Genomic DNA, 55329 nt, shown 5'->3' with positions numbered 1-55329 from the left:
GGGCGGGTGGGCCGGGGGTCCGCTCTCCTCGTCGGCCACCCGGGAGAACGCGCTGCGCACCATGTGGAAGCTGGAGGCGCTGCGGCGCAGCCTCGGCGACAAGCCGCTCTACGTGACCAGCGGGTTCCGCAGCATCGCCTGCAACCGGCAGGTCGGCGGCGCCGCGGACAGCCAGCACCTCTACGGCAACGCGGCCGATCTGATCGCCAAGCACCGCAGCCTCTGCGACATCGCCCGATCCGCTCGTGACCAGGGCTTCAGCGGCATCTACGGGCCCGGCTACCCGGACCACGACGACCACACGCACGTGGACTCGCGGCGGGAGAACAACCGGGACAAGGCGCCGAACACCAGGGACTGGTCCGCCCCGGACTGCGGCGTCAAGTGACACGGTGACGGCGGCCCGGCACGGGGGTGGGGGCTCCCCGGCCGGGCCGCCGCCGGCATGCTCCGGCACGACCGACGCCGCTCCGCGACGGGGCGTCGACGCGACCGGAACCGGGCGCCGGGCGTCAGCTCACCCGGGCCGGCGGGCCCGGGGGCGGTCGGCCCGGAACCGGGCGGCGGGAGTCAGCTCGCCCGGGGCCAGCGGGGCCGGGCGGCGGGAGCCGGCCGCCCGGCGACAGGGCGCAGACCGGGCCGCACCGGCGGCGTCGCGACCCGCGGGACCGGACCGCGCGCCGCCTGGGCCGCGGCGGCGGGACGGGCGGCCTGACCCGGCACCGCCCGGGCCGGCTGTCCCGGCACCGGGCGTCCGGCCGGACCGGGTACGCCGGGACGGGCGACCTGACCGGGTACGCCCGGCCGACCCGCCGGACCGGCCGGACGGGCGACCTGACCGGCGGCCGGACGGGCGCCGGACGGGCCGGTCAGCACGAACGGGAAGGGCACGTGCACGAACGGGTTGCCGTGCCGGATCAGCGCGTCGATCTGACGGTCGTTGAGACCGTGTGTCTCCAGCACCCGCCGGCCCCAGCGATGCAACCGGCAGGGGAACGACGACCCGTCGTTGCGGCACTTCGGCCCCGCGGGCCACTCCTCGGCGGCGTGCACCACCACCGCCCGGACCGCGAGGCGGACGTCCTCGGGGGTCAACGGCGCCGGTACCGGCACCTCGCCCAGGATCTGGTCGATGGGGTCCGTCGACTGCTCACCAACTCGCACGGCAGGCCTCCCGCAGCTCGGCAGCGGTACGGCGGAACGGCCGCACCACATCCTCGACCACTGGTACGGCCGGAGAACGGCAGCAGTTCAATCCCGTGCGGCGAGTCAGACCAGGCCGGCGTCCTGGACCAGCAGGGCCACCTGCACGCGGTTGTTCAGATCGAGCTTCGTCAGCAGCCGCGACACGTACGCCTTCACGGTCGCCACGCTCATGAACAGCTCGGCGGAGATCTCCGCGTTGGTCCGGCCCCGGCCGAGCAGCACCGCGACCTCCCGTTCCCGTTCGGAGAGCCCGTCGAGCAGCCGTACCGCCCGTTCCCGCTTCGGGTCCGCGCCGGGCACCGGCGCGGTGCCGGTGACGTGCGCGATGAGCTTGCGGGTCACCGCCGGGGACAGCGTCGCCTCCCCCGCCGCGACCCGGCGTACCGCGGCCACGATCTCGGCCGGCGGGGTGTCCTTGAGCAGGAATCCGCTCGCCCCGGCGCGCAGCGCCCGCAGCACCTGCTCGTCGGCGTCGAAGGTGGTGAGCACCAGCACCTCGGGCGGTTCGGCTGTGGCACGCAGCGCCTCGGTGGCGGCCAGCCCGTCGACGCGGGGCATGCGGATGTCCATCAGCACCACGTCCGGGGCGTGTGCGGCGACCGCCGCCGGCACCTCGGCACCGTCGGCGGCCTCGCCGACCACAGCCAGGTCGGGTACGCCGCCGAGGATCATCGACAGCGCGCCGCGGACCAGCGGGTCGTCGTCGACGATGAGCACCCGCACCGGCGCGCTCACTGAGCCGCCGCCCAGGGCAGCCAGGCGGTCAGCCGGAACGCGCCGTCGGCGTCCCGCCCGTGTTCGAGGCGGCCACCGGCGAGCGTGACCCGCTCCGCGATCCCGACCAGCCCGGTGCCGGTGCCCGGGATAGCGGTCGCGGGCGCACCGACGGGCCACGGGTTGACGATCTCCACCGCCAGCCCTTCCCCCGGGCCGCCGGCGAGCCGGACCGTCACCACCGCGCCCGGTGCGTGCTTGCGGGCGTTGGTCAGCCCCTCCTGCACGATCCGGTACGCGCTGCGCCCGATCGCCGCGGGCACCGCCTCCGGCTCGGCCACCTCGTCGACCACGCCGACCCGTACCCCGGCGTCGCGGCTCTCGGCGACGAGCGCGGGCACGTCGGCGAGGGTGGGCTGCGGCCGTTCCGGCGTGGCCTCGGAGCCGACCTCGGCCCGCAGCACGCCGATCACCTCGCGCAGGTCCTGGAGCGCGGCGTGCGCGCTGGCCCGGATCACCCCGGCCGCCCGCGCCACCTCCTCCGGCGGCGCGTCCGGCCGGAACTCCAGCGCGCCCGCGTGCAGGCTGAGCAGGGAGATCCGGTGCGCGAGCACGTCGTGCATCTCGCGGGCGATCCGGCCGCGTTCGAGCTGCCGGGCCTGGTCGAGCCGGAGTTGCTGCTCGGCCTCGGCCCGCTCGGCGCGGTCGCGCAGCGACAGCACCAGCTGGCGGCGGGCCCTGACGAACAGCGCCCAGGCCACCACCGCGCCGATGAACAACGCGGTCCAGATCACCGAACCCCAGAACGGCATCGTCGGGTCGGGCCGGACGGCGAGGTAGACCGGCAGGCTCAGCACGTTCCACGCCGCCAGGGCCAGACCCACCGGCAGCGGCCGGTGCACGAGCACGGTGAACGTGATGACGAGCAACGCGACGCCGGAGGTGACCGAGAAGAACACGAGCGGCGCGGTGGCCACCGCCAGCCCGACCGGCCAGCGCCGGCGCAGCCAGAGCGCGCCGCTGACGAGCAGGCCGATGAGCAGGTCGGCCTCCTCCAGCCAGGCCGGACCGGCGTTGAGCCCGAACTCCGGGGTGGCGCTGGTGACGTCGGCGTGCGTGATCAGCACCCAGAGCAGTGAGGCCACGAACAGCACGCCGTCCACGAACCAGTCCCGGGGCGTCCGCCGGGCGGCCCGGGCGGGCACCAGGGAACCCGGCAGGAGCCAGGGATGGTCGGGTACGGCGGCGCTGGTCACCCGTCCATGCTAGGAAGCCGTCCGGACCGGCTACCAGCTACCAAAGTCGACGCCTGCGGTGAACGGAGGTCGACGGTGACGCCGACCGCCGGCCGCAGCGCGTGACCGGGTGACCCCGGCAGGCTCGACGGCATGATCGAAGTCGACCAGCTCACCAAGCGGTACGGCCCGCACACCGCCGTCGAGGACGTCACGTTCCGGTGCGAACCGGGTTCGGTGACCGGTTTCCTCGGGCCGAACGGCGCCGGGAAGTCCACCACGATGCGGATGATCTGCGGGATGACACCGCCCACCTCGGGTGGCGCGACGGTCGGCGGCCGCCCGTACCGGCAGCTGCCCAACCCGGGGCGGGAGATCGGCGTGCTGCTCGACGCCTCGGCGCAGCACACCGGGCGGACCGGACGGGAGACGCTCACGCTCGCCGCCCGCACCATGGGCGTCGACCGGGGGCGGGTGGCGGCGGCACTCGACCAGGTCGGACTGAACGACACCGCGGCCCGGCGCCGCGTCGGCGCGTACTCCCTGGGCATGCGGCAGCGGCTCGGCCTGGCGCTGGCGCTGCTGGGCGACCCCCGGGTCCTGATCCTGGACGAGCCGGCCAACGGCCTCGACCCGGAGGGGATCTTCTGGATGCGCGGCCTGCTGCGCGACTTCGCCGACCGGGGCGGCACGGTGCTGCTCTCCTCGCACCTGCTGCGCGAGGTGGAGGCGGTGGCCGACCGGCTGGTGGTGATCGGCGGCGGCCGGGTGGTCGCCCAGGGCGGCAAGGACGAGCTGCTCGCGGGTGCCGGCACGCTCGTCCGCGCCCGCGACGCGCACGCCCTGCGCCTGACGCTGGAACGGGCCGCGCTGCCGGCCACCGCCGGCACCGACGGCGGCTTCGTCGTCCGGGCCGAGCCGGGCGAGGTCGGCCAGGCCGCGGCGGACGCCGGACTGGTCCTCACCGAGCTGCGCCCGGCCGGCAGCGGCGGCCTGGAGCAGCTCTTCCTCACCCTCACCGCCGGCGCGTCGACCAAGGAGGCCGTCCGATGACCACCGCCACCCGCAACCCTGCACCACCGCGACCCGAGGTCGCCGTCGCCGGACCGACGCTGGCCCGGCTGACCGCCGTGGAGCTGCGCAAGCTCGCCGACACCCGGGCCGGACGCTGGTTGCTGATCGCGATCGGCCTGATCGCGGCCGTGATCGTGGTGGTGCAGCTGTTCGTCCTCGACGCGCCGGACCAGACGTTCACCGCGTTCTTCACGCCGTCGCTGCTGCCGGTCGGGCTGCTCCTGCCGGTGCTCGGCATCCTCTCCATCACCGGCGAGTGGTCGCAGCGCAGCGCGCTCACCACGTTCGCGCTGGTGCCCCGCCGGGAGCGGGTGATCGTCGCCAAACTCGCCGCGGTGGTGCTCGCCGCGCTCGCCTCGGTGCTCGTCAGCCTGGCGGTCGCCGCCGTCGGCACGCTCGCCGCCGGCGCCACCGGCGGGGCGGGAGCCTGGACGTTCGACTGGCAACTGCTGCCGCACGCGGCCGTGTTCCAGGTGGTGAACGTGCTGATGGGTGCCGGTTTCGGTCTGCTGCTGCTGAACACGCCGCTGGCGATCGTCACCTACCTGCTGCTGCCCACCGTGTGGAGCCTCCTGTCCGCGATGATCTCCGCGCTGCGGGAGCCGGCCCGCTGGCTGGACACCTCGCTCACCATGGAGCCGCTGCTCGGCGCCGAGATGACCGGCGGGCAGTGGGGTCGGCTCGGCGTATCGCTGGCCGTCTGGGTGCTCCTGCCGCTGGCCGCCGGCCTGGTCCGCACCATGCGCCGGGAGGTGTCCTGACCGTGGCCGCCTGGCAACCCGGGGAGGACGTCGTCGTCGACGGCGGACGCGGCGAGCTGGTGCTGTTCTGGGCGGGATTCCCGCTGTTCGGGGCGGGACTGGCAGCCGGGCTGACCGCGCTGTCCGGCTGGATCGCCGGGCTGGCCTGGTTCCCGTTCCAGGGCCTGTTCGAGCTGCTCGCCCGGTGGCCGGACGAGCGTTCGTACCCGATCGGGATCGGGGTGGGCGTGCTCGGCGGCCTGATCCTGGCGGTGGTGGCGGTCCGCGAGCGGCTGACCGTCACGGTCGGCCACCGGTCGGTACGGCTGCACCGCGACGGGCACGGCCGTGACCTCGCCCGCGCCGACGTGGCCGGGGTGTTCGTCGACGGCAGGGCACTGGTGCTGCTGGACACCGCCGGCGGCGAGCTGGCCCGGGAGAAGTCCGACCTGGACGCCGAGCGATTGCGCGCGGCGTTCACCCGGCAGGGCTGGCCGTGGACCGGCCAGGACCCGCACCGGGACGCGTACCGGCGCTGGGTGGAAGGGCTGCCCGGCCTGCCGCCCGGCGCGGACGCCCTGCTGCGCGCCCGGCAGCGGGCGCTCGACGGCGGCCACGACGCCGAGACCCGGGAGCTGCACGGGGAGCTGGCCCGGCTCGGCGTCGTGGTCCGCGACGAGGGCAAACGGCAGTACTGGCGGCTGGTCGCCGGTCCGCCGCCGGGGTGATCGCTGCCGTCGCGCTGCGATCTTCGCGCCGAGGATTTACGTTCGTCCATGGCGGGGTCGCGGCTCGTCGGACGCGGTGGCCCCGGGGCGGTACGACGCGGGCGACGGGGAGGGGCCGGCATGGCGGTGGGACAGGGCATCTTCCGGCGCAAGCCGGTCGAGCAGATCGCCGACGAGACCGACGAGGGCCTCTCCCGTGAACTGGGGTTGTGGCAGCTCACCGCGATCGGGGTCGGCGGCATCATCGGCGCGGGCATCTTCGCGCTGGCCGGGGCGGTGGCGAACGAGACCGCCGGCCCGGCCGTGCTGGTGTCGTTCCTGATCGCCGGTCTGGCCAGCGCCGCCGCCGCACTGTCGTACGCGGAGTTCGCCGGCATGATCCCCAAGGCCGGGTCGGCCTACACCTACGGGTACGCGGTGCTGGGCGAGGCGGTCGGCTGGTTCATCGGCTGGGACCTGCTGCTGGAGTACACGGCGATCGTCGCCGTCGTGGCCATCGGCATCTCCGGCTACTTCGGCTTCCTCGTCAACGAGCTGGGCGCGGACCTGCCGGCGTGGATGCTCGGCGCGCCCGGCACCGGCGACGGGCACCGGGTGGACCTGTTCGCGGTGGTGCTCTGCCTGCTCATCGCGTTCCTGCTGACCCGGGGCATCAGGGCCGCCGCGCGGTTCGAGACGTTCGTGGTGGGCCTCAAGGTCGCCGTCGTGCTGCTGGTGATCGTGGTCGGCTTCTTCCACGTGAAGACCGCCAACTACTCGCCGTTCTTCCCGTTCGGCGTCGGCGGCGCGATCACCGGCGCGGCCACCGTCTTCTTCGCGGTCTTCGGGTACGACGCGATGAGCACCGCCGCGGAGGAGTCACGGGACGCCCGCCGGCACATGCCCAAGGCGATCATCTGGTCGCTGGTCGTCTCGATGGTGCTGTACGTGCTGGCCACGCTGGTGCTCACCGGCATGCAGAACTACCGGGACATCGACCCGGAGAGCGGCTTCTCCTCCGCGTTCGCCTCGGTCGGGCTCTCCGGGCTGGCCAGTGTGATCGCGGTCGGGGCGATCATCGGCATCCTCACCGTGATGTTCACGTTCATGCTCGGCGTGACCCGGGTGTGGTTCTCGATGAGCCGGGACGGGCTGCTGCCCGGCTGGTTCGCCAAGGTCCACCCGGTCCGCCGGGTACCGACCCGGGTCACCTGGATCGTCGGCGTCGGCTCGGCGCTGATCGCCGGTTTCCTGCCGATCCGGCAGGCCGCCGAGCTGACGAACATCGGCATCCTGCTGGCGTTCGTGGTGGTGTGCGTGGCGGTGATCGTGCTGCGCTACCGCCGCCCGGACGCCCCGCGGACGTTCCGGCTCCCCGGCATGCCCGTGGTCCCGGCGCTCGGCGTGATCTTCTCGATCTGGCTGATCACGTTCCTCGACCCGGTGACGTGGCTGCGGTTCGGCGCCTGGTTCCTGCTCGGCGCGGTCGTCTACGCGCTGTACGGCTACCGCCGTTCGGCGCTGGCCCGGCGCGAGCAGGACACCGCCGACCGGACGCGGTGACCGCCGCGCCGCCTCAGACGAGCAGTCGCAGGCCGATCGGGTCCACGTCGCGTGTGGTGTTGCCGAGCACCACCACACCTCGGTCGGCGGCCCGGTCGAAGCCCAGGAAGGCCCGGAAGCCACTGGTGCCCCCGTTGTGCCAGACGATCTCCCGGTCGCCGTACCGGCTGGTGAACCAGCCGTACCCGACGCGGCGGTCCTTCCCGGCGTCGAAGCGGGGCGTGGCGGCGTCGGCGCCGGGGGCGGTGCCGGCGAGCATCGCGGCGGTGAGCCGGGCCAGATCCTCGGCCGTGGACCAGATTCCGATGCCGGCCGGGGCGTAGCCCGCGCCCAGCCAGGGGTCGGCGGCCCGGCCGGCGGCGGTGGCGCCCTCGGCCCGCCCGCCCGGCAGGTGCCCGGCCTCGGTGGCGGCCAGCGTGGCGTTCATCTCCAGTGGACGCAGCACGTCCCGGCGCAGCAGTTCCGGATAGCCGACGCCGGCCCGGGCCGCCAGCGCCTGGCCGAGCAGCGCCGCGCCGAAGTTCGAGTAGGAGACGGTGCCGCGGTCTCCGCCCGGCTCGGTGTTCGCGGCGACGGCGACGATCCGGTCCACGTCGTAGCCGGCGTACGGATTTCCGGCCGTGGACGCCGCCCACCAGGTGCGGACCATCGCGCCCGCGGAGTCGAGCGCCAGCCGGGGCAACCCGGCCCGGTGACTGGCCAGTTCGGCGAGCGTGACCTCACCGGCCGGACCGGTCACGCCGGGCAGGACGGCGGCCAGCCGGTCGCCGGGGTCGACGACGTCGGCAGCCACCTGCCGGGCCAGGAGCATTCCGGTGAGCGGCTTGACGAGCGAGCCGATCTCGAACGGTGTGCCCGGTTCGACGGCCGGCCCGCCGCGGGCCCGGTCGCCCTCGATCACCGCCACCGCGAGGCCGCGCAGTCCTTCGGGGTCGTCCACGGCGGCGCGGACGGTCGCGGCCAGGTCCGCGTCGCCGGTCCGCTGCTGGCCCAGGCGGGGCGGCCGGGGCTTCCGGACCGCCGCCACGGCCGAGGCGGCGAGGCCGGCGGCGACGGCGAGAACGATCGGGGTACGCATGGCGCTGCCTTCCGTCGAAGTGGCCGGCCGGGTCAGCGGCGGGCGGCGGTGAGGATGGCCAGCAGCGGCACCGCCCGCTCGGGCGGTATGTCGTAGCGCCCGCGGGCGCCGCTGCGCAGCCAGCCGGCGGCGGCGAGTTGGCGCAGGTGGTGATGGAGCTGGCCGGTGGTGCCGATCCCGTCGAGGCCGGCCAGTTCGGCGGTGCCGTGCCGCCCGCCGAGGATCTCGCGCAGCAGCCGGAGTCGCACCGGATGCGCCAGCGCGGTGAGCGTGCCGGCCAGTGCCGGCCAGTCGTCGTCGAGCAGGTCGTCGACTGTGGCGCCGTACTGCCAGTCGTAGTTCCGGTCCCCGGTGCGGACGGTGCCGGTGTAGAGCACCGCACCGGCGCCGCCGGCGGGAATTCGCTGCTTCAGGCCGCCGAGTGCCCAGAGGGCGTCGGTCGGCGCGGCCTCGCCGGCCGGCGTGCCGGCTCCGGCGTCCCGCTCGCCGGCCAGCCGGGCCACCTGCGCCTCCAGGGCCGCGAGCCGTTCCTCCACGCTTGCCACGGCAGCGATAGTACGGAAGTACGTACTTACGTGCAAGCGAACAAGCGCGCGGAGCCGCTGATGCCGCTGCTTCTGCTGGCGCGTTTCCGGTATCAGAACGAACTGTTCGGGCATGTTCTCCGTACACAGGTGTGGTTCGTGACGTCTACCTCGGAGGCATGGTGTCCGCACTTCGAACTGATCCATTCGCGGGGGCGATTCTCCAGGTCGGCGTACTCGCGGCCCTGGCCGGCACGGTCGGCCTGAGCGCGTACGGCTGGCTGGCCGGTCTGCTCTTCGGGGTGGTGACGGTCGCGGCGCTCGGATACGGGCTGCGCCGTTCGGGCGCGGACCGGCTCGGGCCGGCGGACTGGGTGACGCTCACCCGGGCGACGCTCACCGGCGGTGTGGCCGCGTTGACTGTCGACTCGTTCCGCGAGCCGATCGTGGTGCCGGTCCTGGTCGCGCTGAGCGCCGTGGCGCTGTCGCTCGACTGGGTCGACGGGCAGGTGGCCCGCCGTACCGGCACGGTGAGCGCGCTGGGCGCCCGGTTCGACATGGAGGTCGACTCCTTCCTCGTCCTGGTCCTCTGCGGGTACGTCGCCGACCAGGTGGGCGCCTGGGTACTGGTGATCGGCGCGATGCGGTACGCCTTCGTCGCCGCCGGCTGGGCGCTGCCGTGGATGCGCGGGTCGCTGCCGCCGCGCTACTGGCGCAAGGTGGTCGCCGCCACGCAGGGCATCGCGCTGGCGGTGGTGGCGGCGGGCGTCCTGCCCCGGCCGCTCGCCGTCGCGGTGCTTCTCGGCGCGCTCGCGCTGCTGGTCGAGTCGTTCGGCCGTGACGTCGGCTGGCTGTGGCGGCACCGCGTACGCCCGGCGCCGCGCGCGCTCCCGGCCGCGCCGGTCTCCCCCGCCCCGGCGGGTCACCGGCCCGAGTGGACGCCGGGCGTGCGGATCGCGCGCCAGCCCGCCGAGGTCGGCGGTCGGCACCGGTGACCGACCTGCCCCGCCCGGCGGACGGCGACGACGCCCCGGACGCCACCACGACCGACGACAACGAGACCCGCACCACGACCGGCGACGCGCCGGTGCCGGCGAGGCGGCGCACCCGGCGGGTGCTCGCCGCTACGGTCACCGCGCTGGCCGCCGCGCTCGTGCTGGTGGCGCTCGTCGCGCCGAGCGACGTCAACGAGTTCAGCCCGGGCGCGTTCCTGCGCATCCCGGTGGAAGGGCTGATCGCCGTCGCCCTGCTGCTGGTCCTGCCGGCACGTCCGCGCCGGGTCGTGGCCACGGTTCTCGGCGCGTTGCTCGGCCTGGTCCTCGTCCTCAAGGTCACCGACCTCGGGTTCTCGCTGGTCCTGGACCGCCCCTTCGACCTGATCGCCGACTGGACGTTCCTCGGCGCGGGCGCGGAGTTCCTGTCCGAGTCGTACGGTCGCGCCGCCGAGGTGGGCGCGGTGGCGCTGGCAGTGGTCGCGGTCCTCGCCGTACCGCTGCTGGTGACGCTGTCGGTGCGGCGGCTGACCCGGGTCGTGGCCGGCCACCGGGTGGTGACCGCGCGCGCGACCACCGCGTTCGCCGCCGCCTGGGTGGTCTGCGCCGTGCTCGGCGCGCAGATCGTGCCGGGCGTCCCGGTCGCCGCCGACACGGTGGCGGCCGGTCTCCACGACCGGGCCCGGCAGGTACGGGCGGGCCTCAACGACCAGGAGACGCTGAACACGCAGCTCGCCGGCGACCCGTTCCAGAACGTGCCGGGCGAGCAGTTGCTGACCGCGTTGCGCGGCAAGGACGTCCTGTTCACGTTCGTGGAGAGCTACGGCCGGGTCGCGCTGGAGGACCCGGACCTCGCGCCGGAGGTGGACGCCGTCCTGGACGAGGGCACCCGGCAGTTGCGCGCGGCCGGGTACGGCAGCCGCAGCGCGTTCCTCACCTCGTCCACCACCGGCGGCGGGAGCTGGCTCGCGCACGCCACGCTGATGAGCGGCATCCGGGCGGACAACCAGCTGCGCTACACCAACCTGGTCCGCAGCGACCACCTGACCCTCAACGGCGCGTTCAAGCGCGCCGGATGGCGGACCACGCTGGTCATGCCGGCGCTCACCCGCGCCTGGCCGGAGGCCGACTTCTTCTCCCCGGACCAGGTGTACGGCATGAAGGAACTCGGCTACCGGGGGCCGCTGTTCAGCTTCTCCTCACCGCCGGACCAGTACACGCTGTCGACGTTCCAGCGCCGCGAGCGCGGACCCGGGCACGCCCCGGTGATGGCCGAGATCCCGTTGCTGTCCAGCCACGTGCCGTGGACGCCGGTACCGCCGCTCGTCGACTGGGACGACGTCGGCGACGGCTCGGTGTACAAGGGGACCGCACGCGCCGACCGCTCGGCGGAGGGCACCCGGGAGGCGTACCGGCGCGCGGTTGTCTACTCGCTGCGCACGCTCATCTCCTACGTCCAGCGGTACGGCGACGAGAACCTGGTGCTCGTGTTCCTCGGCGACCACCAGCCGGCCCGGGCGGTCACCGGCGAGGGCGCCGGCAAGGACGTGCCGATCACCGTCGTCGCGAAGGACCCGGCCGTGCTCGACCGGATCGCCGGGTGGGGGTGGCAGGACGGCCTCAACCCCGGCCCGCAGGCCCCGGTCTGGCCGATGGAGTCGTTCCGCGACCGGTTCCTGAACGCGTTCGGACCGAAGTCCACCACTCACAGTTAGGGATGTCGTGACGATGCTCGCTCGGGCCTGGGGGATCACCCGTTCCCTGGCCGTCTACCACGGTCAGCCGGCCAAGCACCGGCGTGCCCGGCAGCTCTACGGGCAGTTCCTCTCCCCCGGCGACCTCGGCTTCGACATCGGCGCCCACGTGGGCGGCCGGGTGCGTACCTGGCGGCGACTGGGCGCGCGGGTGGTCGCTGTCGAGCCGCAGCCGGACTGCCTGCGCGTGCTGCGCCTGGGCTTCGGGCGGGACGCCGACGTGACGATCGAGCCGACGGCGGTCGGTGCGCGGTCCGGGAGCGCGCGGCTGGAGCTGTCCAGCGCGACGCCGACGGTGTCCACCATGTCGTCGTCGTGGATCGAGTCGGTCACCGCCGACCCGAGCTTCGCCGGGGTCCGCTGGGACCGGTCGGTCGAGGTGCCGGTGGTGACGCTGGACGACCTGATCGCGCGGCACGGCGTACCGGCGTTCTGCAAGGTCGACGTCGAGGGCTTCGAGGTCGACGTGCTGTCCGGCCTGAGTCACCCGGTGCGCGGGCTGTCCTTCGAGTACCTGCCGCCCGCGCACGACGCCGCGCTGGCCGCGTTGGAGCTGGTGGAACGGCTGGGCGCGACGGCGGGCGGCTACCGCTACAACTACTCGCCGGTGGAGACCATGCGGTTCGCGAGCGACCGGTGGCTGGACGCGGCCGAGCTGGTACGCCTGCTGGAGACGTACCGCCCGGCCGGTCGCTCCGGCGACGTCTACGCCCGGCTGGCGGCCTCCTGAGCGACGCCGTCAGAACCGGTACGCGGTGTGGTACTCGGGCACCAGCACGCGGCTGCGCGGCGAGACCCGGCGCACCTCGGCGACGAGGGCGTCGAGGCGTTCCCGGTCGTTCGCGGCGACAGTCGGCGGGTTGGTGAGCGGCGTCTCGAAGTTGTCCCAGTGCACCGGCACCACGACCTTCGGGTGATCCAGCGCGGCCATCAGCCGGGGCACGTAGTCGGCGGTCGACGTACTGGCGGCGGAGGCGACCATCGCGACGTCCGGGGCGAGCCCGCTCAGCTTGCGCTCGTCGAAGTCGCTGGCACCCATGAAGAACACCGACGGCCCGCCGTCGATCCGGATCTGGTACGCCAGCGTGTCGCCCTCGGGCAGGTCGGCGATCGTCTCCGGACGGGGCGGCCGGCTGACCCGTACCCCCGGGAAGGCCATCGACCAGGTGGGATTCCGGCTGTGCAGCGAGCCGACCACCTCCACCGTGTACCCGTCGAAGTCGAGCACCTCGCCGCCCTTGACCGGGGCCAGTTGCCCGGTCGGCAGCCCGTACGCCAGGCCGAGGTGGTAGGCGGTGAGCGTGCCGAAGACCCGGGCGCCGGTCCGGGCGGCGATGTGCGGCACGTCGTTGAAGTGGTCCCAGTGGGTGTGGGTGACGAGGATGTTCTCGGCCCGGTCGGCGAGCCGGTCGACCACGTCGGCGGCCACGGTCAGCGGGGTGCCGGGGTCGAACGCCTTGCGGAACAGCCCGGTGTCGTACCGGCTCAGGTACGGGTCGACGAGCACCGTCCGGTCCCCGACGTCGATGCGCCAGCCGGAGGTCCCCCACCAGCGGAAGGTCACCGCGCCGCCGCGTCGCGTACCGCCGGCGGCGCGGCTCGGCACGGCGACAGGGCTCGGCCCGGCCGCTTCCGCCGGGGCGGCGGCGACGAGTCCGGCGGTGGTGACGGCGGCGGCGCCGACGGCGGTGTCGCGCAGGAATCGACGGCGGGCGTAGCCGGACGGCCGGTTCTCGGGCATGTGTCGTCCTCCCCGTTCGGGATCGGTGATCGGTAGGCCCAGCCCACCACCCGACTGATGCCGATGTCCAAGATCGACGAGCGCAACGACCGATATCCGGACCGATATCACCGCAGGTCAGCGCCGATGCGCCGAGCCGGATCAGCGCAACGACTCGACAGCGGTGCGGGCCGCCTCCCCCATCGCCAGGTCCACGTCGATCCGGCGGGCGGCCAGCCGTTGCGTACGTACCGCCACCGCGATCGCATACCTGCGACCGTCGGGGTACTCCGCGACGCCGGCTTCGAGGTGCAGCCCCGGCAGGGTGCCGGTCTTCCCGGCGACCCGGACCCCGGGTGGGAAGCCGGCGGCCAGCCGGGTCCAGAAGAGTTGCCGTGCCATCAGCTCCCGGACCATGGCGCACGCGGGCGCCGGCCCGGCCTCGTCCCGCCACACCAGACGGAGCAACCGGGTCAGCTCGCGGGCGGTGCTGGAGCTGGTGTGCTCGGGGTCGAAGACCCGCATCGCGCGGATCCGTTCGGGCGACAGGGTGGGGAAGATCCGCGCGAAGTCCGCCTCGGTGCGTGCGCCCACGTCGGAGAGCATCGTCTCGACGAGTTGCCGAGGGCCGCCGACGATCCGGGTGCGCGGCAGGTCCAGCTCCGCGGCCAGCATCGGCAGCACGTCCGCGCCGACCCGGCGCAGCAGAAGGTCGGCCGCCGTGTTGTCACTCACCGACATGGCCAGGTACGCGAGGTCACGCAGGGAGATCTCGACGTCGTCGGCGCAGCCGGCCACACCCCAGCCGCCGAGCCGGTCGGCGGGACCGACCACCACCCGTTCGGTCGGGTCGAGCTGCCCGGCGGCGGCCTGCCGGGCGAACTCCAGCACCAGCATGATCTTGAAGATGGACGCGATGACGATCTGCTCGTCGGCGCGCAGCGCCACGTCACCGCCGGCCGGGTCGTCCACGTCCACGACGTGCAGGCAACCCCGCACCCCGGCCCGCCCGAAGATCTCCCCGATCCGTTCCGCCACATCCACGCCGACACGGTAACCAGCGGCGACGCTAGGGTGCCCGGATGGACCTGCTGCGGCACCTGCGGCATTTCGTGGTGGTCGCCCGGGAACTGCACTTCGGCCGGGCCGCCGAGACGCTGGGCATGGCGCAGCCACCGCTGAGCCAGTCGATCCAGCGGTTGGAGCGGGAGTTGGGCGTCACCCTGTTCGACAGGTCGCAGCGCCAGGTCGGCCTCACCACCGCCGGCCAGTTGCTGCTCGGCGAGGCCGACGAACTGCTGGCCGGCGAACGCCGGCTGCGTCACCTCGCCGAGCGGGTCCGGCGGGGCGCGCTCGGGGTACTGCGTGCCGGCGTACCCCCGGAGACCCCGGCCGTGACGTTGCGCGCGCTGCTCGACGCGCTCGCGGCCCGCGCACCCGGGCTCGCCCTCGACCTGCACGAACTGACGAGCGCCGAGCAGCACCGGATGCTCGCGGACGGGCGGCTGGACGTCGGCCTGCTGCACCATCCGGTCGACGGGGCCGGGCTGCGCTTCGGTGAGCCGGTGGACGTGCCGGTGGGTGTGCTGCTGCCCCGGGCCTCTCCGCTGGCCCGGCCGCGGGAGATCGCGCTCGCCGACCTGGCCGGCATGGATCTGGTCACCGCGCCGCCGGTCACCGCGCCCGGCTGGCACGAGCATCTGCTGACCGTGTGCCGGCAGCACGGTTTCGCCCCGGCCCGGGTCCGCCCCGCGCGCAACCCGGAGTTCCTGTTCGGTCTGCTCCTGGCCGGCGGCGCGGTCGCCGTCGAGCCCGCCGTGCTGGCCCGCCGGGAACCGCGTATCGCCTGGCGACCGATCGCCGGCGCGCCGCTGGTCCGGCGGATCTCCGCGGCCTGGCCGAGCCGGGCGGCGCACCCGGCCGCGCCGATGTTCGGCCACCTCGCCACCGAGACGCTCGCCGCGCCCGGCGAACCGGGCGGACCGGCACTCCTCGCCCCGGCGGCCCGGCCGTGGCCGGTGCTGTTCGAGGCCGGCCGGGACGAAAAGTCGGCCCGCTGACCTCCCGCAGTTCACCTCGATCCGACTAACATCGCTGATCATGAATATGAAGCGTGTCACCCGCTCGCGACCCGGGCGGTTGATCGCGGCGGTCGTGCTCGCCGTCGCGGTCGGTATCCCGCTCGGCGTGACCGGCGCCGCGTCGGCCGCGACACCCCTGACCGTGGCGCAGGCGCTCGCCGCCCAGGACGGCCGGACGGCCACCGTCACCGGCTACGTCATCGGCCAGCCCACCGCCACCAACACGGTGCTCACGTCCGGCTTCACCGCGGACACCACGATCGCCCTCGCCGACCAGGCCGGCGAGACCGGCACCGGCCGGATGCTGTACGTGCAGGTGACGGCCGCCTGGCGGAGCACCTTCGGGCTGCTCACCAACCCGTCGCTGCGCGGGCGGCAGGTCACAGCGACCGGCGCGCTCACCGCGTACTTCAGCCACGGCGGGCTGAAGAACCCGACCGCGATGAGCCTCGGCGGCGGCGCCACGCCGAGCCCCACGCCGACCCCGAGCCCGACCGGCACCGCCGTGCCGGACGCGTACTACGCGGCCGCGGCCGGCCGGACCGGGCCGGCGCTGCGCACCGCGCTGCACGGCATCATCAAGGTGCAGACGAAGCTCAGCTACGACCAGGTGTGGGACGCGCTCAAGGACACCGACCAGGATCCGGCCAACCCGGCCAACGTGATCCTGCTCTACAGCGGACGCTCGCAGAGCAAGACGAGCAACGGCGGCGGCGCGAACGACTGGAACCGCGAGCACGTCTGGGCCAAGTCGCACGGCGACTTCGGCACCGCCACCGGCCCCGGCACCGACGTGCACCACCTGCGGCCGGAGGACGTGTCGGTCAACTCGTCGCGCGGCAACAAGGACTTCGACGCCGGCGGCGGCGCGGTGGCCGAGGCGCCCGGCTGCTACACCGACGCCGACTCGTTCGAGCCGCGCGACGCGGTGAAGGGCGACGTGGCCCGCATGATCCTCTACATGGCGATCCGGTACGAGGGCGGCGACGGCTGGCCGGACCTGGAACCGAACGACTCGGTCTCCAACGGCTCCGCGCCCCGGCTCGGGCGGCTGTCGAAGCTGCTGGCCTGGAACGACCAGGATCCGCCGGACGCCTTCGAGAAGCGCCGCAACCAGCGCATCTACGAGCGCTGGCAGGGCAACCGGAACCCGTTCGTCGACCACCCCGAGTGGGCGCGCTCGATCTGGGGTTGACGCTCGTCCCCGATGTGAGGAAGCGTGGCGAGCGGGTAGAGACATCCGGTTGGCACGGCCGGGGGCAGCCGGCACGGACGCGCCCCCCGGGCATCGCACGATCGGAGATGAGGCTCTCATGGCCCAGAACGGCATTCCGGACATCGCGCTCAATGACGGCAACACCATCCCGCAGCTCGGCTTCGGCGTCTTCCAGATCGAGCCGAAGGACACCGTGCGGGCGGTCGGCACCGCGCTGGAGGTCGGCTACCGGCACATCGACACCGCCCAGATGTACGGCAACGAGGCCGAGGTGGGCCAGGCGCTGCGCGCCTCCGGGCTGGACCGCGGCGAGGTCTTCGTCACCAGCAAGCTGAACAACGGCTTCCACCGCCCGGACGACGCCCGCAAGGCGTTCGAGCAGTCGCTGCGGGAACTGAAGTTCGACTACCTCGACCTGTTCCTGATCCACTGGCCGCTGCCCACCCGCTACGACGGCGACTTCGTCTCCACCTGGAAGGTGCTCGAAGACCTGCGGCGCGAGGGCACCGTCCGGTCGATCGGCGTGTCCAACTTCCAGGTCGCGCACCTGGAGCGGCTGGCCGCCGAGGCGGACGTGGTGCCGGCGGTCAACCAGATCGAGGCGCACCCCTACCTCGGCAACGAGGAGGTGCGGGCGTACGACAAGGCGCACGGCATCCTCACCGAGGCGTGGTCGCCGATCGCGCAGGGCAAGGTGCTCGACGATCCGACAGTCGTCGACGTGGCCGAGCAGGTCGGCCGGACCCCGGCCCAGGTGGTGCTGCGCTGGCACGTGCAGCGCGGCGACATCGTCTTCCCGAAGTCGACCACCCCGAAGCGGATCGAGGAGAACTTCGCGATCTTCGACTTCACGCTCGACGACGCCGCGATGGAGCGGCTCACCTCGCTGGACCGGGGCGAGGCCGGCCGGACGGGCCCGAACCCGGACGAGTTCGACTACATCCCGAACTGAGCAGTCACACGTCGGAGGGGCCCCGGGAGACCGGGGCCCCTCCGCTTGTTGACTTCGCGCGCACTCGAAGGGGCAGGGTGACCGGCAAAGCTCCGACGGGGAGGAAGACATGCGCTACCGCACCATCGGCACGGACCCGGCCACCCGCCGCGAGGTCAGTGTGCTCAGTCTCGGCGCGATGCTGTTCGGCACCGCCACCGACGAGGCCACCTCGTTCGCCATCCTCGACCGGTACGTCGAGGCGGGCGGCACCTTCATCGACACCTCGGACAACTACGCCTTCTGGCACAACGGGGGCCAGGGTGGCGAGAGCGAGGAGCTGCTCGGCCGCTGGCGGCGCAGCCGCGGCATCGGCGGCGAGGTGGTCATCGCCACGAAGCTGGGTGCCCGCCCGCTCGCGCCGGGCACCAGCTATGTCGACAACCCGGAAGGGCTGTCGGCCAAGGTGATCCGCGAGTCCGCCGAACGCAGCCGGGAGCGCCTCGGCGTCGAGCGGATCGACCTGCTCTACGCCCACATCGAGGACCGGGCGATCCCCATGCGGGAGACCGTGGAGGGCTTCGCCGAGCTGGTCGCCGAGGGCACGGTCGGGTTGCTGGGCGCCAGCAACCACCGCGCCTGGCGGGTCGAGCGGGCCCGCGCGCTCGCCGCCGCGGCCGGCCTGCCCGGGTACGAGGTGCTCCAGTACCACCGCAGCTACCTGCCCCGGCGGCTGGACGTGCCGAGCGAGCTGGACCCGGACGGCGACGTCGGCTGGGTCGGCCCCGACCTGCTCAGCTACCTGCGTACGGAACCGCAGCTCACGCTGGTCGCGTACTCGCCGCTGCTGAAGGGCGCGTACGTCCGGCCGGAGCGGCTCGGCGAGGAGTACGTGCTGCCCGCCACCCCGGCCCGGCTGGCGGCGCTTCGGGCGGTCGCCGCCGAGACCGGCGCCACAGTGAACCAGGTGGTGCTGGCCTGGCTGATGGGCGGGGACCAGCCGTCGATCCCGCTGGTCGGCTTCTCCTCGGTGGCGCAGCTGGAGGAGAGCCTGGCCGCTGTCGACCTGGAGCTGACCGCCGAGCAGCGGACCCGGCTGGACTCGGCACGCTGACCGGCGCCGGGCCGGGAGGCTCAGACGCCACCCGGCCCGTGCCGATCGACCGGGGTCGCTCAGCCGGCCGGGTACCGGTCGACCTCGACGTCGAGCCGAAGCGTTCCGTTGCCCGGCAGTGTCACCTCGGTGGCGTCGGCCGGACGGGCCGCGCCGTCGTACCAGCCGGCGTAGCTGACGTACGGAGGCGTCCACAGCCACCCCACGGTGACCGGCTGAGGGCCGAGCACGCGCAGCGCGTACTCGCCGTCGCGATCCAGATCCAACGTGTAGCCGATGACCTCACGGGTACGCGCGTTGCGCACCGTCAGCTCGGCGACCACCGGGCGGCCCTCCGGGTCGACGAGCCGGCCGGTGACCAGGACGCCTCGCCGTACGGCGAGGTCGTAGACGGTGGTGGCGCCGGCCCGGACCGTGACCGGCACGGCCTTGCCCCGCAGGGCGAACCCGCCGGACCACTGGGTGGCGTTGTCGGCGGTGGTGTACAGCAGCGGCCACGCGTACGGGCCGAGCCAGTCGATCCGGTAGCGGCCCTGCGCGTCCAGCTTTACACCCCAATTGAGGAAGAAGCCCGACTCGGGCGCGAGCGTCACGGCGCCGGAGGTCGCCGGCCTGCCGGTGGCCGCGCTGGTCACGGTGCCGGTGACGACACCGGCGCGGTCGAGCCGGATCGGGGGCACGGTGACCGTCTGCCCGGCCCGGAGGGTGACCACCCGGGCCTGCTTCGTGTCACCGGTGCCGCCGGTCGCGCCGACCCACTGCGCGCCGTACGCCGATCCGCCGGCCGGGCGGGCGAACAGGTTCCAGGAGCCGGCCTCGACCAGGCCGACGCGGACGTTCCCGGAGGCGTCGGAGCAGTACCGTCCCGGGTTGTGGGGGAGTTCGCCGGTACCGGCGGGCGCCGGCGTCACACAGGCCCCGGCGACGGGCGCGCCGGTCGCCGCGTCGACCACCCGGGACACCACGTGCGCGGCCGGGGTCAGGTCGACCACCGCGCTGCCGCTGCCGTCGGCCAGCACGGTCACGGTGGTGTCGCGGGGCAGGTGGGAATCACCGTCGGTGTAGACCCGTACCTCCTGCGGACCGGGGACGAGCGGCGGCACTGTCACCTCGCCGTCGTCGCACAGGTTGCGGCGGGTGTCGACGTACACGCAGACGCGGTCGATCGGGGCGCCGGTGACCGCGTCACGCGCCCGCAGGGTCAACGGGCTGGGCGTGAGCAGGCGCTCGGAGACGTCCGTCGTGCCCCCCGCGGACACCCGGACCGTTCCGGCCCCCGCCCAGTCCGTCCGGCCCGGCACCCACTGCCGCAGCGAGTCGTCGGGCAGGTCGGGGTCGACGTACGCCGGGCTGATGGCGATCTTGTAGTCGCCGGCCGGCACCTCCACGCGCAGTTGCCCGGCCTCGTCCAACTGGAGCAGTTGGACGTCGTAGCTGCTGTCCGCCGCCACCACGTCGACACTGCCCGGGCTCGGGGAGCCGTCGGGCGCGGTGACGGTCAGGTGGAGGACACCTGTCGGCTCCTCGGCCGCGCCGGCCGCGGCGGGTGGGACGGTGACGGCCAGGGCCGCCACGGTGAGTGCGCCGAGCACTCTTCGGACGATGGACACGGTGGACCCCTCTCGGTTTCAATGCACGGAGAGGCGTCCGCGTAGCCACAACCGGGACACGCCCCCCGTGCGTCGGATGCCGGCGCAGCATATGGCAGACGATCGATCGGGCGCTGTCGGCGACCGGTCATCCGGCGGACCGCCGCGGGAACGGTCATAACCCGCCTTCCTCCCGTACCGGCCACCATCGGCCGGGAATCGCCACCGCCAGATCGGATCTGGCAGGCCACCTGGCGCCTCCGGGGTGAGGCCGGCACGACTACGGCTTTCCGGCCTCGTTGAAACAGGCGATCGGTCTGGCGGCACGCCGCCTGTCGAGGACACCGACGAGGAGAGGTAGCGATTCATGAGCAACCGGAACACCGGCCTGGCCGTCGAGGCCGAGGGCCTGGTCCGGTCCTTCGGTTCGACCCGGGCACTCGACGGGCTGGACCTGCGGGTTCCCGCCGGCACCGTCTACGGCGTGCTGGGCCCGAACGGCGCCGGGAAGACCACCGCCGTACGGGTGCTGGCGACGCTGTTGCGCCCGGACGGCGGCACGGCCCGGGTTTTCGGGCACGACGTGGTGCGTGACGCCGACGCGGTGCGTGCCCGGGTGAGCCTGACCGGCCAGTACGCCTCGCTGGACGAGGACCTGACCGGGGCGGAGAACCTGGTCCTGCTGGGCCGGCTGCTCGGGCTGGGCCGGGCGGGCGCCCGGGACCGGGCCGAGCAGTTGCTGGCCGCGTTCGGGCTGACCGAGGCGGCGGGACGGCAGGTGAAGAAGTACTCCGGCGGGATGCGGCGGCGCATCGACATCGCCGCGAGCATCCTCAACACCCCGGATCTGCTGTTCCTCGACGAGCCGACCACCGGGCTGGACCCGCGCAGCCGCAACCAGGTGTGGGCGATCGTGCGGGCGGTGGTGGCGTACGGCACCACTGTGCTGCTGACCACGCAGTACCTGGACGAGGCGGACCAGCTCGCCGGCCGGATCGCTGTGGTCGACCACGGCCGGGTGATCGCGGAGGGCACCCCGGGCGAGTTGAAGGCGTCGATCGGCGCGGGCAGCGTCCACATCCGGCTGCGTGATCCGGGGCAGCGTCCGCAGGCCGAGCAGGTGCTGCGCACGTCACTCGGCGTACCGGTGCAGCTCGCCGCGGACCCGGCGGCGCTGACCGCCCGTGTCGGCGAGCACGGCACCGACCTGGAGGCCGGTACGCAGGCCGCGCGGGCGCTCGGCGAGCTGGCCGCCGCCGGCATCGTGGTGGACGACTTCTCCCTCGGCCAGCCCAGCCTGGACGAGGTCTTCCTGGCCCTGACCGACCACCCGGCCGTCCCGGCGGACGAGCGGGACGACGAACTGGAGGCGGCGCGATGAGCGACACCGCGATCACCACCGGGCGGGCGCCGTCCGTCTACATGCCGTCCGCCGAGGCGCTGGCCACTGTGCTCGCCCCGGCGGAGCGTCCGGCCCGGCCCAGCGCGCTGTCGGCGTCGCTGACGTTCGGCTGGCGCGCGTTGCTGAAGATCAAGCACGTGCCGGAGCAGCTGTTCGACGTGACCGCGTTCCCGATCATCATGGTGCTGATGTTCACGTACCTGTTCGGTGGCGCGCTCGCCGACAGCCCGCGTGCGTACCTCCAGTTCTTCCTGCCCGGCATCATGGTCACGAGCGTCGTGATGATCACCATGTACACCGGGGTCGGGCTGAACAGCGACATCGAGAAGGGCGTCTTCGACCGGATCCGTACGCTGCCGGTCTGGCGGCCGGCGGCGCTGGTCGGGATGATCTTCGGCGACGTGCTGCGCTACGTCCTGGCCGCCGTGGTCATCCTCACCGTGGGCGTGGTGCTCGGTTTCCGTCCCGACGGCGGGCTGCTCGGGGTGCTGGCCGGGATCGGGCTGCTGGTGGTCTTCTCGTTCGCGTTCTCCTGGGTGTGGACGTTCTTCGGCCTGGTGCTGCGCAGCGAGAAGTCGGTGATGGGGACCAGCATGATGGTGCTGTTCCCGCTGACGTTCCTGAGCAACGTGTTCGTCGACCCGTCCACCATGCCCGGTTGGCTGCAGGCCTTCGTCAAGGTCAACCCGATCACCCAGCTCGTGACCTCGGTCCGCGCGGCGATGGCCGGCTCGATGGACGGCCCGAGCACCATGTGGATGCTGCTCTGGAGCGTCCTCTTCGTGGTCGTGTTCGGCACGCTGACGATGTACCGCTACAACCGCCGCTGACGTGACGACGGTGGCGGGGTCCGCGCGGCCCCGCCACCTCGGCGGTCAGAGCCGCCAGGGCACCGGCTCGGCCGGCCGGTAGCGGCAGGCGCCGCCGGTGGTGACCGACTCGCGCAGGTGGGCGGCGAGCGCCGGATGCCGCTCGTCGATGCGGCGCAGGGTGTCCCGGATCCGGCCGGTCACCGCCTTGCGCGCCCGTTCCGCCTGGTCACCGAGACGCCTGGTGCGCCCGGCCAGCCCGGCGGCGGCCCGCAACTGGTCGAGCAGCGCCGCGCGCTCGGCGTCCAGCTCGGCCAGCCGCCGCCCGTCGTCGCGGGCCGCCGCGCGGTCGATCTCGTCGTCGAGCCGCCGCAGGTGCCGGCGGTAGCGGGCCTTCGCTTCGTCGTCGAGCACCGGGTCGGCCCCGAGGCGGCGCGCGGCGACGAGTTCCGGTCCGGCCGCCGGGTCGAGCAGTTCGACGGCGGGCACGTCCGCGCCGGGCCGGCTCAGCAGCAGGCGCAGGTCGTGCAGCCCTTTGGCGTCGGGCAGGTGCACCACGACGCCGTCGTACGCGAGGCGCCACACCGGCCCGTCCGGCCGGAACTCGGGCCGGACCACGTCCGCACCGCCCGCGCCGGGGTCGGACGACCGCCCGTGGACCACACCCGCCCGGGACAGACCCGACGTGGTCCGGCGGCCGGCCGGCGACGACGCGGCGACCAGCGCCGGGGCGCCCGCGCCGAGCCGGGCGGCCGGGGGCGCGACCAGGGCGGACGCCGCCGCCGGGGCGGGATCCGCCGCGCCCAGCCGGTCCACCACCTGGACCATGCCCAGCGTCCGCGCCTCGGCCACCGTCTCGGCACGCAGCCGCCGCGCCCCGGCCGCGTCGCCCGGACCGTCCCGCCCGGCGAGCGCGCCCACCAGTGCGGCCCGGGCCAGCACCGACCAGGGCCGGGCGCCCAGCCGGTCGGCGGCCTCCCGGGCCGCCGCGTAGCAGTCGACCGCCGCGTCCCACCGGCCCTCGGCCGCGTCCACACCGCCCAGCCACAGGTCGACCGGGCCGCCGATGTCGCAGCCGAACAACGCCGCCGCCCACTGCCCGCGGTGCGGGGCCAGGTCGGCCCGCACCGCCGCGCACCGCGCCGGGTCGCCGTCCACCGCCGCCGACTGCGCCCGCAGGCGCAGCCACAGCGGCGACACCGACCGGGGGTACGCGGTGCCCGCGGCCTCGATCGCGGCGGTGAGCCGCAGCACAGTGGCCGCGTCGCCGCGCTCGGCCGCGGTGATCGCCCGGAGCAGCTCGGCCTGCGGGTGCCCGGTGCCCACCCGGTCGAGCACCGCCTCGGCCTCGGCGAGGCGGCCGTACAGCAGCAGAATCGACCACCGCATGTGGTGCGTCATGAACGCGTGGTCGGAGTGCCCCGGCTCGCGGTAGCTCTCCGCCTCGGCGAAGCCCGCCTCGGCGGCGGCGAGGTCGCCCTGGAAGGCGGCGATGATGGCGGTGTCCGCGATCGCCGCCACCCGCTGCCGGGCCACGTCGTCGCGTCGCGCGCCGGTCACGAACGCGGTCAGCTCGTGCCGGTAGCCCGGATCGCCCAGCTCCAGCAGCGCGACCCAGCGCAGCGCCGTGGCCCACAGCTCGGTCTCCCGGTCGCCGCTGCGGCGGGCCACCTCCCGGATCTCGGCGGTGACGACGGCCCGCTCCTGCGCGGTGCCGAGACCCCAGGTGGTGTCGTGTCGGGCCCACAGGCTGAAGGTGAGCGCCTCGTCGTCGCGGCCGTGCCGGGCGAGCGTCTCGGTGGCGGTGATCAGGTCGGTGACCAGCGCGCGTACCGGGCGTTCCGGGTCCGGCTCCGCGATCAACCGCCGGTACGCCTCCCGGACCAGTTCGGCGGCGTCGAGCCGGCGGCGGGTGGCGGAGTGCTGCCGGTGCGCGATGAGCGCCACCCGGGTCAGCACGCCGGGATCGGGCAGCTCCCGGGCCAGCGCGGCGGCCTCGGCCAGCAGCCGCTCGACCTCGGCCGGCGGGCCGGCGTGGTGCAGCAGCCCGGCCAGTTCCAGCAGCACCCGGATCCGCCGGCCGGGATCGCCGGTCAGTTCGAGCGCGCGCCGGTAGTGCCGTACCGACTCGTCCACGGCGATCCGGCCCCCGGCGTCGCGGGCGGCGGCCAGCAGCAGGTCACCGGCGCGTTCCGGTTCCAGCTCGGCGCCGGCCAGCCAGGCGTGCCGGGCCAGGTGGGCCGGGCTGAGCGCGCCGGCGAGCGCGTCCGACCGGTCGACAGCCCGGACCACAGCCGCGTGCCGGGCCCGCCGCTCGTCCTCGGCGAGCCCGTCGTAGAGCGTCTCGCGGACCAGGTCGTGCACGAAGACGAACCGGCCGTCACTGCGGGGCAGCACCAGCCGGGCCGCGGCGGCGCGGCCGAGCAGCCGGTCGACCTGCGCGACGGGAGCGGGTACGCAGGCGGCGAGCGTCAGCCTGTCGAACTCGCGGCCGAGCACCGCGGCCACTGTGAGCGCCTCGACCACCGGGGCGGGCAGTTGGTCGAGCCGGCGGCGCACCACCTCCCGCACGCCCGGGGCGACGGTGTCGGTGAGGCCGTGGGTGTGCCAGAGCCGGGCGGTCTGCTCCACGAAGAACGGGTTACCGCCGGTGCGCCGGTGCACCTCGTCGACCAGGCTCGGAGCGGGCTCCCGGCCGGCGGTGCGAGCCATCAGCGCGGCCACCTCGGCGCGGCCCAGCCCGGCGAGCGTGACGGTGGTGGCCTTGGCGGTCAGCGGCAGCAGCAACGGCCGCAGCGGATGCTCGCCGGATTCGACTTCGGCGTCCCGGTAGGTGCCGATCAGCAGCAACCGTTCGAACCAGGCGTGCTGGGTGACGAACTGGAGCAGCCGCAGCGACGCCGGGTCGGCCCAGTGCAGGTCGTCGAGGATCACGGCGACCGGCCGGTGCTGGGCGACGGCGACGAGCGCGGCGGTCACCGCGTCGTGCCTGTCGAACTCGGCCCGGCCGGCGTCACCCGGCTCGGTCGCGTCGCCCGGCTCGGTCGCGTCGCCTGCCGGTGCCGGCCCGCCGCGACGACCGTCGCCCGCCGCGTGCTCGCCCAGCAGCGCCGCCAGGCCCGCGTCGGCTGCCTCCCGCACCGCGCGCGGGTCGTCGGCGGACCGGGACAGGCGGCGCAGCACCTGCACCCAGGGCCAGTAGTCGGGGGCGGTGTCGGAGTCCCAGCAGGCGGCGCCGAGCACCAGCGCTCCGCCGCGGCGGGCCTCGTCGGCGGCGGCCGAGACCAGTGTGGTCTTGCCGATGCCCGGCTCGCCGGTGACCAGGACGAGACCGCCGTGGCTGTCGACCAGCCGGGCCACTTCGGCGCGCAGCAGCGCAGCGGGATGCTCCCGCCCGATGATGTGTTCGCCGAACCTCGGCTCCATGACCTCACGACGCTAGTCGAAGGGTCCGACAAACGGGGACGCGTTCAGAGCCGCGCGTCGGTCACGACGTGCGCGCACGCCGGGCAGGCGGCCGGTCCCTGCTCGGCGAACCATCGGCAGGTACGCCGGATCGCGCACTTCGGCAGCGTCTCCTCGGCGGGCGGGGCGGTCTCGGCGTACGAGGCGGCCATCCGGGCGCCCAGCCCGCAGTGCGAGCCGGTCCAGAAGCCGCAGGACGAGGTGACGCACGGGCCGGCGAGCCGGGCCCGCGACTCGATCGGCTCGTCGGAGTCACCGAGCCCGGCGAGCGCCACCTCGGCCGGTACGGCCGGAGTCACGTAGGCCACCCGGCCCGCCGGAGTGATCATGCCGAGGAACACGGTGGCGTTGGACGCCGGGGTGCTCGGGCACATCCGCTCCGGCGTGCCGGCCGGCCGGGCGGCGTCGGTCACCGCTGGATCCAGAACCCGATGTCGTTGATCTTCTGCCCGAGGTCCTGGGCGAACGGGCCGTCGATGACCCAGAGCCCGTACCACTCGGGACGCAGCTTGATGTTGCCGTGGCCGACGGTCAGCGGGTTGGTCAGCCTGGCGTCGGCGGTACGCAGCGCGGCCAGGCCGGCCTTCTGGATCTCCGCGGCGATCAGGGTCTGCTGCTCGGGGCTCAGGTCGACGCCGTCGACCACGAAGCGGAACTCGTTGCGGGCCATGTGCTTCCTCCGGTCACTCGTACGATTCGGTGCCCAGCCCGCGACGCAGGCTGGTGCGGGTGAAGGCCGCCCAGCCGGCGTGCGAGGCGGCGTCGGTGCGGTGCCCGGCGCGGGCGAGCACCCGGGCGGCGTGCTCCGCCCAGCGGTCGGCGGTCGCCGACGCGTCGCCCCACAGTTCGCGGCAGGCGGCGACCGCGAAGGCGACCTGTTCCGGCGCGCCGGTGAACCCGGCGGGTCCGTCGGTGACCCGGATCGTGCCGTCCGGGCGGACCCGCACGCTCGGGAAGTGGTGGTGCAGGCTGGCCAGCGTGGCCAGGTGGGTGGCGTCGCGCCGGCCGGCGGCGAAGCCGGCGCGCAGCTCGTCGTCGCGGCGGTGCCGGATCCCGTGCAGCACCAGCGCGTCGCCGCCCGCCTCGATCCGGGCGACCACCTGCACCGGCACGCTCCAGGCCGACGGCGAGTTCGCCGACCAGAACGCCAGCCAGGCGGCGAGCCGGGCGTGGAAGTCGGCCTGGACGGCGACCGGGAGCGCGGACCCGTCGGGTGCGCGCAGCGCGGCGGTGGCGATGCGGTCCCGGGTGATGAGCGGCGTCGCGGGGCGGCCCGGTGCGGCCGCCGCGGCGCCGGTGGTGGAGGCGACGGCCAGGCCGGTCACTGTGACCGCCGAGGCCGCCGCCGCGCCGGCGAGCAGTCGCCGACGGTCGAGCGGTTGTCCGTTGTCGTTCATCGTCGGCCCTTCGTCGACGGCAGTGGACCGACGCTATCGACCGGAAGCGATCAGAAAAACACCCTGCGTGACGGGAGGTCGACAGGAAAGCCGGGGATACCCGGCGGCGTGAACGACGGTTCCTGTGCCGCGTTCACGCGGTGGTGGACGGGAACCGTTCGTGTCCGAGCACGGCGAGCAGCCGCAGCTTCTCCTCGGCCTCGCTGCGCGGCGCGGCGGTGAGCACCAGCAGCGCCTGCGACTGGTCCTCGGTGAACAGCACCTGGCAGTCCAGCTCGATCGCTCCGAGTTCCGGGTGGATCAGCGTCTTGTGGTCGGCGAAGCGCTGCGCCACCTCGTGCCGCTCCCACAACTCGGCGAACTCGCTGCTGGCCGTACGCAGCGCTCGCACCAGCTCGCCCGCGCGGGACCGCGGCCCCATCGATCCGTACGCGGCCCGCAGGTTGGCGACCTGAGCCCGGCTCTGCCGGTCACGGTCCTCCACCGGATAGTGCTCCCGCTCGGCCGGGTCGGTGAACCAGCGGTACACCTCGCTGCGGGCGAGCCCGGTGTGGCCGGAGCGGTCCCCGAACAGCGCGGCCGCCAACCGGTTCTGGACCAGCGTCTCGCCGAGGTCGGACAGGATGAGCGCCGGCGTGTCGGCCAGCCGGTCCAGCACCCGCAGCAGCGCCGGCGCGACGTGCCCGGTGGTGGCGACCGCTTCGGGCGGGCTGTGCCCGGCGACCCGGAACAGGTAGGCGCGCTCGTGCGCGGTGAGCCGCAGCGCCCGGGCCAGCTCGCCGAGCAGGTACGGGCTCGGCTGCGGGCCGCGCCGCTGCTCCAGCCGCGTGTAGTAGTCGGTGGACATGGTGGCGAGCGACGCGACCTCCTCCCGTCGCAGGCCGGGCGCCCGGCGGCGGGCGCCCTCCGGTAGTCCGACGTCGCCGGGGCGCAGCGTCTCGCGGCGGCGGCGCAGGAATTCGGCCAGGGCTTGGCGGTCCATGATCCGAGTATCCGCCGCGCTCCGCCGGGAACCAGGGATCCGCGATCCCCCGATCAGCGGTCTCTTCACCCGCCACGCCGGACGCCGCAGGCTTGCCGCATGAACATCTCCGGAAACACGATCTTCATTCCCGGCGCCACCAGCGGGATCGGCCTGGCCCTGGCGCTCGCCCTGCGGGAGCGGGGCAACACGGTGATCGTCGGGGGCCGGCGTACCGAGTTGCTCGACGAGATCGCCGCCGCCAACCCGGGCCTGGACACCGTCACGATCGACACCGCCGCCCCGGCGAGCATCGCCGCCGCCGCGGACCGGGTGCTGGCGAAGCACCCGGATCTCAACGTCCTGGTGACGATGGCGGGCGTGATGCGGATCGAGGACTGGCGCTCGCCGGGCACGTTCCTCGCCTCGGCCGAGGAGGTGGTGACCACGAACGTGCTCGGCCCGATCCGGCTGATCGCCGCCTTCGTCGAGCACCTGCGGCGGCGCGGGAACGCCACGATCGTCACCGTCTCGTCCGGCCTGGCGTTCGTGCCGCTGCGGGTCACGCCGAGCTACAACGCCTCCAAGGCCGCGGTGCACATGCTCAGCGAGTCGATCCGGCTGAACCTGGCCGGCACCGGCGTACGGGTGCTGGAACTGGTGCCGCCCGCGGTGCGTACCGAACTCCTGCCCGGCCACGAGAGCAACGAGGTCGCCATGCCGCTGGACGAGTTCGTGGCCGAGGTGATGGCGCTGCTGGAGGCGCAGCCGGACGCGACGGAGATCCAGGTCGAGCGGGTGAAGTTCCTCCGCCACGCCGAGGCGCGCGGCGACTACGACGAGGTCGTCGCCGCCGTGAACGCGTCCGATCCGCACGCGTCCACCTCTTGATATCGATAGACGGCTATCTATAGGCTGGCGGCGTTCCGCTCACCCCCCATCCCAAGGAGTGTGAACCATGCGTCACCCCAAGCTGTCCCGGATCCTCGCCACCCTCGCGGCCGCGACGCTGGCAGCGCTCGGTGCGGTAGCCGTCAACCCGGCTCCGGCCTCCGCCGCCGTCCGCAACGTCTGCTACAACATCAGCCAGGCCGGCCCGTTCGCCAACACGGCGGTGCAGGCAGCGGCGATCTGGAACAACTACACGAACAACATCAACATGGCCCAGTGCGGGTCCAACCTGCGGATCACCTACACCTACGGCGGCGGCTCGTACGCCCAGCGCACCAGCCTCGGCAACGGCCGCGTGGTGATCGACTACAACCAGGCCCAGCAGTACTCGGCACTGCGCATCATGACGCACGAGATCGGCCACATCCTCGGCCTGCCGGACAACTACAACGGCAACTGCGCCATCCTGATGTCCGGTGGCAGCGCCGGCACGAGCTGCACCAACCCGTACCCCAGCTCCACCGAGGCCGCCCGGGTCGACTCGCTGTTCGGCTTCGCCGCCCGCAGCGCGACGCCCGCCCAGGTCTTCACCGGCAGCTGGCCGGCCGCCTCGACGGTGGGCGCCCAGCGCTGACGACGCACTGACGACGGGGTCGGCGGCTCACCGCCGGCCCCGTCCGCGCGTCCCGCGCCGGCCGGACGCGGCGTCGTCGGCGAGGTCCGCCGCGCGGCGGCTCAGCTCCTCGACCCGCTCCCGGAGCCGGCGCGGCGCCTCGGCGTCCCCGTCCTTCTCGGACACCTCGTCGAGCAGGCCGACGTAGTCGGCGGCCAGCCGCCGGTACGCCGGGGCGACCGGTCCGACGCGCCCGTCCAGGTCGATGATCTGCTGGGCGAGAACCGCTGTGGCGGCGCCGAGCGCGGCCCGTTCGTCGGCGCGCGCGTCCCGCCCGGCCCGCCGGGCGTCGGCCAGCCGACCGGCCCGCCGCCCACCGAACCAGAGCACCGCCGCGCCGGCCACGACCCCGGCCACCGCGCCGCCGGCCAGCAGGTACCGGGGCAGCGACGGGCTGATGGTACGAGCACCGTCCGGCACCAGACCGGCCCGGACCAGCCGGTCGTAGTTCAGCACGATCACCTTGAGCGCCTCGACCGGCCGGTCCACGAACGCGTCGGCGCCCCGGCTGATCGTGGTCTCGGCGACCATGGCCCGCCCGAGGTCACGCGCGCCGTCGCCGCCGAGGCGGGAGCAGCCGTACGTGTCCCAGTCCTCGCCGTCGCGGCTCATCGCCAGCACCAGCGTGCCCTGCGTGGCGCGCTCGGTGTCGTCGCACGCCTCCCGCAGGTCGGCGCCCGGCTCCATGATCAGCACCACCAGCCGCCGGTTGCCGATGACCCGCTCGGCGGCCGCCCGGTCCAGGTCCACGCCGGGCGCCGCGTAGACCGAGGAGCCGCGTACCTGCCGGGCGGCCGGACCGTCCAGGACGCCGCCGGTCCACAGTGCCCAGCCGGCCAGCGCCAGGCAGGCGAGCACCGCCCGGCCGAACGCGGTACCGACCAGGCGTCCGAGCAGCCGGCGCGGGCCGGCCGCCGCCACGCCCCGACCGGCCGCCGCCCGCTCGGGACGCGTCGCGACGCGGCTCACGACAGCCTCGCCCGCAGGTAGACGTCCGGCCGGTAGCCGGGCATCCGCACGTCCCGGGCCACGTCGTCCAGCTCGGCCGCCGCGTCGGCCAGCAGTTCGCGTACGTGCCGGTCGGGCAGCCCTTCGTCGAACGCGTCCCGGGCCGCCCGCAACCGGCCCACGCCCCGGACCAGCGCCGGGTCGCTACGTGCGTCGGTGAGCAGCGACAACTCGACAGCCAGCGCGGAGAGCCCGGCCAGCCGGGCCGGCGTGCCACCGGGACCGACGTCGGCCGGGCGGCGGCCGGAGGCCCGCACGGTACGGATGGACAGCACCACGAAACCCGCCACGCACCCGGCGAAGATCCAGGGCAGCGCCGGCAACGCCACCCGCAGCGGGTCGAACGGCCGGTACGGCAGCGGACGGTCGAACAGCCCCGCGTACCGCACGTCGGTGACCTGGGCCAGATACGCGCCGAGCACGTTCTGCTGCGGATAGGTGTAACGGCCGAGCCGGCTGCCGAACTGGGCGTAGAAGCTCGCTCCCGCGACCTCGGCGAACGACGCCGCGCCCGGCCCGTGGTACTCGATCCAGTCGCCGTACATCACCACGAGCGGCTGGTCCGGGGCGAGCCGGTGCAGCGCCGGCCCGTACGCGGGCAGCGGCTCCCCGTACGGCTGGGCGGGCAGCACCACGAACCAGGCGCCGTCCGGGAACGCGGCGCTCGCCGCCTTCTCCGGCAGCTCGGGCAGCGTGGCGCCGGTGCCCACGTACCGGCCGGTGGCGCGCAGCGCCGCGACCACCGGGGCCAGCTCCGGGCCGGTCGGCTCCCGCCAGCGCAGGTCGTCGCCGTCCGGCGGGGTCGGCTGGTCGTGCAGCGCGGCCAGCAGCGCGAGCACCGAGCCCGTCACGTCGCCGGTGGCGAACCGGGCCCGCCAGCCCGGCAGGTCGTCCGGCGAGGCCACGTAGAGCCCGCCGCTGACCTCGGTGCCGACGATCCGGATCTCGGCGTTCTCCACGTCCTTCACCCGCCGGCGTTCGGCCTCGTCCAGACCGGGCGGGGCGACCAGGATGCGCGTGCCCCGGTCACCGATGGCAGCCCGGACCCGCTGCTCGTCCCAGCGCGCGACAGCACCCGGCAGCCGGACCACCGGATCGGCGGCGACCAGCGCGGTCATCTCCTCGACCGAGGGCACGCTCGCGTCGCTGAGCTCCCCGGCCGAGCCTTCGGGCAGCGCGGCCGTCGACGGGGAACGCCCGTAGCTGACCTCCACGCTCTGCCGCTGCGCCACCAGGAACACCACGAGCACGGCCGCCGCGGCGGCCAGCAGCGACCAGCGCAGCAGCTCCCGGCGTACCCTCGTCATCGCCCGGCCCGCCACAGCTCGTCGGCGCGGCGGGCGTGCTCGGCCGCCGCGTAGGCCGCGTCGGCGCCGCCGCGTCCGGCGGCGAGCAGCTCGGCGTGGGCCAGCAGCCGCTCGGCCTCCGGCACCGTCGCCGGGGACGCGTCCCGGCTGACGGTGGCGTCGTGGATCGCCGCCCGCGCCGACGACCAGGCGATCCGCCGGCCCTCGGCCCGGGCGCGGCGCCGGGGCAGCAACGCGGCGAGGAAACCGGCGGCCACCGCCACCACACCCCCGCCCAGCCAGGGCAGCACGCTCGCGGTCATGATCCCTGTCTAACGCACCGCCGCCAGCGCCGCGCGCCGAGGGCGGCGGTGCGACCTACGACGACTCGTAGCCCTCGTTGAAGCCCTCCATGAACCCGCCCGCGAACCCGGAGACGACGCATCCGGCACAGCACAGGATCACCAGCAGCGCCGGCACCGTGACCCACAGGACGATCGCCCACCGGCCCATCCCCTCGCTCGGCTGCTCCGCGTACGCCGGCGGCGGATAGTACGGCTGTTGCGGGTACGCCTGCTGTTGGTACGCCTGGTGCTGGTACGGATCCTGCTGATAGGGATCGTGAGGATGCATCCGGCCATCGTGCCCACCGGCCGCGAACGCCGGAAGATCCGAACGGTCCGCCGATCCTGCCGCGACGGCCCCTCGTCACGCCCGGTGGGCATCGAGGTGGGTCAGCACCGTCTGGTTGGCCTCCCACCCGTCGGGGAACTTCACCGGCACGTCCAGGTGCACCCGCTCGGTCGACGGATACGCGTCGAGCAGCTCACCGATCCCGGCCCGCGCCACCACCACACAGGCGTGCCGGTGCCGTGACGCCAGCACGCACAGCCGCCCCGACTCCAGGTGGAACGCGGTGGCGTCGCGCCGGCCGGAGAGCGGGTGCAGCACGATCGTCACGTCGTACTCCCGGCCCTGGAGCCGGTTGGCGGTGTCCACGGTGATGCCCGCCCCGGCCGCGCCCAGCCGGGACCGGATGGCCGCGACCTGGTCGCGGTGCGCGGCCCCGACGGCGATCCGGTCCGCGGTGACCGGCGCGCCGCCGGGCGCGGCCTCGCTGACCGCGACCGCGCCGCGCCGCAGCACCCGCAGGGCCAGCTCCGCGCAGGCCGCGGCGGCTTCTCCATCGGTACGCACGGTGTGCCGGGCCGGCAGCTCGTGTAACGCCCAGCCGGTGGCGGCGGCCACCTCCACCGAGGCGTCGTAGGCGTCACCCGCGCCGGGCTCGGTGAACGTCAGCACCCGGTCGGCCGGTCCGGTCCCGGCGCGGAACCCGGTGAACGGGTAGAACGCGGCGGATACGACGGGCGCGGCCGAGTCGGGCAGTCGCCACGACACCGGCAACCGGTGCACCGGCAACTCCGGGTTGTGCCGCAGCAGCGTGGCCACCGCCGACTGCATCGGATCCCAGGTCAGGCCGGTCCAGCGGAACGTCTCGACGGTGCTGAACGGGTCGAGCTGACCGGGGTCGCCGACGAACAGCGCCCGCTCGAACCGTCCCGCCACGCGCAGCAGCGCGTCGGCGCGCATCTGGTACGCCTCGTCCACGATCGCCCAGGGCCAGCTCCCCTCGGTGACAGTGGCCCACTTGGCCGCCGTACCGATGGTGACCGCCGGCCCGCCCAGGTCGGCGACCTTCGCGGCGACGCGGACCGCCGGGTGGGCGGTGACCCGCTCGGTCGGCCGGTAGTCGGTCGCGGAGAGCCGCCCGACGCGCAGCTCCGGCGCCCTGCGGCCGAGCCGGTCGATGAGGTCGTCGACCTGCTCGTTGGTCTGCGCCACGATCATCAGCGGATCGCCGCTGGCGGCGGTCTCGATCGCGGCGCGGACGACGAGGGTCGACTTCCCGGCACCGGGGGGCGAGTCCACCACGACGCCACGGTGCGCGCCGTCGCGCAGATCCCGCAGCACACGCTGGATCACCTGCTCGGCTTCGTGCACGGCGGGCCCTTCCTGGTTGTGGATGCGGGGCCCTTTCTTAGCACGCGCCGGGCATGAGGACCGAGAGCGGTAGCCGCCAGGAAGGCTCGGTAACTACCGTCGCCATCGTTGTAGCGTCAGCGGCACCCGCTCGATTCGCCAACCCCAGGGAGACCCGGTGATCAGGACTCGCGGCTTCGAACTCGCGGCATGGCAGGCCGATGCCGTCGAAGCCTGGGTCGGTGACGTCGGCGGCAGGTATCGGGGAACGCTTGAGATCGTCACGGGCGGCGGCAAGACCCTGATCGCGCTCGCCTGCGCCGCGCGCGCCGCCGAACGCGATCCTCACCTACGACTGGTTGTGGTTGTTCCCACCGAGGCATTGGCCCGGCAGTGGCGGGCCATGCTTGAGCGGTTCACGAGTCTGGAGCAATCCGATATCGGGCTGCTCGGCGCCGGATACTCCGCTGAGCTCTCCCGCTGCAGAGCACTGGTGGCGGTGCTGAACACGGCCGCCAAGCAACTACCGGCCGCGGCCCGCGCCGCACAACCACTGATGCTGATCATCGACGAGTGCCACCGCGCGGGAGCGCCGAGCTTTTCCCAGGTACTGCAAACCGAGGCCGCATATCGGCTCGGGCTCTCCGCCACCCCGGATCGCGAGGAACTGAACGACGCAGGCCAGCCGTTGCGCTACGACGAGCAGCTCGTCGGTCAGCGGCTCGGGCCCGTTGTGTACCGCTACACCCTGCGCAATGCACGCGTCGACGGTTGGCTACCGGATTACGAGATCCATCACCATGGCATCCAGCTCACCGATGGGGAGCGACGGGAGTACGAGAAGATCAGCCGCCAAGTGGACGACCTCGCCGACGAACTACGCTCGCTCGGCTTCGAGCCCGGACGGGTACAGCAGTTGCAGCGACGCGGGGGTGAGGTTGCATCGGTTGCCCGCGCGTACATAGCCGTGACGTCGCGCCGGAAGGATCTGCTGTACCGGGCCACTGAGCGCAGCCGGGTAGCTCACCGGATCATCGAGGACAGCCTCGCAGCGGGTAAGACCCGACGGGTACTGCTGTTTCACGAGCGGGTCGATGAGGCGAAGCAGCTGTATGAGCGCCTCCAACGAGATCTAATGAATTCGTCGATCGGATTGGAGCATTCCCGACTGGGAACGCGGACGCGGACGGCAGCACTCGACGCCTTCCGGGCCGGTCGTGCTCAGATCCTGGTGTCCGTGAAGTCATTGGTAGAAGGCATCGACGTACCGGAAGCAGACCTCGGAGTCTCGGTAGCGTCCACATCCAGCGTCCGCCAACGGATCCAGGCACTCGGGAGAGTGTTGCGGCGCCGCTTCGACAGCCCTGCCGAAACGAAGCACGCCGAGATGCACATCATCTACGTGGCGGGCACGGTGGACGAGCAAATCTACGCCAAGGAGGACTGGGCCGACCTCACCGGCGAAGGCTCGAATCACTACTGGCGCTGGCCGCGCGAGCCCGATCAGGCGAAAGAGCACATGCCCGGACCACCGGCCATCCCTCGCCCGACCGAACAGCAGGAATGGGAGCGGCTGGGTCGGCGTGCACCGGGCACGCCGGTCGAGTGGCAGGGCATGTTCAGCGGCCAGGAGTACTCAGTCGACACCCTCGGTACTGTCACGAACGTCTCGGGTGCTCTGATCCGCAACCCCCAGCACGTCGCATCGCTGGTCGAACTGGTCCGGGGACGCCCCGGTGGGCGCTTCCGAATCACCCCCACTTACCGCCTCGTTCTCGTCTGGGGAGATGGGCCGGCCGGAGCCCTCCCCTACGTCGCTGGGCAACTCGCTCACGACTTCGAGGCCGAACCTCGGGATGCACCGCCGACGGAGGCTGTCGCGGACCCGAGCAAGATGGCCCCGGGGACGCCGCTTCACGGGCCCTTGGACAAGAAGGGCGGCGCTTTCCACTTCCGGCAAAAGAGAGGCGGCGTAATCGAGCGACGTCTGCCGGGTGGGGTAACGGAGTTCGCTCGCACAGACGACGCCGCACCCGCCGATCTGGTGGAGAACGCCCAGCGAGCGCTGGACGGGTGGCGTCGGCTATTTGACAGAGGAATCAGCTTCTTCGTCAGTAGCGAGGGGCAGGCATGGTACGTCGCCGACAGCCGGCGGTACTTCCTGGCCCACGTACCGGGTGGGTTTTCATGGCCGTCTTGACGAAGGCCGATCCAACCTACGGTTACCCGCGGCAGAAGGACGGCCAGTATCGAGAGTGACCAGGCTCCGATGTGGACGTCGCCGGAGCGTGAGTCATAGGCTCGCCCAGCGCTCGGCAGCACGGCAGCGATCCGTGCATCCCGCGCTGATCTGACCCGCCGTCTCAGGAGCGAATGTGTTCCAGATGTACCCCGTCCTGCCGCCGCCCAACAGCAACAAGGACGCCAAGTACTCGATCGTTCGTGGAGACAGCGGCGACTGGGAGGTTCGGCTGATCTACCGTGACAGCACGGGTGAGCACCTGCGGACTAACAAACGGCACAAGAAGCTCATCGCCAAGGTCAACGAAATAAAGGAACGGTTGAGTTCAGGTCGGCTCGGCGGCGTCTTCTACATCAATGAGTTCCGCCACGTCCTGGTGCCCAGCATGGGCGAAGGCTACATCTACGCCGGAACGCATCGGAAGTTGCTCGATTTCGACTTCTACGGCCGCACGCTAAGCCCTGTCGCGCCTTCGAGCCTGGCTCCTGGGGACCAATGGCCGGGGCCGCACGTCGGGATTCGGCATGTACTCGCCTCTGGCGGAGATGACATCTACCGGGTCGTCGGAACCATGAAGCATGGCTCTCGCAAGGAGTTCCTCTCGGGCGCGGTAGGACCGGAGGCAGCTCGGAGACTGGCTCACCGGTTGAGAAGGGTCAAGGGGTACCAAGGCGGCCGGTTCTATATCAACGAGGCGAGGGAGTTCTTCACCCCGGTTGGCGAGGACACTCGGGGCGTCTCGTACATCTATCTCGGCGCACTCGGCGATGAGCCGTGGTTCGCCGCGCCACTCAAGGGTGACCGCAGGTAGCGCGGAGTCACGCTGATGCGTGACTCCGCGAGCCTACGGCTTGCGGGCGAGCAGTCCGACGAACGTGTGGTAGGTGTCGGTCTGCTGCTGGGCGGGCGCGTCCGGGTCCGGACGCCACTCGGCCAGCGGCACCAGGCCCGGCTCCAGCACCGTCAGCCCGTCGGCGAAGGCGAGGATCTCCTCGTCGGTACGCCAGCGGCCGGTACCGAGCGACTCGTTGAACACCCGCTCGACCTCGCGGGCCTTGCGGGAGCCTTCCGGATCCCGCTCACCCGGGTCACGGAAGTGCGAGATCGCGACGTAGCTGCCCGACGGCAGCGCGTCGATCAGCGCCGCAGCCACCGATCGCGGGTCCTCGTCGTCGCCGATGTGGTGCAGGATCGCGAACAACAGCAGCCCGATCGGGCGGTCGAAGTCGAGGAACCGGCGGACGTCCGGGTCGTTGAGGATCTCCTCCGGTTCCCGGATGTCGGCCTGGATCACCGTCGCGGTGCCCTCCGCCGCGAGCAGCGCGCGCCCGTGCGCCAGGACGATCGGGTCGTTGTCCACGTACACGACGCGGGCCGCCGGGTTGTGCTCGACGGCGACCTCGTGCACGTTGCCCTGGGTGGGCAGGCCCGACCCGATGTCGAGGAACTGGTCGATGCCCTCCTCGGTCACGAGGTGGCGGATCACCCGGCGCAGGAAGGCCCGGTTCGCCTGACCGGCGGCCGGCCCGTCCGGCGTGATCCGCAGGGCGTGCTCGGCGACCTTGCGATCGACCTCGAAGTTGTCCTTGCCGCCCAGGAAGTAGTCATAGACCCGGGCCACGCTGGGAATGGTGACGTCGATTCCGGGCGGTGCGGCCTTGTCGCGGGTCACAGGCGTCTCCAGACTCCGTGTGGCGTTTCCGGGCGTTTCGGGGAGTGTAGCGACCGTACAGGGTGGATGGTCGCCCCGTTTGGGACCGCTCCCAGCGGGCCAGCCCGTCACCAGGACGTTCATCGATCGACACGCCAAAGCACGCCGAGGTCACCGCGGCTCCACCGCCCCGCACGATCCGTCGTGACCATCCCGGTGTCCGCAGCGCCCGCCGCCGGGCAACCGCATGTCACACCAGACCCGGTACCGCAGGTGCTGCGCGTCCTCCTCGCTGAGCGTCGTCTCACCGAAGTCGATGGCATCCAGGTGCCCGAGCGACCGGGCGAGCGCGGCGGCCAGCTCGACGGCAGCGTCCCGGCTGGTCAGCGTGGTCGGCAGATGGACGATCCAGCGCGGCTCAGCCATCGTGGCCGCGTCGCCGGCAGCCGTTGTGGCGGGACTGCCACTGCCGCAGCGCCTGGCGGACCCGCTCCGACTCGGTGCGCGCAGTGGTCAGCTCCCGGTGCAGGCGATCCATCTCGTCGGCGACCCGGCACAGATAGTCGTGCACCTGCGCCGGGTCCAGCCCACGCCAGCGGGTGTCGAAGAAGGCACTGCGCACCTGATACGCCTGCACCCGCTCCCCGGTCACGTAGATCACGACGCCGCCGTCCCGGCCGCCACGGCCTCGTCGGGCAGCCCGGCCGCGGCGAGCGTCGCCCTCCCCCACCGGGCCAGCCGGCAGGGGTACGGGACGCGCTCGCTGCGGCACATCGGTCCCTGCGGCCAGTGCTCGGGCACGTGTACGCGCACGGCCAGCGCGGCGACGAGCACGTCCTCGTCGGTGACCGGGGTGAGAACGGGGAAGTCGGCGAGTACGACGGACATCGGCAGGCGCCTCCGGGTTGGATCTGGTGGAGTGGCGCCGGGGCGGGCGGGGACGGCGGGAGCCGCGATCGGGGGACGCGGTGCCACCGGAGCCCAGCACCCGCCCCGGGCCATGCGCTGACCCTCAGTCCTTCTCGGCAGGAGGCGCATGCCCTGATGATCGTCGCCGCCATACACACCCCGCATACGCTCGGTCACTGTCACGGGACATCCGGCGATATGCACGGCGCGTATACCGGGCCGCTCCGGAACGGGTTGAATGGCTAGGCTCGACGTCGGACACAGGTTCTCCGCGAACGGCGAGGTTGCCGGTGACACCTGCGAACTGCCCCCGCTGCGGCGGCCGCCTGGCGCGCGACAACAGCACGGGGCGCTGCGCGCCCTGCCAGGCCGCCGAACGCGACCGCCTCAGCACGCCGCCCGGGGTGCCCGACTCGTTCTGGGACCATGAACCGGTACGGACGGCGTTAGCCCGGCGACATCTCGGGCAGGTGATCCGGGCGTACCGCCACCACCCGTACCACGGGCGGAGCCCGCTGCCGCAGAGCGTCGTCGCGGGATGGCTGGGGATCACGCAGGCACAGTTGAGCCGGATCGAGAACGGGCCAGCCCTGGTGCATCTCGACCGGCTGACGCATTGGGCGACAGTGCTCCGCATCCCGCCGGGGTCTCTCTGGTTCTCAGTCGGTCCAGACTCTCCGGCCAGCGCTCCGGCCGACGGGATCGGCGCAACACCAGACCTGGGCCGGCGAACCCTCCTGGCCGGCATCGCCGCGGTGTCCGCGGGAGCCGGCCTGGTCGGGGTCGCCGAGCAGCCCCGGCCCCGCCGTATCGGCAGTGCGGACGTCTCTCGGCTGAACGCGGTCCTGGAGCTCTACCGGTCGGTCGACTACGAATGCGGTGGCGGCCTGCTCTATCGGGAGGTCGCGCGGTTCGCGGAGTCGGTGTACGGGATGCTCGACTGGTCACACGCGCCCGGGCTGACACCCCGCCTCGTCGCGGCGGTCGCGGCGGCGCGTCAGTTGGCCGGCTGGACCGCGCTGGACGCCGGCCGGCACGCGGACGCTCAGCGGCATTTCGCCGCCGGCGAGCGGGCCGCGATGTCCGCTGACGATGCCCCGCTGGCGGCCCTGATCCGCTACTCGCAGGCCAAGCAGCTACAACACCTTCGGCACAACCACGATGCTCTGGCCGCGCTGAGGCTGGCCCACTCAGAGCTGGGATCGCGGGCGACCCCGGCGGTGAGTGCGCTGCTCTGGGGCGCGGAGGCCGCCTCGACAGCCGCACTCGGCGACCACCGAAGCGCGCTGAACCTCCTCGGTCGCGCGAGTGACCAGTTCGAGCGGATAGATCCCGAACGCGAGCCGACCTGGATGGCCTTCTACGACCGTGGCGAATTGCTAGCCCAGTACGGCCGCGTGTACCGCGACATGGCCCGGCAGGCCGGCACGCACGCGGCACAGGCGGTGCGGAGCGTCGAAGAGGCGATCGTCGCCTTCGGCCCGGCGAACGTCCGCAGCATGGTCCTGAACGAGGTCGGCTTGTGCAGCGCGCTCTTCCTCACCGATGAGCCCGAGCGGGCGGTCGCTGTCGGCACGCGCGTGGTCGAGCAGTCGCGTGCGCTGAGTTCCAGTCGAGTGGTTGATCGAGTACTCAACCTGCGGCGCGATCTCGGACGGCACCGCCACCTTCCCGTCGTTGCCGAATTCGATCGGACACTCACCGCACGAGCTGCGGCCACGGTATGAGCGGACGGTTCTCGGAAGAAGCGATGACCCGCGCCATGCGGGAGATCGCCAGCGGACTTGAGGTGCCGACCGAGGATGCCCGCCTCCTGCGGCTGACCAACAACGCCGTGTTCGCGTTGCCGGATTCCGGGCTCGTCATCCGCATCGCGCGGACGCACCGGCTCCGGGACCGGGTGACGAAGGTCGTTCAGCTCGCGCGATGGTTCGCCGAGCTGGACGCGCCCACGATCCGGCTGGCGCCTGGCGTGGCGCAGCCGGTTGCGGTCGGTGACTTGGCCGCCTCGGTATGGGCCTACGTGCCACCCACTGGGCCTACTCCGACGGTGGATGACCTCGGCTCGGCGCTGCGGCGGTTTCATGCGCTCGGACCCCCGCCCTTCCCGCTGGCCGCCTGGGATCCGATCGGGGATGCGCGCCGGCGCCTGGCGGATGCCGACGGCTTGAGCGCAGAGGACCACGACAATCTGATGACGTGGTGCGACCGCTTGGAGCCGCAGGTCGCCGATCTCAACCGACGCGTGGAGCAGTCGCTCATCCACGGGGACGCACACGTCGGCAACCTGCTCCGGGATGCGTCCGGAAGCATTCTGCTCTGCGACTTCGACGCCACTTGTCTTGGCCCTTGGCAGGTGGACCTGGCAGCGGTCGCTGTGGGCGAGGCCCGCTTCGGAAAGACGGGAGCGCATCGGGCGCTCGCAGAGGCGTACGGGTACGACGTGATGTCCGACCGCAACTGGCCGCTTCTGCGGGAAGCCCGCGAGTTGAAGATGATCGCTGCCGCCACGCCGCTTCTCGCGAGTTCGGCGAGCGTCGCGACCGAATTTGCCAAGCGATTGCAGTCAGTTTCCCAAGGCGACCACGGTCTACGTTGGAAGCCATTCGCCGATCTCGCCTGAGAGCCTCTCGGCGAGCGACTGCCGCCCCGGTGGGATCCTGTGCTCGTGCTGCAGAATCTGCGACTACGGCACCAGACCGCAGCGGAGGCCGACGGTCTGGTGGAGCAGCTTGTGGACGTGTACCTCGACGCGCACGCCGACGATGGCCCGCGCTACACGGCCGAGCGGTACGAACAGCAGCTCGCCGCGCACATGCCCCGGGAAGGCTGGGAGTTGGTGACGGCCTACGTCGATGACGAGTTGGTCGGCTACGTGTACGGCTTCCCGCTCGGGCCCGATTCGCATTGGTGGGACGGCATCCACGAGCCGGTACCGGACGGCTTCACGGACGAAGACGGGCAACGGACATACGCGGTCTGTGAACTGCTGGTGCGGCGATCGTGGCAACGCCGGGGTGTCGCGCGGGCGCTCCACGATGCGCTCCTGAGCACGCGGCGGGAGGAAAGGGCCACGCTGCTCGTACGGCCCGACAACGTTGCCGCCCAGCAGGCGTATGACTCCTGGGGTTGGCAACCGGCCGGATGGCTCCGGCCCACGCGGGAGGGAGCACCGCTGTTCGAGGTCCGCGTCAAAGCCATTGCGTTGAGCCGGTGACGGGCAACGCGTCGACCTTCACCTCTCGGTGTCAATGATCTGACAGGCCACCGGACAAGGCTCCTAACACCTATCGCACCGGCTTCCGCCCGGCGTTCATCGCGGCTAGCTTGCCATCGTGGGGGATCTTGAGAAGGGCATCTACGAACACCTGATCACGGAGAAGCTGGCGACGCAGCTCAGGCATGTCGATAGCGCCCTCGTCCGGGATGCCAAGCTGGATGCCGCCGACGCGCATGACGTCCTGGCCCGGCACATCGCGGGCCTCGCGCGGCGGGCGCTCCTCGGCGTCGGTGGCGGGGAGAACAAGCTGGCCCGGCAGGTCGACCTGGCGAACCGCATCGCCGCACACATAGCTCAGGCCGAGCCCCGCGCCGTCACCGCCGATGACCAGGTAGCGGACGCCCAACGTCTGTTGCACGCCATCGCCTCACCGCCCACCCCACCGGCCGCCCCGGTCTTCCCGATTCGCCCCTCGACGCCGCTTTCCACCGGCGCGCTCCTGGTCAACGGCCGGCACCAGCCGCGCATCGGCCACGAGGTCAGCCACGAGATGGCGTCGGCGGACGAGGTGGACCTGCTCTGCGCCTTCATCAAGTGGCACGGGCTGCGCATCATCGAACCCGCGATCACCGAGCTGGTCAGCAGAGGGGGTCGGGTACGGGTCATCACGACGACGTACATGGGCGCCACCGATCAGCGGGCGCTCGATCGGCTCGCCGAGCTGGGTGCCGAGATCAAGGTGTCCTACGAGACGCGGACCACCCGCCTGCACGCCAAGGCATGGCTGTTCCGGCGGAACAACGGCACCACCACCGCGTACGTCGGTTCGTCGAACCTCTCCAAGGCCGCGCTCGTCGACGGCGTGGAGTGGAACGTGCGCATCTCGAACCTGGAGCAGCCACACGTCATCGACACGTTCGAGGCGACGTTCGCCGACTACTGGAACGACTCGGCGTTCGAGACCTACGACCCGGCAGCCGATGGCGAGCGCCTACGTGTCGCGTTGCGCGGGGAACGCGCCGACGACGCACCGACTGAGATCGCGAACCTGGACGTGCGGCCGTTCCCGTACCAGCAGGAGGTTCTTGACGACCTCGACGCCGAACGCCTGGTGCACGGCCGCTGGCGCAACCTGGTGGTGATGGCGACCGGCACCGGCAAGACGGTGGTGGCGGCGCTCGACTACCGCCGGCTCCGGCGAGCCGGCCGCGTCGACTCGCTGCTCTTCGTCGCACATCAGGAGCAGATCCTGCGGCAGAGCCGGTCAGTGTTCCGCCAGGTCATGGGCGACGGCACGTTTGGCGAGACGCTGGTGGGCGGCGATCGGCCGCAGGGGTGGAAGCACGTCTTCGCGTCGATCCAGTCGCTGCGCCAGCGGGAGATCGACCCCGAGGCGTACGACATGGTGATCGTCGACGAATTCCACCACGCCGAGGCGGCCACCTACACGGCGCTGCTGGAACGGCTTCGGCCGCGCGTACTCCTGGGTCTGACCGCGACGCCCGAGCGGAGCGACGGCCGTGACGTGCGCCGGTGGTTCGACGGCCGCGCGTCGGTGGAGTTGCACCTGTGGGAGGCCCTCGAACGGCAGTTGCTGGCGCCGTTTCAGTATTTCGGCCTGCACGACGACGTGGACCTGACGCGGGTGCGGTGGAAGCGCGGACAGGGGTACGACAAGGGCGAGCTGGACGGCGTCTACACGGGCAACCACGCTCGGGCGCGGCTCATCCTGCACGCGGTCCGGCGCATCGCTGACGTCGGGCGGATGCGCGCCCTCGGCTTCTGCGTCAGCATCGGACACGCGGAGTTCATGGCCGACTGGTTCACCCGGCACGGGGTGCCTTCGGCGGCGGTGACATCGCAGGTCAACCGGCCAGAGCAGCACGTGCTGATCGACCGCTTCCGCAAGCGCGAGCTGAAGGTGCTCTTCACCGTCGACCTGTTCAACGAGGGCGTCGACCTGCCGATGGTCGACACCATCCTCATGCTGCGCCCCACTGAGAGCGCGACGATTTTTCTGCAACAGCTCGGCCGCGGTCTGCGGCTGGACGACGACAAGCCATGCTTGACGGTCCTCGACTTCATCGGCGGTCAGCACGCGAACTTCCGGTTCGACATGCGCTGGCGGGCGCTCGCCGGGGTCAGCCGGCGGGCGGTCGAAGCGGCCGTCCGGGAGGACTTCCCCTCGCTACCCAGCGGCTGCCACATCGAGCTGGACCGGGTGGCGAAGGAAATCGTCCTCGCCAACCTCAAGTCGGCGCTGCCGACGTCGAAGAACGCGCTGGTGGCCGAGCTGCGGCAGCTCGGTGACGTCAGTCTGTCCGACTTCCTGCGCGAGACCGGCCTGGAAATCGAGGACGTCTACCGATCGGCGAGCATCGGCGGCTGGGCGGGGCTGCGGCGGCTGGCCGCGCTCGACCCGGCCGAAGGTGGCCCGGACGACCGTGACCTGAGCCGGGCCATCGGCCGGATGCTCCACATCGACGATGTCGACAGGTTGGATCTGATCGCTCGGGTCGCCGCCGGACAGCCCTCCACCGTCGGGCGGCTGCTCGACATGCTGCACTTCAGCCTGTGGGGGTCGTCGGTGCCGCTGGCCGAACGCGACGCCCGGCTCAAGCGATTGTGGGCGGAACCGGCGCGCTGCGCCGAGCTGCGGCAGGTAGTCGACGTGCTGCGTGACCGCATCCATCGGGTCACCGAGCCACCTGCCCCGGGCCGGGTGCCGCTGCGGGTGCACGCCCGCTACAGCCGCAACGAGGCGTGCGCCGCATTCGGCATGACCAACCCCGGCTCGCTGCGCGAGGGCGTGAAGTGGCTGCCCGACGAGCGCGCGGATCTGTTCTTCGTCACGCTCGTCAAGTCCGAGGAGCATTACTCGCCCACCACCATGTACGCCGACCGCGCTATCACCGATCGGTTGTTCCAGTGGGAGTCGCAGAGCACCACGTCATCGGGCTCGGCCACCGGGCAGCGGTACGTCAACCACGTCGCGCAGGGCTCGACGGTGCACCTGTTCGTCCGCGAGACCAAGATCGCCGACCGTGACCTCGGTGCACCGCCGTACCTGTACGCGGGTCCGATGACGTACCGGGAACACAGCGGCGACCGGCCCATGCGGATCCTCTGGGAGCTGCGGCATCCGCTGCCCGCCGACATGTACGCCGCCGCCCGGGCGATCGCTGCCTGACCTGGGGTCCCGCCCGCTCGCCGAGTCAGGCGAGCGGGCGGGAAGCGTCGGCTCGCTCACGACGTCGGGATGGTGTGGGCAGCACCCGGGACAACAGCACCGCGACCGCACCCGCGATCACTCCGACCATCGTCCCCGTGACCAGGCTCGACATCACCGCCGCACCCCGCAACAACGCCTCCCGCGCGCCGGGCTCCAGCCCGGCCAGCCCCGGCGCGTCCATGCCCAGCGACGAGTCCCAGAACACCTGGTGACCGACCGCCAGGAACACCCCGTACAACGCCCCGATCACCACCATCGTCAGGAACGGGCGTGGCGGTCGCCGCCACAGCACGGCGGCCACCCAGCACAGCGGCGGCCCGACCGCGAGCAGCGCGGCCACGACGGTGCCCTCCGGCACCACATCCAGGTCGTGCAGGACCACGCGCGGGGCGGCCAGCGCGGCCAGCGCGACCAACGCCGGCCAGGGGAAACCGAGGGTACGGCGACCCGCGCTCATCGCGTCACCTCCGACGGGGCCGAAGCCGACGTCGGTGCGGGAGCCGACATCGAGCCCGGCGCGGTCGAGCGCACGAACTTCAGCAGCGCGACGAACGCCAGGACGGCCGTCACCGCGCCTCCGGCGAAGCGCACCCAGTGACCCGCGACGAACTCGGCGGCGACCTGACGCAGGTACTCGGCGGAGTGCGTACCGGGCGGGTCGACGAACATGATCTCGTTGCGCGGCCAGAAGAAGACAGCGGAGAACAGGAACTCGCAGACGACGAACACGGCCGTGGCGCCGGCGACCCACCAGCGCAGCCGCCGGTCGCGCCAGGTGAGCAGCGTGGCGGCGACGCTGCTCAGGATCACCGACGCGCCGAGCGGCGGGAAGTAGTCGTGCGGGCCGCCGTGGACGAGGAACTCACGGGCCCGGTCGAGCGAGGCGGGCGCGTCGCTGAAGATGTTCGGGTAGAGCATGACGGTCTCGGCGGCGACCCCGCCGAACGACATCATTGCCGCCCATACCATGACAATAAGGGCGAGCCAGGTCAGTCTTGTGCGTACCACGAGGGTTCTCCTCACGTTTCGGGGACGCCATCGACGCTAGGTCGGCTGCCCTCGGCCGTCGTCCGCGTGGTCGCGCGACCGGATGTCGCTTCTCGGCGTACGCCTCGGGGTCGACCCTGACGCCTGCGGACGACAGCGGTGAGGGTCCGCGCGGACCTAGGCTCGAAGGCGTGCCCGACACCTCGCCCACCCGCGCCGACGCGCTGCTCGCGGCGGCCACGCTCGGCCTGGTCGCGGTGGCCGTGGCGGCCGACCGGCCCGCGCCCGGCGGCTCGGCTCTCGCCGTCGTGGCCGGCGCGGTGCTCGGCGGTCTGGTGCTGGGCGCCAGGCGGTGGCCGCTGCCGGCGCTGCTGGCGACGGCTGTCGTCATCCTCGGGTACTACGCGCTGGACCTGCCGCCCGTCGGGGTGGCCGCCCCGGCCGCCGCAGTCCTCTACCGGGTGTCCGAACGCGGGCATGTCGTCCCGGCCGCCGTGGTCGCCGGGAGCCTGCTGGCCGTGTCGGTGGTCGCCCGGCTGGCCGAGGGCGACGACATCGCGGTGGTCGTCGGTACGGAACTCGGCTCCGAGGCGGCGTTGCTGCTCGCCGTCATCGCCCTCGGTGACGCGGTACGCAACCGCAGGTCGCTGCGGGCGGCGCTGGTCCGGCAGGCGATCGCGGCCGACGAGGAGCGGCACCGGGAGGCGGCCCGTCAGGTCGAGGCGGAACGGCTGCGCATCGCCCGGGAGGTGCACGACACGCTCGGGCACACCATGTCGGTGATCACGTTGCAGTCGGCAGTCGCCCGGGAGGCGCTCGCGGACAGCGATCCGGTGCAGGCGGAGAACGCGCTGGCCGCGATCCGGTCGGTGAGCGGCAGCGCGATGGCGGAGTTGCGGGCGACGCTCGGCACGCTGCGCCGCGAGCCCGGGCCGCGCGAACCGGTTCCCGGCTTCGACCAGCTCCCGGCGCTCGTGGACGGCGTACGCCGGAGCGGGCTGGCTGTCGACCTGCGGGTCGAGGGTCCGGTGGACACGCTGCCCGCGGTGGTGGGCAGCACCGTCTACCGGGTCGTGCAGGAGGCGTTGACGAACGTCCTGCGCCACGCCGGGGCCACCCGGGTCACCGTGACGGTCCGCGCCACGCCCGGCCGGCTCGCGCTGGAGGTGGTGGACGACGGCCGCGGCGGCCCACCCGGCGGGCCGACGAGCGGGAGGGGCCAGGGCCTGCGCGGCATGGCCGAGCGGGTGGCCCTGCTGGGCGGCACCGTCGAAACCGGCACCGTCCGGACCGGCACCGCCGCAACCGGCGACACCAGAGCAACCGGCGACACTAGAGCAACGGGCGGCACCCGAGCAACCGGCGGCACCGGCACGAGCGGCGGCGGCGGCTTCCGGGTGTCGGTCCACCTGCCGCTCGCGGGGGTGGCCGCGTGAGCCCGATCCGCGTCGTCCTCGTCGACGACCAGCACCTGGTCCGCACCGGCCTGCGCGCGCTGCTGGACCGGGCGCCGGACATCGAGGTGGTGGGCGAGGCCGGCGACGGCGGCAGCGGCCTCTCCGTGGTACGGGAGCAGCGGCCCGACATCGTGCTGATGGACGTCCGGATGCCCGGCGGGGACGGGCTGGAGGCGACCCGGCGGATCCTGACCGACCCGACGCTGGACGGCGTGCAGGTGGTCATGCTGACCACGTTCGACGACGACGAGTACCTGTTCGAGGCGATCCGCGCCGGGGCGGCCGGTTTCCTGCTCAAGGACACCCCGCCCGACGCGCTGCGGGACGCGGTCCGGACGGTGGCCGGTGGCGACGCGCTGCTCTCCCCCGCCGTGACCCGCCGGGTGCTGGCCGCGGCGGCCCGCTCACCGGTGGCCGACCCGGCGCGGCTGGCCGGACTGACCGCCCGGGAACGGGACGTGCTCGCCCAGGTGGGCGCCGGGCGGTCCAACACGGAGATCGGGCAGGCGTTGTTCCTGAGCCCGGACACCGCCCGCACCTACGTGAGCCGGCTGCTCCAGAAGCTGAACGCCCGCGACCGGGCGCAGCTCGTCGTGATCGCGTACGAGAGCGGGCTGGTCCGCCCCGGCGAGGGCTGAGCCGCGCCGGGGCGGGTCACAGTCAGGCCGACGCCGCGTCCGCCGGCTCGGGTGCCGCGTGCCGGCCGCCGCCGTTGCGCCGTTCGTCGCCGTGCCCCGGCCACCATGCCTTGTGGCCGATCAGCCCGGTCAGTGCCGGTACGAAGAACATCGACATGACGAACGCGGACAGCACGATCCCGATCGCCACCGCGAAGCCCATCTGCTGGAGGAACGAGATCGGCGCGAGCATCAGCACCCCGAACGTGCCGGCCAGGATCAGCCCGGCCGCGGCGACTGTCGGGCCGGCGTGTTCCACCCCGATCGCGGCGGCCTGGTGTGGTTCGTGGCCTTCGCGCGCCTCCTCGCGGAGCCGGGCGATCATCAGGATGTTGTAGTCGGTGCCGATCGCCACCACGAACAGGTAGAGGATGATCGGCAACTGGAACGTCACGCCGGGGTTGCCCTGAAGCCCCTGGAACACGTAGACGGTGGCGCCGAGCGTGGCGGCGAAGTTGAGCAGCACCGCGATCACCAGGTAGACCGGCGCGACGAGGCTGCGCAACAGCAGCGCCAGGATGATCGCGATCAGGAGGGCGGCGACCGGGAGGATCACCGACAGGTCCCTGTTGTTCGCCGAGTTGATGTCCGCGAAGATCGCCGTGGCGCCACCCACGAGCGCCTTGGTGCCGGGCGGAGCCGCCTCGTGCACCGCGTCCCGCAGGTCATCGCGCACGAGCGTGATCGCCTCGTTGGACATCGGGTTCTCGTCCAGCAGCAGGTTGATCCGGACGACGCTCGGGTCGGTGGTGCTGCGCTCCGGCGGCTGCGCCTGCCCGACGCCCGGAGCGCGTGCCGCCGCGGCGGCGAAGTCGTTCACCTGCTGCTCGGTGAGCGGGGTGCCGTTGCCGGTGGTCAGGTAGACCTCGGTGGGCGCGAGCGCCCCGGCGGCGAACCCGCGCTGGAGATCCTGGGCGGCCCGCGCCGACTCGGTGTCCTGGGGGAAGCCGGCGCTGAAGTCGTAGTCGGCCTTGTAGCCGAGCACCCCGGCGGCGAGCGCCACGAGCAGCGCGCCCGAGGCGGCGGCCACGACGGCCGGACGGCGACCCACGACGGCGCCGAGCCGCCGGGACAGGGTGGCCTTGGGCTGACGCTGCCACGCCTTCGACGGCCAGAACACCCACCGGCCGAGCAGCGACACGATCGCCGGGATCAGCGTCAGCGAGGTGACGAGCATGACGCCGACGGCGATGGCGAGCGCCGGACCGAGTGAGCCGAAGAAGCCGAGCGAGGCGAGCAGCAGCACCAGGAACGCCACGATCACCGCACCGGCGGCGGACGTGATGACCTCGCCGACCCGCTGCACCGAGACGATCATCGCGGTGCGCTTGTCGTCGCCGGCGCGCAGCCGCTCCCGGTAGCGGAACAGCAGGAACAGGATGTAGTCGGTGCCGATGCCGAACAGCACGATCAGCAGGATGGTCTGGAGGTCCTGGCTGACGTTGAGGTCGAACGCCTTGCCGGCGGCGGCGACCAGCCCGGTGGTGACGGACATGACCACGCTGATGACCACCACCGGCAGCAGCGCGGCGATCGGGCTGCGGAAGATGATCAGGATCAGCCCGATGATGAGGACGATGGTGGCGACGCCGACGACCGCGAACGCCTCGTTGAACGTGTCCTCGTTGTCGACGAAGCTCGCCACGTCGCCGGCCACCCCTGCGGTCAGGCCGCTGCCGGCCAGGTCCGGCCCGAGGGCGGCGCGCAGGTCGCGTACCGCGTCGAGCAGGCCCGGGTCGTCGGGGCTGTCGGCGTCGAGACCGACGGTGACCACCTGCACCGACTTGTCCGGCGCGACGGCCTGCGGGCCGGTCAGGTAGCCGGAGGTCTGCGGGATGTTCCGGGCCTTGAGCGCGGTGGCGAGCTGCCCCACGCGCGCCTCGTCGGCCGGAGTCAGCGGCTTGCCGTCGCTGCGCTTGACCACGACGGTGGCGGTGGCGGTGGCGGCCTGCGGGAACGACTTCGCGGCCAGCTCGGTGGCCTGCACCGACTCGTAGGAACGCGGCAGGAAGCTCTCCTGGTCCGCGGAGGTGATGTCGCTCAGCGAAGGACTGGCGGCGATGATCGCGATTGCGGCGACTACCCAGCCGCCGATCACCCACCAGGCCTTGCCCACGACGAATCTGCCCAGGCGCTCGAACATCGTTTCCCCCGTGTGTTCGGCTGTGTCGCACGCGATCCTACGCTGTGTGAGCAATCCCTTTCGGACGGCTCGCGGACTTCCCTCGATGATCCGGGTGGCCGAGGATCGACTGATGAGTGTGCGGCTGCCCGGTCCCGGAGTGCTCGCGGCCTGGTTGGCGGCGACGGTGCCGGCCCCGCTCGTCGTCTACGAGTGGACCCACAGGTGGGAGGAGGAGCAGCCGGTCTCCACCGCGCTGTGGTGGCCCGTGCTCGCGTCGCCGGTGCTCGCCGCCGTGCTGGCGGCCCGGCAACCCCGGCGCCCCGCGGCGGCCGTGGGCGTGTCCACGCTGGTCACGACCGTGCTTCTCCCGGCGTCGCTGGCTTTCTTCCGGTGGGTCGTGCCGCTGACCGGCGAGGCCCGCTGGGGGCGGGCACTGCTCGGCGGCGCGGCGCTCGCGGTGGGCGGAGCGCTGATCGGGTACGCCGTGGGCGGGCGCCTGCCCCGCCGGGACCGCCCGGCGTCGCGGCGCGGCTACCTGGTCGGCGGGCTCGCCGTCGTGTTCGGCGCACTGCTGGCGCAGTCCGCGGTACGGCTCGGCGCCGAGGACAGCACGATCGGACACCCCCCGCACGAGTACGGCGGCGTGGGCCCTTACGTGACGTCGGCGAGCCGGTTCACGGCGCCGGCCGCCGGGGCGTACGGGATCTTCGCGCTGGGTTTCTCCCCGGCCGATCCGGACTGCCGCGTCACCGGCGACGGCTCGACGGTCCGGGCGGCCGAGCCGGTCTCCGTCCCGCCGGGCGACTACGGCAGCGACGCCGCCGCCTACTCCTGGGTGGCGACCGTGCGGGTGCCGACGCCGGGTTCATGGACGCTCGACTGCCGCGCGGAGGATCCGGAGGCGTCCTACGTAGTGGGTGACGTGCCGGAGATCCGGGGTGCGGTGGGCGAGGTGATCCACTGGCCGGTGGGCGTGATCTGGCTGCTCGGCGCGGTGCCCGGCCTGCTGATCGTCGCGGACGCCGCCCGGCGACGGCGAGCCGGTCCGATGGTCGCGGTGTCCGGCAGGATGACCGCGTGAACGACGAGGAATGGTACGAGCGGCACGGACTGCGTCCGGCGGACGTCGAGCCGGTGCGGTCGATGCTGCGCGAGCAGATCCGCCTCGGTGCCGACAACGACAGCGCCCTCATCCACCTGGGCTGCGAGCAGTTGTTCCTGCACGGTGACCTGGCCGACGTACTGCTGATCTGGCAGGCCAAGCACTCCAGCTTCGACGCCGCGTGCTCAGTGGAGTGGCAGTTGCTGTGCGGGGCGGGGCGGGAGCAGACGCTCGCTCACCTGCGGACGCTCGGCACGGCGGAGGCGGCCGAGGTTCTCGCCTACCTGTCGGCTGTCGATCCCGAGGACGTGGCAGCGTTCGACGTGGCCGAGCGGTCTCGCTGGTACGTCGAATACCACGGCGGATTGTCGTAGGGGTTTCGTAGCCTGGGGCGGTCATCGACGATCGCAGGGAGGCGACGTGCTCGACCACTTCTCCGTAGCGGTGCGCGATCTGGCGGCCAGCGGCGCCTTCTACGACGCCGTCCTCGCCCCGCTGGGCGGGCGGCGGCTGATGGAGCCCGGCCCGATCGGCTACGGCGTCGACGCGCCCGACTTCTGGGTGGAGCCCGCGCCGTCCGGGGCCACGCCGGTGCCGGTGCACATCGCGTTCACCGCCGCCGACCGCGCCACGGTCCGGGCGTTCCACGACGCGGCTGTCGCGGCCGGCGCGGAGGTGCTGCACGCGCCGAAGGAGTGGCCGGAATACCACGCCGGCTACTACGGCGCGTTCGTCCGCGACCCGGACGGCAACAACGTCGAGGCGGTCTGCCACCGCCCGGAGTGAGTCGGTTGCGTCCGGGAGGCAGGATGGGCCGGTGGAGATCGAGCCGGTCGAGCACGCTCCGGTACGCGCCATCCGCCGGGGCTGGCTGGCCCAGCGCTGGCACGACCTCGCCTTTCTGCACTGGGCGGTCCCACCGGAGCGGGTGGCGCCGCTGCTGCCCGCCGGCACCCGGCCGGACACGTTCGACGGGCTCACCTACGTCGGGCTCATCGGGTTCCAGATGGTCGGGCTGGGGCTCGGGCGTGGTCCGGGCGTGCCCTACTTCGGCACGTTCTGGGAGACGAACGTCCGGCTCTACTCGGTCGACGGCTCGGGGCGCCGCGCTGTGGTGTTCCGCTCGCTCGACGCGTCCCGGCTGGTGCCCGTGCTGGTGGCGCAACTGAGCCTGCGCCTGCCGTACAAGTGGTCGGCGATGCGGCTGGACCGATCCGGTGACACGCTCACCTACCGGTGCCGCCGCCGCTGGCCCGGTCCGGCGGGCGCGACCAACCGGATGACGGTCCGCGTCGGCGCGCCGATCCCCGAGCCGACGCCGCTGGAACACTTCCTCACCGCCCGCTGGGGCCTGCACACCCGCGCGTACGGCCGCACCCTCCACGTGCCGAACTGGCATCCACAGTGGCCGCTGCACCGCGCCGAGCTGCTGCACCTGGACGACGAACTGGTCACCGCCGGTGGCCTGCCGGTGCCGGACGGGCCGCCGGTGAGCGTGCTCTACTCCCCCGGCGTCCCGGTCGTCTTCGGCGGCCCCACGTCGGTCGGGTGACCGCCACGTCGGTCGACGCCAGGTCGCTGGAGTGGCGGCATCCGGCACACCGGAACACCGCCACTTCCCCGAGGTGGCGCCGGCACGTCCGCGCGCGCGGAGGCGGGTGGCGTCAGCGCACCGGGTCGTGGGTGCCGTGCGGCACGTCGGGACGGCATCGGCGTACCCGGTCGGCGGCCATCCGACCGCCCACCGCCAGCCCGTACCGCTCCACCGCGGCGAGCCCGTACGCGCTGCACGTGGGCGTGTAGCGGCAGGTCGCCGGCCAGCGGTGCGACAGCCAGCGCCGGTAACCGAGGATGGCGGCCCGGCCGGCGCGGTCCACGGCGGGCCGGCGCACGACGCCGGCGGTCACCGAGCCGAGGGTGAGCAGCATCGAGAAGAGGCCCAGGTCGCAGCAGCCCGGCCCGTCACAGGTGGGCACGTCGCAGTTGCACCAGTCCCGGCTCTTCTTTTTCTTGTGGTGCCGCTTCCGGAAGATCACCACGTCATGATGCGACACGCCCGCCAGTGTCGAACGAGGCGACCGGATCGGGTCCGGTGTGATCGGGTCGGTGGGCGGCCAGGAGCCTAGCGTCGAGGTCGTCACCAGGAAGGAACATCGGGTGCTGGATCGGCTCAACGCCGCGTTGGACCACCTCGAACAGCGGCTCGACCAGCCGCTCGACGTGGCCGCGCTGGCCCGGCTCGCGGGCGTGTCGGAACACCACTTCGGCCGGCTGTTCTCGGCGCTGGCCGGAATGCCGCTGTCGGAGTACGTGCGCCGTCGCCGGATGACGCTGGCCGGCGCCGACGTGCTCGCCGGCGGGGAGTCGCTGCTCGACGTGGCGGTCCGGTGGGGGTACGGCTCGAACGAGGCGTTCGCCCGCGCGTTCCGCGCCGTGCACGGCGTCGGGCCGACACAGGCCCGGCAGGCCGGTGCGGTGCTGCGGTCCCAGCCCCGGATGTCCTTCCGGCTCGTCGTCGAAGGGAACACCAGCATGGACTACCGGATCGTGACCAAGGACGCCTTCCGGCTCGCCGGGTTGACGGCCCGGGTGCCGCTCGTGCACGAGGGGATGAACCCGCACATCGTGGCGTTCGTCAGGGGCATCGACCCGGCCACCGTGCGCCGCATCGAGGCGCTGTCCGACCAGGAGCCGCGCGGGATCGTCAACGTCAGCGCCGAGCTGACCGGTTCCCGTGACGAGGGCGCCGAGCTGGACTACTGGTACGCGGCGGTGACCGGTGCGGACGTGCCGGACGACCTGCGCAGCCTGCCGGTCGAGGCCGGCGACTGGGCGGTGTTCTCCAGCTCCGGCGCGTTCCCGGTGGCGGTGCAACACCTGTGGCGGGCGGTGTTCACGTCTTGGTTCCCGTCCAACCCGTACGAGGCCCGTCCGGGGCCGGAGATCTCGCGGGTGCGGGTCGCCGAGGGCGGCGGCACCGCCGACGCCGAGCTGTGGATCCCGGTCCGCCGCATCTAGGGTCGCGCCACCGCCGCCGCTCGCGCCAACGCGGCCGGCACGTCGTGTACGTGGTACGGGTGTTCGCTCGGCTCGATCGCGGCGAGGAACATCGCGTACACGGCGGCCAGCCGCAGCGGCGCGACCGGCCGGAGCAGTTCGACGGCCCGGTGCGGGTCGCTGCCCGGCACGTCGGCCCGCCACCGCCGCGCCCACGCGTCGATCAGCCGGGCGGCGGCGTCCGCGTCGACGTCCTCGGTGAGGCGCAGGATGTCGAAGGCGGGGTGGCCGGCGAACGAGTCCGCCCAGTCGATCACCGTCCGGCGCCCGTCGTCACCGCGCACGTTGCCGGGGTGCAGGTCACCGTGCACGAGCGTGTCGGGCAGGCCGCAGTCGCCGACCTGCCGTAACCGATGGTCGAGCCCGGCGAGCAGACCAGCGGCGGCCGACACGTCGTGCCCGGCCAGCCGTTCCCGGATCCAGCCCGCCAGCCTCGCCCCGCGCAGGTCGGGCACCCCGGCCGCGACCAGCTCGCCGACGATCCCACAGGCCCGCAGTTGCACCGCGTGATGCTCGGCTGCGACGGCAGCCCGCTCCCCCTCCCCGGCCCCGTACCGGTC

General features: G+C 73.0%; 56 protein-coding genes. 29 read left to right on the top strand and 27 right to left on the bottom strand.

All coding sequences use genetic code 11. The features are described 5' to 3' along the window. On the top strand, nucleotides 1-388 hold a 388-nt coding region (locus EAD96_RS13925; RefSeq protein WP_233585744.1), incomplete at its 5' end, for a D-Ala-D-Ala carboxypeptidase family metallohydrolase. 182 nt (nucleotides 389-570) lie between these two features. Here EAD96_RS13925 and EAD96_RS13920 read toward each other — a convergent pair. The 3 genes from EAD96_RS13920 to EAD96_RS13910 all read right to left on the bottom strand — a co-directional run bounded on the left by EAD96_RS13920 (nucleotide 571) and on the right by EAD96_RS13910 (nucleotide 3176). Further along, complete coding sequence (locus EAD96_RS13920; protein ID WP_121684555.1) at nucleotides 571-1164, bottom strand: hypothetical protein; 594 nt, start codon at nucleotides 1162-1164, stop codon at nucleotides 571-573. Between the two features lie 105 nt (nucleotides 1165-1269). Beyond that, on the bottom strand, nucleotides 1270-1941 hold the full coding sequence (locus EAD96_RS13915; protein WP_120571433.1) for a response regulator transcription factor: 672 nt from the start codon (nucleotides 1939-1941) through the stop codon (nucleotides 1270-1272). Further along, nucleotides 1938-3176, bottom strand: a complete 1239-nt coding sequence (locus tag EAD96_RS13910) for a sensor histidine kinase (protein ID WP_121684554.1) — start codon at nucleotides 3174-3176, stop codon at nucleotides 1938-1940. The genes EAD96_RS13915 and EAD96_RS13910 overlap by 4 nt, the downstream gene beginning before the upstream one ends. 132 nt (nucleotides 3177-3308) lie before the next feature. Between EAD96_RS13910 and EAD96_RS13905 the strand changes: the two genes are divergently transcribed. The 4 genes from EAD96_RS13905 (at nucleotide 3309) to EAD96_RS13890 (ending at nucleotide 7239) form a co-directional block, all read left to right on the top strand. Beyond that, nucleotides 3309-4208 (top strand): ABC transporter ATP-binding protein, encoded by a 900-nt coding sequence (locus EAD96_RS13905; protein ID WP_121684553.1) that lies wholly within the window; start codon nucleotides 3309-3311, stop codon nucleotides 4206-4208. After that, entirely contained in the window at nucleotides 4205-4990 is a 786-nt protein-coding gene (locus tag EAD96_RS13900) for an ABC transporter permease (RefSeq protein WP_120571435.1), read from the top strand. Before EAD96_RS13905 ends, EAD96_RS13900 begins: the two co-directional genes overlap by 4 nt. A gap of 2 nt (nucleotides 4991-4992) precedes the next feature. Next, nucleotides 4993-5697: a hypothetical protein gene (locus tag EAD96_RS13895; protein WP_120571436.1), complete on the top strand. Its 705-nt coding sequence runs from the start codon at nucleotides 4993-4995 to the stop codon at nucleotides 5695-5697. 120 nt (nucleotides 5698-5817) lie between these two features. Continuing rightward, nucleotides 5818-7239: an amino acid permease gene (locus tag EAD96_RS13890; RefSeq protein ID WP_121684552.1), complete on the top strand. Its 1422-nt coding sequence runs from the start codon at nucleotides 5818-5820 to the stop codon at nucleotides 7237-7239. 13 nt (nucleotides 7240-7252) lie between these two features. On the opposite strand, the gene EAD96_RS13885 is transcribed toward EAD96_RS13890, so the two are convergent. Both EAD96_RS13885 and EAD96_RS13880 read right to left on the bottom strand, forming a co-directional pair. After that, nucleotides 7253-8317, bottom strand: coding sequence for a serine hydrolase (locus EAD96_RS13885; protein WP_121684551.1), 1065 nt, complete (start codon nucleotides 8315-8317; stop codon nucleotides 7253-7255). A gap of 32 nt (nucleotides 8318-8349) precedes the next feature. Next, nucleotides 8350-8862 (bottom strand): helix-turn-helix transcriptional regulator, encoded by a 513-nt coding sequence (locus EAD96_RS13880; protein WP_121684550.1) that lies wholly within the window; start codon nucleotides 8860-8862, stop codon nucleotides 8350-8352. A 158-nt stretch (nucleotides 8863-9020) separates the two neighbouring features. On the opposite strand from EAD96_RS13880, the gene EAD96_RS13875 reads away from it, so the two are divergent. Genes EAD96_RS13875 through EAD96_RS13865 form a run of 3 tightly spaced genes read left to right on the top strand, consistent with a single transcriptional unit; the run spans nucleotide 9021 to nucleotide 12317 of the window. Next, nucleotides 9021-9836, top strand: coding sequence for a CDP-alcohol phosphatidyltransferase family protein (locus EAD96_RS13875; RefSeq protein WP_233585742.1), 816 nt, complete (start codon nucleotides 9021-9023; stop codon nucleotides 9834-9836). Beyond that, on the top strand, nucleotides 9833-11548 hold the full coding sequence (locus EAD96_RS13870; RefSeq protein WP_121684549.1) for a sulfatase: 1716 nt from the start codon (nucleotides 9833-9835) through the stop codon (nucleotides 11546-11548). Before EAD96_RS13875 ends, EAD96_RS13870 begins: the two co-directional genes overlap by 4 nt. A 13-nt stretch (nucleotides 11549-11561) precedes the next feature. Beyond that, nucleotides 11562-12317 carry an FkbM family methyltransferase gene (locus EAD96_RS13865; protein WP_121684548.1) on the top strand — a complete coding sequence of 252 codons (756 nt, stop codon included), beginning with the start codon at nucleotides 11562-11564 and terminating at the stop codon, nucleotides 12315-12317. A 9-nt stretch (nucleotides 12318-12326) separates the two neighbouring features. Here the strand turns inward: EAD96_RS13865 and EAD96_RS13860 are convergent, their stop codons facing one another. Both EAD96_RS13860 and EAD96_RS13855 read right to left on the bottom strand, forming a co-directional pair. Continuing rightward, nucleotides 12327-13328 carry an MBL fold metallo-hydrolase gene (locus EAD96_RS13860; protein WP_121684547.1) on the bottom strand — a complete coding sequence of 334 codons (1002 nt, stop codon included), beginning with the start codon at nucleotides 13326-13328 and terminating at the stop codon, nucleotides 12327-12329. A 141-nt stretch (nucleotides 13329-13469) separates the two neighbouring features. After that, nucleotides 13470-14351, bottom strand: a complete 882-nt coding sequence (locus EAD96_RS13855; RefSeq protein ID WP_121684546.1) for a serine hydrolase — start codon at nucleotides 14349-14351, stop codon at nucleotides 13470-13472. Nucleotides 14352-14389: 38 nt separating this feature from the next. On the opposite strand from EAD96_RS13855, the gene EAD96_RS13850 reads away from it, so the two are divergent. From EAD96_RS13850 to EAD96_RS13835, 4 genes are all read left to right on the top strand, one after another. Continuing rightward, nucleotides 14390-15367 (top strand): LysR family transcriptional regulator, encoded by a 978-nt coding sequence (locus EAD96_RS13850; RefSeq protein WP_121684545.1) that lies wholly within the window; start codon nucleotides 14390-14392, stop codon nucleotides 15365-15367. 40 nt (nucleotides 15368-15407) lie between these two features. Beyond that, nucleotides 15408-16583: an endonuclease gene (locus EAD96_RS13845; RefSeq protein ID WP_121684544.1), complete on the top strand. Its 1176-nt coding sequence runs from the start codon at nucleotides 15408-15410 to the stop codon at nucleotides 16581-16583. 118 nt (nucleotides 16584-16701) lie between these two features. After that, nucleotides 16702-17556, top strand: coding sequence for an aldo/keto reductase (locus EAD96_RS13840; RefSeq protein ID WP_121684543.1), 855 nt, complete (start codon nucleotides 16702-16704; stop codon nucleotides 17554-17556). 109 nt (nucleotides 17557-17665) lie between these two features. After that, nucleotides 17666-18649, top strand: a complete 984-nt coding sequence (locus tag EAD96_RS13835) for an aldo/keto reductase (RefSeq protein ID WP_121684542.1) — start codon at nucleotides 17666-17668, stop codon at nucleotides 18647-18649. A 59-nt stretch (nucleotides 18650-18708) separates the two neighbouring features. On the opposite strand, the gene EAD96_RS13830 is transcribed toward EAD96_RS13835, so the two are convergent. Then, nucleotides 18709-20259, bottom strand: a complete 1551-nt coding sequence (locus tag EAD96_RS13830; RefSeq protein WP_147457872.1) for a carboxypeptidase-like regulatory domain-containing protein — start codon at nucleotides 20257-20259, stop codon at nucleotides 18709-18711. 346 nt (nucleotides 20260-20605) lie between these two features. On the opposite strand from EAD96_RS13830, the gene EAD96_RS13825 reads away from it, so the two are divergent. Beyond that, the gene (locus EAD96_RS13825) at nucleotides 20606-21619 is read left to right on the top strand and encodes an ATP-binding cassette domain-containing protein (protein WP_120571448.1); all 1014 of its coding nucleotides are present in this window, start codon (nucleotides 20606-20608) and stop codon (nucleotides 21617-21619) included. Further along, complete coding sequence (locus EAD96_RS13820) at nucleotides 21616-22470, top strand: ABC transporter permease (RefSeq protein ID WP_120571449.1); 855 nt, start codon at nucleotides 21616-21618, stop codon at nucleotides 22468-22470. Before EAD96_RS13825 ends, EAD96_RS13820 begins: the two co-directional genes overlap by 4 nt. A gap of 45 nt (nucleotides 22471-22515) precedes the next feature. Here the strand turns inward: EAD96_RS13820 and EAD96_RS13815 are convergent, their stop codons facing one another. The 5 genes from EAD96_RS13815 to EAD96_RS13795 all read right to left on the bottom strand — a co-directional run bounded on the left by EAD96_RS13815 (nucleotide 22516) and on the right by EAD96_RS13795 (nucleotide 28293). Further along, nucleotides 22516-25875, bottom strand: a complete 3360-nt coding sequence (locus tag EAD96_RS13815) for an AAA family ATPase (protein ID WP_121684540.1) — start codon at nucleotides 25873-25875, stop codon at nucleotides 22516-22518. 44 nt (nucleotides 25876-25919) lie between these two features. Then, nucleotides 25920-26327: a hypothetical protein gene (locus EAD96_RS13810; protein WP_091418959.1), complete on the bottom strand. Its 408-nt coding sequence runs from the start codon at nucleotides 26325-26327 to the stop codon at nucleotides 25920-25922. Beyond that, nucleotides 26324-26584, bottom strand: a complete 261-nt coding sequence (locus EAD96_RS13805) for a hypothetical protein (RefSeq protein WP_091418956.1) — start codon at nucleotides 26582-26584, stop codon at nucleotides 26324-26326. Before EAD96_RS13805 ends, EAD96_RS13810 begins: the two co-directional genes overlap by 4 nt. A gap of 13 nt (nucleotides 26585-26597) precedes the next feature. Continuing rightward, complete coding sequence (locus EAD96_RS13800) at nucleotides 26598-27311, bottom strand: hypothetical protein (RefSeq protein WP_121684539.1); 714 nt, start codon at nucleotides 27309-27311, stop codon at nucleotides 26598-26600. Between the two features lie 133 nt (nucleotides 27312-27444). Further along, complete coding sequence (locus EAD96_RS13795) at nucleotides 27445-28293, bottom strand: helix-turn-helix transcriptional regulator (protein WP_121684538.1); 849 nt, start codon at nucleotides 28291-28293, stop codon at nucleotides 27445-27447. Nucleotides 28294-28392: 99 nt separating this feature from the next. Here EAD96_RS13795 and EAD96_RS13790 point away from each other — a divergent pair, with 99 nt between their 5' ends. Further along, the gene (locus EAD96_RS13790; RefSeq protein WP_121684537.1) at nucleotides 28393-29163 is read left to right on the top strand and encodes an SDR family oxidoreductase; all 771 of its coding nucleotides are present in this window, start codon (nucleotides 28393-28395) and stop codon (nucleotides 29161-29163) included. 67 nt (nucleotides 29164-29230) lie between these two features. Further along, nucleotides 29231-29797: a snapalysin family zinc-dependent metalloprotease gene (locus EAD96_RS13785; RefSeq protein WP_091418947.1), complete on the top strand. Its 567-nt coding sequence runs from the start codon at nucleotides 29231-29233 to the stop codon at nucleotides 29795-29797. Between the two features lie 27 nt (nucleotides 29798-29824). Here the strand turns inward: EAD96_RS13785 and EAD96_RS13780 are convergent, their stop codons facing one another. From EAD96_RS13780 to EAD96_RS13760, 5 genes are all read right to left on the bottom strand, one after another. After that, nucleotides 29825-30805 carry a hypothetical protein gene (locus tag EAD96_RS13780; RefSeq protein WP_120571452.1) on the bottom strand — a complete coding sequence of 327 codons (981 nt, stop codon included), beginning with the start codon at nucleotides 30803-30805 and terminating at the stop codon, nucleotides 29825-29827. Further along, nucleotides 30802-32151: a hypothetical protein gene (locus tag EAD96_RS13775; protein ID WP_120573949.1), complete on the bottom strand. Its 1350-nt coding sequence runs from the start codon at nucleotides 32149-32151 to the stop codon at nucleotides 30802-30804. The genes EAD96_RS13780 and EAD96_RS13775 overlap by 4 nt, the downstream gene beginning before the upstream one ends. After that, the gene (locus EAD96_RS13770) at nucleotides 32148-32453 is read right to left on the bottom strand and encodes a DUF6403 family protein (protein ID WP_121684536.1); all 306 of its coding nucleotides are present in this window, start codon (nucleotides 32451-32453) and stop codon (nucleotides 32148-32150) included. Before EAD96_RS13770 ends, EAD96_RS13775 begins: the two co-directional genes overlap by 4 nt. Nucleotides 32454-32508: 55 nt before the next feature. After that, a complete protein-coding gene (locus EAD96_RS13765; protein WP_121684535.1) occupies nucleotides 32509-32763 on the bottom strand; it encodes a hypothetical protein in 255 nt (84 codons plus the stop codon). 75 nt (nucleotides 32764-32838) lie between these two features. Continuing rightward, nucleotides 32839-34131 carry an AAA family ATPase gene (locus EAD96_RS13760; protein ID WP_121684534.1) on the bottom strand — a complete coding sequence of 431 codons (1293 nt, stop codon included), beginning with the start codon at nucleotides 34129-34131 and terminating at the stop codon, nucleotides 32839-32841. Between the two features lie 157 nt (nucleotides 34132-34288). Between EAD96_RS13760 and EAD96_RS13755 the strand changes: the two genes are divergently transcribed. Further along, nucleotides 34289-36310, top strand: a complete 2022-nt coding sequence (locus tag EAD96_RS13755) for a DEAD/DEAH box helicase (RefSeq protein ID WP_121684533.1) — start codon at nucleotides 34289-34291, stop codon at nucleotides 36308-36310. A 175-nt stretch (nucleotides 36311-36485) separates the two neighbouring features. After that, the gene (locus EAD96_RS13750; RefSeq protein ID WP_121684532.1) at nucleotides 36486-37163 is read left to right on the top strand and encodes a hypothetical protein; all 678 of its coding nucleotides are present in this window, start codon (nucleotides 36486-36488) and stop codon (nucleotides 37161-37163) included. Nucleotides 37164-37196: 33 nt separating this feature from the next. Here EAD96_RS13750 and EAD96_RS13745 read toward each other — a convergent pair whose 3' ends face one another. The 4 genes from EAD96_RS13745 to EAD96_RS13730 form a co-directional block, all read right to left on the bottom strand. Beyond that, nucleotides 37197-38024, bottom strand: coding sequence for an SAM-dependent methyltransferase (locus tag EAD96_RS13745; protein ID WP_121684531.1), 828 nt, complete (start codon nucleotides 38022-38024; stop codon nucleotides 37197-37199). Nucleotides 38025-38174: 150 nt separating this feature from the next. Continuing rightward, the gene (locus tag EAD96_RS13740) at nucleotides 38175-38429 is read right to left on the bottom strand and encodes a hypothetical protein (RefSeq protein WP_121684530.1); all 255 of its coding nucleotides are present in this window, start codon (nucleotides 38427-38429) and stop codon (nucleotides 38175-38177) included. Further along, nucleotides 38422-38664, bottom strand: coding sequence for a DivIVA domain-containing protein (locus EAD96_RS13735; RefSeq protein WP_091418926.1), 243 nt, complete (start codon nucleotides 38662-38664; stop codon nucleotides 38422-38424). The genes EAD96_RS13740 and EAD96_RS13735 overlap by 8 nt, the downstream gene beginning before the upstream one ends. Then, nucleotides 38661-38891 (bottom strand): hypothetical protein, encoded by a 231-nt coding sequence (locus tag EAD96_RS13730; RefSeq protein WP_120571460.1) that lies wholly within the window; start codon nucleotides 38889-38891, stop codon nucleotides 38661-38663. Before EAD96_RS13730 ends, EAD96_RS13735 begins: the two co-directional genes overlap by 4 nt. A 311-nt stretch (nucleotides 38892-39202) precedes the next feature. Here EAD96_RS13730 and EAD96_RS13725 point away from each other — a divergent pair, with 311 nt between their 5' ends. From EAD96_RS13725 to EAD96_RS13710, 4 genes are all read left to right on the top strand, one after another. After that, nucleotides 39203-40639, top strand: coding sequence for a helix-turn-helix domain-containing protein (locus tag EAD96_RS13725; RefSeq protein ID WP_121684529.1), 1437 nt, complete (start codon nucleotides 39203-39205; stop codon nucleotides 40637-40639). Beyond that, the gene (locus EAD96_RS13720) at nucleotides 40636-41535 is read left to right on the top strand and encodes a phosphotransferase family protein (protein ID WP_121684528.1); all 900 of its coding nucleotides are present in this window, start codon (nucleotides 40636-40638) and stop codon (nucleotides 41533-41535) included. Before EAD96_RS13725 ends, EAD96_RS13720 begins: the two co-directional genes overlap by 4 nt. 45 nt (nucleotides 41536-41580) lie before the next feature. Continuing rightward, nucleotides 41581-42129, top strand: a complete 549-nt coding sequence (locus EAD96_RS13715) for a GNAT family N-acetyltransferase (protein ID WP_121684557.1) — start codon at nucleotides 41581-41583, stop codon at nucleotides 42127-42129. Nucleotides 42130-42247: 118 nt separating this feature from the next. Continuing rightward, nucleotides 42248-45322: a DUF3427 domain-containing protein gene (locus tag EAD96_RS13710; RefSeq protein WP_121684527.1), complete on the top strand. Its 3075-nt coding sequence runs from the start codon at nucleotides 42248-42250 to the stop codon at nucleotides 45320-45322. 25 nt (nucleotides 45323-45347) lie between these two features. On the opposite strand, the gene EAD96_RS13705 is transcribed toward EAD96_RS13710, so the two are convergent. Both EAD96_RS13705 and EAD96_RS13700 read right to left on the bottom strand, forming a co-directional pair. After that, a complete protein-coding gene (locus tag EAD96_RS13705) occupies nucleotides 45348-45821 on the bottom strand; it encodes a hypothetical protein (protein ID WP_121684526.1) in 474 nt (157 codons plus the stop codon). After that, nucleotides 45818-46333, bottom strand: coding sequence for a DUF1772 domain-containing protein (locus tag EAD96_RS13700; RefSeq protein WP_233585733.1), 516 nt, complete (start codon nucleotides 46331-46333; stop codon nucleotides 45818-45820). The genes EAD96_RS13705 and EAD96_RS13700 overlap by 4 nt, the downstream gene beginning before the upstream one ends. A gap of 209 nt (nucleotides 46334-46542) precedes the next feature. Here EAD96_RS13700 and EAD96_RS13695 point away from each other — a divergent pair, with 209 nt between their 5' ends. Both EAD96_RS13695 and EAD96_RS13690 read left to right on the top strand, forming a co-directional pair. Then, nucleotides 46543-47787 (top strand): sensor histidine kinase, encoded by a 1245-nt coding sequence (locus tag EAD96_RS13695; RefSeq protein WP_121684524.1) that lies wholly within the window; start codon nucleotides 46543-46545, stop codon nucleotides 47785-47787. Then, on the top strand, nucleotides 47784-48446 hold the full coding sequence (locus tag EAD96_RS13690) for a response regulator transcription factor (protein ID WP_120571467.1): 663 nt from the start codon (nucleotides 47784-47786) through the stop codon (nucleotides 48444-48446). Before EAD96_RS13695 ends, EAD96_RS13690 begins: the two co-directional genes overlap by 4 nt. 22 nt (nucleotides 48447-48468) lie before the next feature. On the opposite strand, the gene EAD96_RS13685 is transcribed toward EAD96_RS13690, so the two are convergent. Next, nucleotides 48469-50628, bottom strand: coding sequence for an MMPL family transporter (locus EAD96_RS13685; RefSeq protein WP_121684523.1), 2160 nt, complete (start codon nucleotides 50626-50628; stop codon nucleotides 48469-48471). 112 nt (nucleotides 50629-50740) lie between these two features. On the opposite strand from EAD96_RS13685, the gene EAD96_RS13680 reads away from it, so the two are divergent. Genes EAD96_RS13680 through EAD96_RS13665 form a run of 4 tightly spaced genes read left to right on the top strand, consistent with a single transcriptional unit; the run spans nucleotide 50741 to nucleotide 53264 of the window. Continuing rightward, nucleotides 50741-51691, top strand: a complete 951-nt coding sequence (locus EAD96_RS13680) for a hypothetical protein (RefSeq protein WP_121684556.1) — start codon at nucleotides 50741-50743, stop codon at nucleotides 51689-51691. Further along, nucleotides 51688-52086: a hypothetical protein gene (locus tag EAD96_RS13675; RefSeq protein ID WP_120571469.1), complete on the top strand. Its 399-nt coding sequence runs from the start codon at nucleotides 51688-51690 to the stop codon at nucleotides 52084-52086. Before EAD96_RS13680 ends, EAD96_RS13675 begins: the two co-directional genes overlap by 4 nt. 46 nt (nucleotides 52087-52132) lie before the next feature. Then, nucleotides 52133-52498, top strand: a complete 366-nt coding sequence (locus tag EAD96_RS13670; protein ID WP_091045928.1) for a VOC family protein — start codon at nucleotides 52133-52135, stop codon at nucleotides 52496-52498. Nucleotides 52499-52529: 31 nt separating this feature from the next. Beyond that, the gene (locus EAD96_RS13665; RefSeq protein WP_121684522.1) at nucleotides 52530-53264 is read left to right on the top strand and encodes a YqjF family protein; all 735 of its coding nucleotides are present in this window, start codon (nucleotides 52530-52532) and stop codon (nucleotides 53262-53264) included. 112 nt (nucleotides 53265-53376) lie between these two features. On the opposite strand, the gene yidD is transcribed toward EAD96_RS13665, so the two are convergent. Continuing rightward, nucleotides 53377-53766 carry a membrane protein insertion efficiency factor YidD gene (yidD, locus tag EAD96_RS13660; protein ID WP_233585732.1) on the bottom strand — a complete coding sequence of 130 codons (390 nt, stop codon included), beginning with the start codon at nucleotides 53764-53766 and terminating at the stop codon, nucleotides 53377-53379. A 103-nt stretch (nucleotides 53767-53869) separates the two neighbouring features. Between yidD and EAD96_RS13655 the strand changes: the two genes are divergently transcribed. Further along, on the top strand, nucleotides 53870-54730 hold the full coding sequence (locus EAD96_RS13655) for an AraC family transcriptional regulator (RefSeq protein ID WP_121684521.1): 861 nt from the start codon (nucleotides 53870-53872) through the stop codon (nucleotides 54728-54730). On the opposite strand, the gene EAD96_RS13650 is transcribed toward EAD96_RS13655, so the two are convergent. Next, nucleotides 54727-55329, bottom strand: a 603-nt coding sequence (locus EAD96_RS13650) for a phosphotransferase family protein (protein ID WP_147457871.1), incomplete at its 5' end; no start/stop codon positions are given. The two genes, EAD96_RS13655 and EAD96_RS13650, sit on opposite strands and share 4 nt — an antisense overlap.

Source organism: Micromonospora sp. BL1 (assembly GCF_003667485.1).
In the GTDB taxonomy this organism is placed as follows: domain Bacteria; phylum Actinomycetota; class Actinomycetes; order Mycobacteriales; family Micromonosporaceae; genus Micromonospora; species Micromonospora tulbaghiae.
Note: the sequence above shows the minus strand (reverse complement) of the source record. Positions and strands in the feature narration are given on the sequence as shown.

Excerpts from the sequence above, each read along its gene's own strand:
- EAD96_RS13905 (WP_121684553.1), top strand. The coding sequence starts at position 3,309 with ATGATCGAAGTCGACCAGCTCACCAAGCGGTACGGCCCGCACACCGCC.
- EAD96_RS13900 (WP_120571435.1), top strand. The coding sequence starts at position 4,205 with ATGACCACCGCCACCCGCAACCCTGCACCACCGCGACCCGAGGTCGCC.
- EAD96_RS13890 (WP_121684552.1), top strand. The coding sequence starts at position 5,818 with ATGGCGGTGGGACAGGGCATCTTCCGGCGCAAGCCGGTCGAGCAGATC.
- EAD96_RS13885 (WP_121684551.1), bottom strand. The coding sequence starts at position 8,317 with ATGCGTACCCCGATCGTTCTCGCCGTCGCCGCCGGCCTCGCCGCCTCG.
- EAD96_RS13875 (WP_233585742.1), top strand. The coding sequence starts at position 9,021 with ATGGTGTCCGCACTTCGAACTGATCCATTCGCGGGGGCGATTCTCCAG.
- EAD96_RS13865 (WP_121684548.1), top strand. The coding sequence starts at position 11,562 with ATGCTCGCTCGGGCCTGGGGGATCACCCGTTCCCTGGCCGTCTACCAC.
- EAD96_RS13860 (WP_121684547.1), bottom strand. The coding sequence starts at position 13,328 with ATGCCCGAGAACCGGCCGTCCGGCTACGCCCGCCGTCGATTCCTGCGC.
- EAD96_RS13850 (WP_121684545.1), top strand. The coding sequence starts at position 14,390 with ATGGACCTGCTGCGGCACCTGCGGCATTTCGTGGTGGTCGCCCGGGAA.
- EAD96_RS13845 (WP_121684544.1), top strand. The coding sequence starts at position 15,408 with ATGAATATGAAGCGTGTCACCCGCTCGCGACCCGGGCGGTTGATCGCG.
- EAD96_RS13840 (WP_121684543.1), top strand. The coding sequence starts at position 16,702 with ATGGCCCAGAACGGCATTCCGGACATCGCGCTCAATGACGGCAACACC.
- EAD96_RS13835 (WP_121684542.1), top strand. The coding sequence starts at position 17,666 with ATGCGCTACCGCACCATCGGCACGGACCCGGCCACCCGCCGCGAGGTC.
- EAD96_RS13825 (WP_120571448.1), top strand. The coding sequence starts at position 20,606 with ATGAGCAACCGGAACACCGGCCTGGCCGTCGAGGCCGAGGGCCTGGTC.
- EAD96_RS13820 (WP_120571449.1), top strand. The coding sequence starts at position 21,616 with ATGAGCGACACCGCGATCACCACCGGGCGGGCGCCGTCCGTCTACATG.
- EAD96_RS13815 (WP_121684540.1), bottom strand. The coding sequence starts at position 25,875 with ATGGAGCCGAGGTTCGGCGAACACATCATCGGGCGGGAGCATCCCGCT.
- EAD96_RS13805 (WP_091418956.1), bottom strand. The coding sequence starts at position 26,584 with ATGGCCCGCAACGAGTTCCGCTTCGTGGTCGACGGCGTCGACCTGAGC.
- EAD96_RS13800 (WP_121684539.1), bottom strand. The coding sequence starts at position 27,311 with ATGAACGACAACGGACAACCGCTCGACCGTCGGCGACTGCTCGCCGGC.
- EAD96_RS13795 (WP_121684538.1), bottom strand. The coding sequence starts at position 28,293 with ATGGACCGCCAAGCCCTGGCCGAATTCCTGCGCCGCCGCCGCGAGACG.
- EAD96_RS13790 (WP_121684537.1), top strand. The coding sequence starts at position 28,393 with ATGAACATCTCCGGAAACACGATCTTCATTCCCGGCGCCACCAGCGGG.
- EAD96_RS13785 (WP_091418947.1), top strand. The coding sequence starts at position 29,231 with ATGCGTCACCCCAAGCTGTCCCGGATCCTCGCCACCCTCGCGGCCGCG.
- EAD96_RS13775 (WP_120573949.1), bottom strand. The coding sequence starts at position 32,151 with ATGACGAGGGTACGCCGGGAGCTGCTGCGCTGGTCGCTGCTGGCCGCC.
- EAD96_RS13770 (WP_121684536.1), bottom strand. The coding sequence starts at position 32,453 with ATGACCGCGAGCGTGCTGCCCTGGCTGGGCGGGGGTGTGGTGGCGGTG.
- EAD96_RS13765 (WP_121684535.1), bottom strand. The coding sequence starts at position 32,763 with ATGCATCCTCACGATCCCTATCAGCAGGATCCGTACCAGCACCAGGCG.
- EAD96_RS13740 (WP_121684530.1), bottom strand. The coding sequence starts at position 38,429 with ATGGCTGAGCCGCGCTGGATCGTCCATCTGCCGACCACGCTGACCAGC.
- EAD96_RS13730 (WP_120571460.1), bottom strand. The coding sequence starts at position 38,891 with ATGTCCGTCGTACTCGCCGACTTCCCCGTTCTCACCCCGGTCACCGAC.
- EAD96_RS13720 (WP_121684528.1), top strand. The coding sequence starts at position 40,636 with ATGAGCGGACGGTTCTCGGAAGAAGCGATGACCCGCGCCATGCGGGAG.
- EAD96_RS13705 (WP_121684526.1), bottom strand. The coding sequence starts at position 45,821 with ATGAGCGCGGGTCGCCGTACCCTCGGTTTCCCCTGGCCGGCGTTGGTC.
- EAD96_RS13700 (WP_233585733.1), bottom strand. The coding sequence starts at position 46,333 with ATGGTATGGGCGGCAATGATGTCGTTCGGCGGGGTCGCCGCCGAGACC.
- EAD96_RS13685 (WP_121684523.1), bottom strand. The coding sequence starts at position 50,628 with ATGTTCGAGCGCCTGGGCAGATTCGTCGTGGGCAAGGCCTGGTGGGTG.
- EAD96_RS13680 (WP_121684556.1), top strand. The coding sequence starts at position 50,741 with ATGAGTGTGCGGCTGCCCGGTCCCGGAGTGCTCGCGGCCTGGTTGGCG.